This window comes from Pseudomonas fluorescens, assembly GCF_902497895.1.
GTDB lineage: Bacteria > Pseudomonadota > Gammaproteobacteria > Pseudomonadales > Pseudomonadaceae > Aquipseudomonas > Aquipseudomonas fluorescens_BP.
On the sequence record NZ_CABVHQ010000003.1, the window covers coordinates 115,344 to 170,154 of the forward strand.

The 54,811-nt window shown below is 58.3% G+C and carries 56 protein-coding genes and 2 pseudogenes (2 of these 58 only partly in view); 27 read left to right on the plus strand and 31 right to left on the minus strand.

Features of this window, described 5'->3' with window-relative positions; all coding sequences use genetic code 11:
- The 4 genes from F8N21_RS02390 to F8N21_RS02405 form a co-directional block, all read right to left on the minus strand.
- Nucleotides 1–350, minus strand: partial view of a dermonecrotic toxin domain-containing protein gene (locus F8N21_RS02390; RefSeq protein WP_150640592.1) — the 5' end (the start) only. Its footprint begins 2,053 nt before the window's first position; the window shows 350 of its 2,403 coding nt (coding positions 1–350); the start codon lies at nt 348–350; its stop codon lies beyond the left edge, outside the window.
- Nucleotides 351–519: 169 nt separating this feature from the next.
- Entirely contained in the window at nt 520–3,063 is a 2,544-nt protein-coding gene (locus F8N21_RS02395; protein WP_150640593.1) for a LuxR C-terminal-related transcriptional regulator, read from the minus strand.
- A 138-nt stretch (nt 3,064–3,201) separates the two neighbouring features.
- Nucleotides 3,202–4,569 carry a DUF1329 domain-containing protein gene (locus F8N21_RS02400; protein WP_150640594.1) on the minus strand — a complete coding sequence of 456 codons (1,368 nt, stop codon included), beginning with the start codon at nt 4,567–4,569 and terminating at the stop codon, nt 3,202–3,204.
- Between the two features lie 22 nt (nt 4,570–4,591).
- Nucleotides 4,592–6,385 carry a DUF1302 domain-containing protein gene (locus tag F8N21_RS02405; protein WP_150640595.1) on the minus strand — a complete coding sequence of 598 codons (1,794 nt, stop codon included), beginning with the start codon at nt 6,383–6,385 and terminating at the stop codon, nt 4,592–4,594.
- Between the two features lie 913 nt (nt 6,386–7,298).
- Between F8N21_RS02405 and F8N21_RS02410 the strand changes: the two genes are divergently transcribed.
- The gene (locus F8N21_RS02410) at nt 7,299–8,069 is read left to right on the plus strand and encodes an N-acetylmuramoyl-L-alanine amidase (RefSeq protein WP_150640596.1); all 771 of its coding nucleotides are present in this window, start codon (nt 7,299–7,301) and stop codon (nt 8,067–8,069) included.
- Nucleotides 8,070–8,141: 72 nt separating this feature from the next.
- Here the strand turns inward: F8N21_RS02410 and F8N21_RS02415 are convergent, their stop codons facing one another.
- From F8N21_RS02415 to F8N21_RS02435, 5 genes and pseudogenes are all read right to left on the minus strand, one after another.
- Nucleotides 8,142–9,053, minus strand: coding sequence for an SDR family oxidoreductase (locus tag F8N21_RS02415; protein ID WP_150640597.1), 912 nt, complete (start codon nt 9,051–9,053; stop codon nt 8,142–8,144).
- 556 nt (nt 9,054–9,609) lie between these two features.
- Nucleotides 9,610–10,515 (minus strand): alpha/beta fold hydrolase, encoded by a 906-nt coding sequence (locus F8N21_RS02420; RefSeq protein WP_150640598.1) that lies wholly within the window; start codon nt 10,513–10,515, stop codon nt 9,610–9,612.
- Nucleotides 10,512–10,661 (minus strand): annotated as a pseudogene (locus tag F8N21_RS02425) (class II aldolase); the annotation flags it as partial. The pseudogene F8N21_RS02425 and the gene F8N21_RS02420, both read right to left, overlap by 4 nt.
- A gap of 170 nt (nt 10,662–10,831) precedes the next feature.
- Nucleotides 10,832–11,518: an LrgB family protein gene (locus F8N21_RS02430; RefSeq protein WP_150640599.1), complete on the minus strand. Its 687-nt coding sequence runs from the start codon at nt 11,516–11,518 to the stop codon at nt 10,832–10,834.
- Nucleotides 11,508–11,894, minus strand: a complete 387-nt coding sequence (locus tag F8N21_RS02435; protein WP_150640600.1) for a CidA/LrgA family protein — start codon at nt 11,892–11,894, stop codon at nt 11,508–11,510. The genes F8N21_RS02430 and F8N21_RS02435 overlap by 11 nt, the downstream gene beginning before the upstream one ends.
- Nucleotides 11,895–11,991: 97 nt before the next feature.
- Between F8N21_RS02435 and F8N21_RS02440 the strand changes: the two genes are divergently transcribed.
- Nucleotides 11,992–12,888: a LysR family transcriptional regulator gene (locus F8N21_RS02440; RefSeq protein WP_150640601.1), complete on the plus strand. Its 897-nt coding sequence runs from the start codon at nt 11,992–11,994 to the stop codon at nt 12,886–12,888.
- Here the strand turns inward: F8N21_RS02440 and F8N21_RS02445 are convergent.
- On the minus strand, nt 12,869–13,327 hold the full coding sequence (locus F8N21_RS02445; protein ID WP_150640602.1) for a flavodoxin: 459 nt from the start codon (nt 13,325–13,327) through the stop codon (nt 12,869–12,871). The two genes, F8N21_RS02440 and F8N21_RS02445, sit on opposite strands and share 20 nt — an antisense overlap.
- 154 nt (nt 13,328–13,481) lie before the next feature.
- On the opposite strand from F8N21_RS02445, the gene F8N21_RS02450 reads away from it, so the two are divergent.
- Nucleotides 13,482–13,955, plus strand: a complete 474-nt coding sequence (locus tag F8N21_RS02450; protein ID WP_150640603.1) for a PAS domain S-box protein — start codon at nt 13,482–13,484, stop codon at nt 13,953–13,955.
- A gap of 52 nt (nt 13,956–14,007) precedes the next feature.
- On the plus strand, nt 14,008–14,613 hold the full coding sequence (locus F8N21_RS02455) for a hypothetical protein (protein WP_150640604.1): 606 nt from the start codon (nt 14,008–14,010) through the stop codon (nt 14,611–14,613).
- A 13-nt stretch (nt 14,614–14,626) separates the two neighbouring features.
- Here F8N21_RS02455 and F8N21_RS02460 read toward each other — a convergent pair whose 3' ends face one another.
- Nucleotides 14,627–15,586, minus strand: a complete 960-nt coding sequence (locus F8N21_RS02460; RefSeq protein WP_150640605.1) for a MerR family transcriptional regulator — start codon at nt 15,584–15,586, stop codon at nt 14,627–14,629.
- A 211-nt stretch (nt 15,587–15,797) separates the two neighbouring features.
- On the opposite strand from F8N21_RS02460, the gene F8N21_RS02465 reads away from it, so the two are divergent.
- The 6 genes from F8N21_RS02465 (at nt 15,798) to F8N21_RS02490 (ending at nt 19,063) form a co-directional block, all read left to right on the plus strand.
- Nucleotides 15,798–16,373 (plus strand): antibiotic biosynthesis monooxygenase, encoded by a 576-nt coding sequence (locus tag F8N21_RS02465; protein ID WP_150640606.1) that lies wholly within the window; start codon nt 15,798–15,800, stop codon nt 16,371–16,373.
- Nucleotides 16,374–16,662: 289 nt separating this feature from the next.
- The gene (folM, locus tag F8N21_RS02470) at nt 16,663–17,373 is read left to right on the plus strand and encodes a dihydromonapterin reductase (RefSeq protein WP_150640607.1); all 711 of its coding nucleotides are present in this window, start codon (nt 16,663–16,665) and stop codon (nt 17,371–17,373) included.
- A 21-nt stretch (nt 17,374–17,394) separates the two neighbouring features.
- Nucleotides 17,395–17,955, plus strand: a complete 561-nt coding sequence (gene folE, locus F8N21_RS02475) for a GTP cyclohydrolase I FolE (protein WP_150640608.1) — start codon at nt 17,395–17,397, stop codon at nt 17,953–17,955.
- A 2-nt stretch (nt 17,956–17,957) separates the two neighbouring features.
- The gene (folX, locus tag F8N21_RS02480; RefSeq protein ID WP_026140129.1) at nt 17,958–18,329 is read left to right on the plus strand and encodes a dihydroneopterin triphosphate 2'-epimerase; all 372 of its coding nucleotides are present in this window, start codon (nt 17,958–17,960) and stop codon (nt 18,327–18,329) included.
- Between the two features lie 106 nt (nt 18,330–18,435).
- Complete coding sequence (locus F8N21_RS02485) at nt 18,436–18,732, plus strand: DUF1244 domain-containing protein (RefSeq protein WP_150640609.1); 297 nt, start codon at nt 18,436–18,438, stop codon at nt 18,730–18,732.
- Nucleotides 18,725–19,063, plus strand: a complete 339-nt coding sequence (locus F8N21_RS02490; protein ID WP_150640610.1) for a HopJ type III effector protein — start codon at nt 18,725–18,727, stop codon at nt 19,061–19,063. The genes F8N21_RS02485 and F8N21_RS02490 overlap by 8 nt, the downstream gene beginning before the upstream one ends.
- A gap of 188 nt (nt 19,064–19,251) precedes the next feature.
- Here F8N21_RS02490 and trxB read toward each other — a convergent pair whose 3' ends face one another.
- Nucleotides 19,252–20,214: a thioredoxin-disulfide reductase gene (gene trxB, locus F8N21_RS02495; RefSeq protein WP_150640611.1), complete on the minus strand. Its 963-nt coding sequence runs from the start codon at nt 20,212–20,214 to the stop codon at nt 19,252–19,254.
- A 306-nt stretch (nt 20,215–20,520) separates the two neighbouring features.
- Between trxB and cysZ the strand changes: the two genes are divergently transcribed.
- Together cysZ and F8N21_RS02510 are read left to right on the plus strand one after the other, a co-directional pair.
- Entirely contained in the window at nt 20,521–21,276 is a 756-nt protein-coding gene (cysZ, locus tag F8N21_RS02505) for a sulfate transporter CysZ (protein WP_150640613.1), read from the plus strand.
- A gap of 40 nt (nt 21,277–21,316) precedes the next feature.
- Nucleotides 21,317–22,516 (plus strand): glycosyltransferase family 4 protein, encoded by a 1,200-nt coding sequence (locus tag F8N21_RS02510; protein ID WP_150640614.1) that lies wholly within the window; start codon nt 21,317–21,319, stop codon nt 22,514–22,516.
- A 228-nt stretch (nt 22,517–22,744) separates the two neighbouring features.
- Here F8N21_RS02510 and F8N21_RS02515 read toward each other — a convergent pair whose 3' ends face one another.
- The 3 genes from F8N21_RS02515 to F8N21_RS02525 form a co-directional block, all read right to left on the minus strand.
- A complete protein-coding gene (locus tag F8N21_RS02515) occupies nt 22,745–23,848 on the minus strand; it encodes an NADH:flavin oxidoreductase (RefSeq protein ID WP_150640615.1) in 1,104 nt (367 codons plus the stop codon).
- 216 nt (nt 23,849–24,064) lie between these two features.
- Nucleotides 24,065–24,547: a glutathione peroxidase gene (locus tag F8N21_RS02520; protein WP_150640616.1), complete on the minus strand. Its 483-nt coding sequence runs from the start codon at nt 24,545–24,547 to the stop codon at nt 24,065–24,067.
- Nucleotides 24,548–24,681: 134 nt separating this feature from the next.
- Nucleotides 24,682–25,167, minus strand: coding sequence for an FKBP-type peptidyl-prolyl cis-trans isomerase (locus F8N21_RS02525; protein ID WP_150640617.1), 486 nt, complete (start codon nt 25,165–25,167; stop codon nt 24,682–24,684).
- Between F8N21_RS02525 and F8N21_RS02530 the strand changes: the two are divergent.
- The 3 genes and pseudogenes from F8N21_RS02530 (at nt 25,136) to F8N21_RS02540 (ending at nt 28,538) form a co-directional block, all read left to right on the plus strand.
- A pseudogene (locus F8N21_RS02530) lies at nt 25,136–25,475 on the plus strand (DUF3565 domain-containing protein). The gene F8N21_RS02525 and the pseudogene F8N21_RS02530 overlap by 32 nt on opposite strands.
- A 54-nt stretch (nt 25,476–25,529) precedes the next feature.
- Complete coding sequence (pta, locus tag F8N21_RS02535; protein ID WP_150640619.1) at nt 25,530–27,629, plus strand: phosphate acetyltransferase; 2,100 nt, start codon at nt 25,530–25,532, stop codon at nt 27,627–27,629.
- A complete protein-coding gene (locus F8N21_RS02540) occupies nt 27,630–28,538 on the plus strand; it encodes an acyltransferase (protein ID WP_150640620.1) in 909 nt (302 codons plus the stop codon).
- 295 nt (nt 28,539–28,833) lie between these two features.
- On the opposite strand, the gene F8N21_RS02545 is transcribed toward F8N21_RS02540, so the two are convergent.
- The 6 genes from F8N21_RS02545 to F8N21_RS02570 form a co-directional block, all read right to left on the minus strand.
- The gene (locus tag F8N21_RS02545; RefSeq protein ID WP_150640621.1) at nt 28,834–29,637 is read right to left on the minus strand and encodes a hypothetical protein; all 804 of its coding nucleotides are present in this window, start codon (nt 29,635–29,637) and stop codon (nt 28,834–28,836) included.
- 3 nt (nt 29,638–29,640) lie between these two features.
- Nucleotides 29,641–29,874: a 2OG-Fe(II) oxygenase gene (locus tag F8N21_RS30715; protein ID WP_263597291.1), complete on the minus strand. Its 234-nt coding sequence runs from the start codon at nt 29,872–29,874 to the stop codon at nt 29,641–29,643.
- A 17-nt stretch (nt 29,875–29,891) separates the two neighbouring features.
- Nucleotides 29,892–30,224 (minus strand): hypothetical protein, encoded by a 333-nt coding sequence (locus F8N21_RS30720; RefSeq protein WP_224788150.1) that lies wholly within the window; start codon nt 30,222–30,224, stop codon nt 29,892–29,894.
- Nucleotides 30,225–31,375: 1,151 nt separating this feature from the next.
- Nucleotides 31,376–33,274 carry a sulfate adenylyltransferase subunit CysN gene (cysN, locus tag F8N21_RS02555; RefSeq protein WP_150640622.1) on the minus strand — a complete coding sequence of 633 codons (1,899 nt, stop codon included), beginning with the start codon at nt 33,272–33,274 and terminating at the stop codon, nt 31,376–31,378.
- Between the two features lie 9 nt (nt 33,275–33,283).
- Nucleotides 33,284–34,201 carry a sulfate adenylyltransferase subunit CysD gene (cysD, locus tag F8N21_RS02560; protein ID WP_150640623.1) on the minus strand — a complete coding sequence of 306 codons (918 nt, stop codon included), beginning with the start codon at nt 34,199–34,201 and terminating at the stop codon, nt 33,284–33,286.
- A 380-nt stretch (nt 34,202–34,581) separates the two neighbouring features.
- Nucleotides 34,582–35,340, minus strand: coding sequence for a Nif3-like dinuclear metal center hexameric protein (locus F8N21_RS02570; protein WP_150640625.1), 759 nt, complete (start codon nt 35,338–35,340; stop codon nt 34,582–34,584).
- Between the two features lie 102 nt (nt 35,341–35,442).
- Between F8N21_RS02570 and algW the strand changes: the two genes are divergently transcribed.
- The 3 genes from algW (at nt 35,443) to F8N21_RS02585 (ending at nt 39,614) form a co-directional block, all read left to right on the plus strand.
- Nucleotides 35,443–36,603, plus strand: a complete 1,161-nt coding sequence (gene algW / locus F8N21_RS02575; RefSeq protein WP_150640626.1) for a Do family serine endopeptidase AlgW — start codon at nt 35,443–35,445, stop codon at nt 36,601–36,603.
- A 173-nt stretch (nt 36,604–36,776) separates the two neighbouring features.
- Entirely contained in the window at nt 36,777–38,882 is a 2,106-nt protein-coding gene (locus F8N21_RS02580) for a TonB-dependent siderophore receptor (RefSeq protein ID WP_150640627.1), read from the plus strand.
- A 12-nt stretch (nt 38,883–38,894) separates the two neighbouring features.
- Complete coding sequence (locus F8N21_RS02585) at nt 38,895–39,614, plus strand: DUF4198 domain-containing protein (protein ID WP_150640628.1); 720 nt, start codon at nt 38,895–38,897, stop codon at nt 39,612–39,614.
- A 121-nt stretch (nt 39,615–39,735) separates the two neighbouring features.
- Here F8N21_RS02585 and hisC read toward each other — a convergent pair whose 3' ends face one another.
- The 10 genes from hisC to F8N21_RS02635 all read right to left on the minus strand — a co-directional run bounded on the left by hisC (nt 39,736) and on the right by F8N21_RS02635 (nt 47,740).
- Complete coding sequence (hisC, locus tag F8N21_RS02590) at nt 39,736–40,788, minus strand: histidinol-phosphate transaminase (RefSeq protein WP_150640629.1); 1,053 nt, start codon at nt 40,786–40,788, stop codon at nt 39,736–39,738.
- On the minus strand, nt 40,785–42,110 hold the full coding sequence (gene hisD / locus F8N21_RS02595; protein WP_150640630.1) for a histidinol dehydrogenase: 1,326 nt from the start codon (nt 42,108–42,110) through the stop codon (nt 40,785–40,787). The genes hisC and hisD overlap by 4 nt, the downstream gene beginning before the upstream one ends.
- A 168-nt stretch (nt 42,111–42,278) precedes the next feature.
- The gene (gene hisG / locus F8N21_RS02600) at nt 42,279–42,914 is read right to left on the minus strand and encodes an ATP phosphoribosyltransferase (protein ID WP_007901570.1); all 636 of its coding nucleotides are present in this window, start codon (nt 42,912–42,914) and stop codon (nt 42,279–42,281) included.
- A 130-nt stretch (nt 42,915–43,044) separates the two neighbouring features.
- A complete protein-coding gene (gene murA / locus F8N21_RS02605; protein ID WP_150640631.1) occupies nt 43,045–44,310 on the minus strand; it encodes a UDP-N-acetylglucosamine 1-carboxyvinyltransferase in 1,266 nt (421 codons plus the stop codon).
- A gap of 22 nt (nt 44,311–44,332) precedes the next feature.
- Nucleotides 44,333–44,584, minus strand: coding sequence for a BolA family protein (locus F8N21_RS02610; protein WP_150640632.1), 252 nt, complete (start codon nt 44,582–44,584; stop codon nt 44,333–44,335).
- A 114-nt stretch (nt 44,585–44,698) separates the two neighbouring features.
- The gene (locus F8N21_RS02615; protein ID WP_150640633.1) at nt 44,699–45,004 is read right to left on the minus strand and encodes a lipid asymmetry maintenance protein MlaB; all 306 of its coding nucleotides are present in this window, start codon (nt 45,002–45,004) and stop codon (nt 44,699–44,701) included.
- On the minus strand, nt 45,001–45,654 hold the full coding sequence (locus F8N21_RS02620) for a phospholipid-binding protein MlaC (RefSeq protein ID WP_150640634.1): 654 nt from the start codon (nt 45,652–45,654) through the stop codon (nt 45,001–45,003). The genes F8N21_RS02615 and F8N21_RS02620 overlap by 4 nt, the downstream gene beginning before the upstream one ends.
- A gap of 12 nt (nt 45,655–45,666) precedes the next feature.
- The gene (mlaD, locus tag F8N21_RS02625) at nt 45,667–46,134 is read right to left on the minus strand and encodes an outer membrane lipid asymmetry maintenance protein MlaD (RefSeq protein ID WP_150640635.1); all 468 of its coding nucleotides are present in this window, start codon (nt 46,132–46,134) and stop codon (nt 45,667–45,669) included.
- Nucleotides 46,134–46,931 (minus strand): lipid asymmetry maintenance ABC transporter permease subunit MlaE, encoded by a 798-nt coding sequence (mlaE, locus tag F8N21_RS02630; protein WP_150640636.1) that lies wholly within the window; start codon nt 46,929–46,931, stop codon nt 46,134–46,136. The genes mlaD and mlaE overlap by 1 nt, the downstream gene beginning before the upstream one ends.
- The gene (locus F8N21_RS02635; RefSeq protein WP_150640637.1) at nt 46,931–47,740 is read right to left on the minus strand and encodes an ATP-binding cassette domain-containing protein; all 810 of its coding nucleotides are present in this window, start codon (nt 47,738–47,740) and stop codon (nt 46,931–46,933) included. Before F8N21_RS02635 ends, mlaE begins: the two co-directional genes overlap by 1 nt.
- Nucleotides 47,741–48,016: 276 nt before the next feature.
- Here F8N21_RS02635 and F8N21_RS02640 point away from each other — a divergent pair, with 276 nt between their 5' ends.
- The 9 genes from F8N21_RS02640 to rapZ all read left to right on the plus strand — a co-directional run.
- The gene (locus F8N21_RS02640; protein ID WP_150640638.1) at nt 48,017–48,991 is read left to right on the plus strand and encodes a KpsF/GutQ family sugar-phosphate isomerase; all 975 of its coding nucleotides are present in this window, start codon (nt 48,017–48,019) and stop codon (nt 48,989–48,991) included.
- Nucleotides 48,991–49,515 (plus strand): KdsC family phosphatase, encoded by a 525-nt coding sequence (locus F8N21_RS02645; RefSeq protein ID WP_150640639.1) that lies wholly within the window; start codon nt 48,991–48,993, stop codon nt 49,513–49,515. Before F8N21_RS02640 ends, F8N21_RS02645 begins: the two co-directional genes overlap by 1 nt.
- 8 nt (nt 49,516–49,523) lie before the next feature.
- Nucleotides 49,524–50,096 carry an LPS export ABC transporter periplasmic protein LptC gene (gene lptC, locus F8N21_RS02650; RefSeq protein WP_150640640.1) on the plus strand — a complete coding sequence of 191 codons (573 nt, stop codon included), beginning with the start codon at nt 49,524–49,526 and terminating at the stop codon, nt 50,094–50,096.
- Nucleotides 50,083–50,628, plus strand: a complete 546-nt coding sequence (gene lptA, locus F8N21_RS02655) for a lipopolysaccharide transport periplasmic protein LptA (RefSeq protein WP_150640641.1) — start codon at nt 50,083–50,085, stop codon at nt 50,626–50,628. Before lptC ends, lptA begins: the two co-directional genes overlap by 14 nt.
- Entirely contained in the window at nt 50,628–51,353 is a 726-nt protein-coding gene (gene lptB / locus F8N21_RS02660) for an LPS export ABC transporter ATP-binding protein (RefSeq protein WP_150640642.1), read from the plus strand. The genes lptA and lptB overlap by 1 nt, the downstream gene beginning before the upstream one ends.
- A 221-nt stretch (nt 51,354–51,574) precedes the next feature.
- Nucleotides 51,575–53,068: an RNA polymerase factor sigma-54 gene (locus tag F8N21_RS02665; protein WP_150640643.1), complete on the plus strand. Its 1,494-nt coding sequence runs from the start codon at nt 51,575–51,577 to the stop codon at nt 53,066–53,068.
- 117 nt (nt 53,069–53,185) lie between these two features.
- Nucleotides 53,186–53,494 (plus strand): ribosome hibernation-promoting factor, HPF/YfiA family, encoded by a 309-nt coding sequence (gene hpf, locus F8N21_RS02670; RefSeq protein ID WP_003178005.1) that lies wholly within the window; start codon nt 53,186–53,188, stop codon nt 53,492–53,494.
- Between the two features lie 12 nt (nt 53,495–53,506).
- Nucleotides 53,507–53,971, plus strand: a complete 465-nt coding sequence (ptsN, locus tag F8N21_RS02675; RefSeq protein ID WP_150640644.1) for a PTS IIA-like nitrogen regulatory protein PtsN — start codon at nt 53,507–53,509, stop codon at nt 53,969–53,971.
- Nucleotides 53,972–53,973: 2 nt separating this feature from the next.
- Nucleotides 53,974–54,811: the 5' portion of an RNase adapter RapZ gene (gene rapZ, locus F8N21_RS02680; RefSeq protein ID WP_150640645.1), read on the plus strand. Its footprint extends 20 nt past the window's final position; only the first 838 of its 858 coding nucleotides appear in the window; it begins with the start codon at nt 53,974–53,976; its stop codon lies off the right edge, out of view.

Below are 54,811 nucleotides of genomic sequence, written 5' to 3' on the forward strand. Positions count from 1 at the left end.
TAGCGCTGTCCCTGATCATGCAGACCATAGAGGAATAACTCGGTGAGGGTTCTTTCGTCTTGCTGAACCAGAGTTTTACTGCCCACTTCAAATACGTGGCTAATGGAGGTCATGATTCGGTCAGGATCAAGATCGCTGCCAAACTCATTATTCAGCAGGTAGCTTGCAATGTATCGCGCATAAACCCTGACCGAGGCAAAGTGCCCTAGTAGCTTGGCAAGTTCAGCCTCACTGGATTCCAGATCGCGTTCAAGCGCGAGATAATGTTGTCGATCGGCAGCGTTCGCGTGTTCAAACCATTCGGGTCGAGCGTCCATGCTCACGGGGTGTTGAGTGGTGATGATGTCCAACTTCACTGTCCTTATGTCGCTGAATATAGATGGCGTGCGCCATTTCGTTGAAGGCGCAAACTTAATCCAGGACATACAAAAGCAAAACCCTCAAACCCATACCGAATATGTACAGATAACTTCCTGTAAAACTTAAATTTTATAGAGCAGCATCGACAGCCAAAAGCTATCAGGCCCACAACCCCAGCAACTTGGCCTTGGCCACGGCTTGAGTTCTGCGTTCAACTCCTAATTTTCCGTGTATACGTCGGGCATGGGTTTTCACCGTATGCAATGAGATAAAGAGTTGCTCGGAAATTTGCCGATTGGAATGACCCAGGGCGATCAGTTTGAGCACTTCAAGTTCGCGCTGGCTGAGGGGATTGTCATTGATCGTCAAGCATGGCTGCTGCTCCCGGGTTCGCTCTCCATGACCCAAGTCGCCAAGCAAATTCGGTTGGCGCAATTGCAGTTCGTGAAGCGCCTGCTGCAGATTGCAACGGTGCACCAGGGCCAGACCGGCTTCCAGAGACTTCCTGGCCAGAACTGCATCCCCGCAGAGCCAGGCGACCTCGGCCAGCGCCAGCTGCAGCTCAACCTCAAGGCCCGACATTCCTCGACGCTGCGCGGCCTCGAGCAAGACCCCAAGCCGAACCGCAGGCTCTTTCGCTTGTTGTAGATACACCTCAGCCAACACCAGCAAATACTCGACTCGCGGAATCAGCTCCAGGGTTGCCGGCGGCGCCTGACACGCGTGTGGCCCGCGGTAATGCCGCAGCACCCGGCTCAAGGCTGCATGGGCCAGTTCCGGGCGACCTTGCTGCAACCAGAAATGACTGCTGACTTGCAGCAGTACCCCACGATAAACCGTTTCGGGGATATGCCGCTGTTGCATCAGCCGATCGGCATCGCGCAATCGCACAAAGGCCTGAGCGTAGTCACGCTGATTGGCCGCCAACTGCGCCTGGCCGAGAAAGCCATACAAGGCGAGCTTGTCCTGACTGTGGACACACTCTTGCAACCCCGACTGGAAGTGCAGCGCGGCTTGCGCATCCTGTCCCTGGCGCAACGCCAGGCGCCCGCGACGCAAGGCAATCCGCCCCAGCAATGGCGTGGCGCGGTTGACTTGCTCGCCGAGCAACTCATAGACAGTGCCCAGCAGACTTTCCGCCCTCTGAGGAGCTCCGCGCTGCTCGAGCAGTTGCGCGTGATCCAGTTCCAGCAAACCCTCCAGTAACAACGAACCTTGCGCGCGCGCCAGGCACAACGCTTCGCGATTGATCGCCTGCGCCACATCCAGCTCGCCATTAAGCAACGCCTGCTGGGTCAATCCGGACAGACACAGCAAACGCGCAGTCCACGCCGACGCGGGAAGCTCGGTCAGGGCGTCGATAAAGTGTGCCCGCGCAGGCTCGTGTCGGCCCAGCAGGTGTAACAACCATCCCTGCTGAGCCTGCCAACGCGCCACTAACTGGCGCTGCAAGGTGGCAGACGGCTGTGGAGCGAACCGCGCCATTTGCTCGATGCAGGCAGCGGCCTGCTCGAAGCGGCCGGCAAACAGCAATGCAGCGGAAATCAGCCCGACCAGTTGCGGGGTGCCAAGCATCAGTTCATCACCTTGCTGCTCATGCAGGCGCAACAGCAGCACCACGTTCTGTTGCTGGAACAAGTGCTCGAAGCTGAAGTGCTGCAGCAAGCTGACTGCCACTTCATATTCCTGGGCCAGCAAGGCCTGCTCGAAAGCGGCCTGCCAGTCTTCCTGAGCGATAAACCACTGACAGGCGCGACGGTGCCAGGAACGCCCGCCCGGCCACTCTTCGTCGCGCATGCGCCGCGCCAATGGTGGAAAGACTTGCAGCCAGTCCGCCGAAGCGTCCCAGGCTTCGATGAAGCACCCCGACTCCTGCAGCGAACGCAGCCACTGGGCGCCCTCGCCTGCGCCAAACAGATGCTCGCACAAGCTCGCGTTAAAGCGCGGCAGGTGGGCCAGCACCCGCCAGGCCTCGGCCAATTCCGGCGACAAACCGCTGAACAGTTCATGTTCCAGATAGTCGAGCAATGTCCCCGAACGGGTGAATTTGCCGCTTGCGGTATCCAACAGGGCAATCCGCACCCCGACGCACCAGCCGCCAGTGAGCTGGAATGTCTGCGCAGCAGTCCGCGCGCCGGGACTGCACGGCGAGGTCTGCTGCAACTGTTCGATTTCCGCCTGATCGAAGCCCAGGTCCGCTGGGCTGCATTCATACAACTCATCGTCCAGCAGCAAGCGTGGCCAGTTGCATTGGGGGCGGCGGCGGCCGCTGATCCACCAGGTCAATGCCGGACTGCTGACGACCAGCAGCCGATCGAGCAGCACGTCCAGTTCCGCCGCAGGCATACGGCAATAGTCGTCGAGAAACAGCCAGGTCGGGGCCTGCAAGCGACTCAGATAATTGAGCAAGGAGGCCTCATCGGCCGATACCAAACCCAGCGCCTGAGCCAGTAGTCCACAGAATTGCGTGCGCGTTTGTCGCTGTCCGGCCAGCGGCAACCAGCCGATTTTGCATTGCGCCGGGACCTGCAACAGGCATTCGCCGAGCAACACGCTTTTGCCACTCCCCGCTGGCGCGCAGAGCAACTTGACCCTTGCCGTCGAAGCCAGCAAGGCGCTGCTCAAACGTGGGCGGTACAGGTGCAGGGAGGGCAAGCGAGGCACAAACCCAGGAAGATCCAGACGTGCGGTCATGGCGGTCATTGCGGCATGCCTTTTCTTGATTTTATCCGGCCACCCTAGTCCTCTTGCCCGAGCGGATTGAACAAGTATTCAGTGTGTTGATGGGTGCCCATAAAAAAAGGCGACCCGTGGGTCACCTTTCGCTCCAGCTATGACGATCTAACGCACACCCTCGCTGCGCAGGGCCGATGGCGTGTAATCCGCCGACTTGGCCGCGAAGCCGAATTCGAAGCTGTGCTTCTCTTCGTTCTTCATTCCGAGGGCGATGTAACGACCGGCAATGATGTCGTAAAGCGCTTCGAGGGTGTAAGCCGGCACCTGGTGGTCGTAGTAGAACTGCTGGTGCCCTTCGGCCACCCGCCAGAGCTGGCCACGACCGTCGTAGTGATCCACCAGTGCTACCTGCCAGCTGTCCTCGTCGATGAACATATGGCGCTTGGCGTAGATGTGCCGCTCGCCCGGCTTGACGGTACCGACCACTTCCCAGACCCGATGCAGCTCGTAACGGGTCAGGTCCTGGTTGATGTGCCCGGCCTTGATCACGTCGTCGTACTTGAGGCTCGGCGAATCGAGTTTGTAGGCGTTGTACGGAATGTACATTTCCTTCTTGCCGATCAGTTTCCAGTCATAACGATCCGGCGCTCCGGAGAACATGTCGAAGTTGTCCGAGGTGCGCAGACCATCGGCGGCAGTACCCGGCCCGTCGTAGGCCACTTGCGGGGCGCGCCGCACCCGGCGCTGACCGGCGTTGTAAATCCAGGCCAGACGCGGCTCCTTGACCTGGTCGAGGGTCTCGTGGACCAGCAACACGTTGCCTGCCAGGCGCGCCGGGGCAGTCACCGACTGCTTGAAATAGAGCAGCACGTTGGCGCCTTTATCCGCGTCTATGTCGGGAATTTGCCCAGGCACCGCGACTTCTTCTTCGAAGCGGATGGAGGTATAGCTGCCGTTGGTCTGCGGTGTCGCCTGGGTGATGATGCGCTTGAGGTTACCACCGCGATAACGGGTGACATGGTTCCACAGCACCTCGACGCCGGCCTTGGGAATCGGGAAGGCGTAGTAACGGTTGCCCGTGAAGTTGGCCAGGCCGTTACCGTCGTTGATCGAGTTCACGTTGAGGGCGCTGCGCTTGGCCGCTTCGTAGACATCAGCCGGTAACGCAACGGTGCGGTGACTTGGATACACCGGAATCTTATAGGTCTGCGGGTAGCGCTTGAACATTGCCAGCTGGCCGTCCGAGAGTTTGTCCTTGTATTGGTCGGCGGTGGCAGCGGTGATGGTGAACAGCGGTTTTTCATTGGCGAACGGATCAGCCAGGAAGCCTTTGCTGTCCACCGCCCCGGCATTTTTCGGAATGCCGCCGGTCCACGCGGGAATCGAACCGTCGGCGTTGCCGGCCTTTTCCGCCCCCACTGGCGTCAGGGTGGTACCCAGTTTGGCCGCCTCCTCGGGCGAGACCGCGGCCATTACGTTGGCAGCCAACAGGCTCAAGGCCAGGGCACCGCATTGCAGAATCATTTTGCGCATGTTGTTGTCCTTCTCAGCCATATCAGAAGTTCACGCCGAAGCTCAAAGCGACGAAGTCACGGTCAGTCAGGGTGTTGTAGTCGCCACCGAAAAAGTCGGTGTAACTGAGGTTCGCGGTGTAGGTGTTGCGGTAGTCGGCGTCGACTCCGAGGCTGACTGCCTTGGCGCCTTCGTTGAACAGTCCGTTGGGGCCGTAGCCATCGACGTCATGGGACCACGACAGGTTGGGTTTGAGGTTGATCCCGGCAATCGCGTTGTTGTAATCGAGGATCGCCCGGGCGCGATAGCCCCAGGAGGTAGCGGTGACAAACCCCTCGGTATCGCCGCGAAAACCATACTGGCCATAGACCGAGTCGCGGCCATAACGCAGCTCGCTCGTGGACTCCAGACCACCGACGTGCACCACCGCCGCCTCGCCGACCAGGGTCAGGCGATCGGCACCCAGCACTTGATCGAAGAACTGCGTCAGGGTGCTTTGGATCTGGGTGACTTCCTTACGCCGGTAACCGGTATTGTCGGCCCCTGGCGTAGTCTGGATCGGCGATGCGGCACCCCCGGCAATCGGGTTGAGCAGGGCCAGGGTCAGGTCGTTGGTGTTGACCTGTACCGGAGCGTTGGGCCGATAGCTGATTTCCCCGGTCCAGGCAGTACCGGTGGGCAAGGTGGTGGCGAAGCTGGCGCCGTACAGGCGAATGTCTTCCGGGTATTCGAGGTAGTACTGACCACGCCCGAGCATCACGCTTTGTGCCAGCCCCGAGCCGCTGCCCGGCGCCAGGCGGTTGGCGACACTGATCATGCCCGGCAGGGCGGCCAGCGTCGAGCGTCCGGCGGTTGTGGTACCGACCGTCGGCGTGCGGCTGTGATAATTCATGAAGTACAGGCCGTACTCGGTGTCGTCCCCCAGCCAGCGCAACGCCGTGCCCCATTGCCCGGAATCACGGGCATCGCGGTCGCCGCCCCGGGGTACCACAACGCCCTCGGAAGTGACCTCGAAGCCCTGCCCGAACGCCGCCGCCACCGGTTGCAACGGCGCGATGGCCGGGCTGCCGACCGTGTAATTGCTGTCGCAACCGTCCTGAACCACATCGTTCCCAAAGAAGGTCCCGCAGTTATCCACGACAGTCTGGTCCCACTCCAACTGGTAGAAGCCTTCTATCGTCAACTGGTCAGTCAGGCCTTGAGAAGCGAACAGCATATTGACCGGAATCAGCCCTTCCTTGATCTCCGCGCCAGGGCGGCGGAATGCGGAAACGTCGATCGGGTTGATGCTGTTGATCGAGTTGCCGATGAAAGTACTTTCACCCCAACTGACCACCTGTTTACCCGCGCGCACCGTGCCAGGCAGATCGGCGATGGAATAGTTGTGATAGACGAAAGCATCGAGAATCTGCGCACCGGAAGACTTGGCGCCCTCTTTGCGGTTGTGGTTGCTGATTTGCTTGAACTCGCGGTCTTCATCCTGAAGTTCGAAGTCATACCAATACTTGCCGCGAACAAATACACCGGTGTCGCCATATTTGAGTTCGAGGTCGTGCAGGCCCTTGAAGATTTTCGAGAAGGTCTCGCCCTTCTTGAAATTCAAACGTCCATCGTCCCCGGTCGACGACTGGCCATTGCCCCCATTGGTAATGCCGACCAGATCCTGGTCGGCATCGCGCAGCCCCCAACTCGCGCCCACCGACAACGAGGAGTCGAACTGCCCCTCGATTTCCCCGATGTTGAATGAAACAGCCTGCGCCTGGGCACAGCAACCCAAGGCAACCGCAGCGGCCAGCGCCTGCGGCCTGAAGATGGCGCGCATTGTTGTTTTTGTCATGCGTCTTCCCCGGTGAGTGACAGAAGGCCTCACCCTACTGCCGGCCCCCACCCGCGATAAGCGCACCAAGGAGGTATTCGCGGTGTACCTCCAAAGAGTGACAGGCCGCGCAGAGCGGGCCTTTGCGAGATGCATCGACGGGCTGGATGGAGGGTTATCAGGGGGATGGATAGCGCGGGGCCCGTAGCAACTGCGTTCGTCTGTGTAGCAACTGCCAAAGGCTGCGCTCGTCTGTGTAGCAGCTGCCGAAGGCTGCGTTCGTCTGTGTAGCAGCTGCCGAAGGCTGCGTTCGTCTGTGTAGCAGCTGCCGAAGGCTGCGTTCGGCTGCGAAGCAGTCGTCAATAATGACTGTCTGTTGAACCCGAAAACCTTCAGTGCCTGGCTTTTCAAGTGCTCCGCACTCAGACGCAGCCTTCGGCAGCTGCTACGGGATCGACTGTTACTCAGGACGTAACAGTGCATGTCGCGAATCGCTATTTTTCCTTCGGGGGCAAGCGCTTATTCTTATCGGGCTTTCACGGCAAACCACCTGAAAGCGCAACGATCGAAGTGTGACCATGCCACTGGGTGATCGACAGAATTTAGTTCGAATTGAAACCTTGTTTCAATTCGTCAGCCCTGAGTTTACTGACGTTGATTTATAGCTCCTGATCTAACGTCTTACTTTAGCCACTGCTTATGCAGTGGCTTTTTTTTGCCTGTTTTTTCCTTCTGCAAATCACCACATCCCTTCTCGACATAAGAAACTCGTCGCCACCAAAACCTACACCCATGAAAGAAAGTGGCTACAAAAGAACGCGCTTCTCATTTTTTGGCAACTACTAGTCTGAAAGAAGCCGCACAGGGCACGCACTATTAATTTACTCAACGTGCACCTGAACAAGTTCTTTCAGCAACTACCACGAGTGTTCCCATGAAGCCCATAAACTACAACAGTTACCGTTCCATTAAAGCTTTTAACAACCGAGTTCGTTTCCTGGTCATGCATTACACCGCCGCAAACTTCTCTGCTTCGAAAAACGCCCTGACCGGCCCCAGTGTCAGCGCCCATTATCTAGTGCCTGACATCACAGATCCGAGTTATTTGCAGGCGGGTTTCAGTGAGCAGGAGATTTTCAATCTGGTGGATGAGACTGATCGCGCCTGGCATGCAGGCGCCAGTACGTGGGGTAATCGAAGCAATCTGAATGACACGTCCATCGGCATTGAAATCGTCAACCTGGCAACCGATAACAATGGCCAGTTCACCTTCCCGCCTTATCAGCCACTTCAGATAGCGGCGGTTGAACAGTTGGCGCTGAATATTCTGCAACGCTACCCGGATATCAGCCCGGTGAACGTCGTGGGCCATTCGGATATTGCTGCCGGCAGGAAGAGTGATCCGGGGCCGATGTTTCCCTGGCATCAGCTGTATTTAAAAGGTATCGGTGCCTGGTTTGATAAAGACAGCCAAAACAGCTTTCTCAGGGACTACTGCCTCAAAGGCCTGCCCTCCCGCGAGGACCTGCTCGCCAAGTTCGAGAAGTACGGTTATGACATTTCGGGCGCCACCACTGAGGCGGGTTTTCAGCGGTTGGTTCGTGCCTTCCAGTTGCACTTTCGTCCGGCAAAATATGACGGTGTGCTGGATGCTGAAACCGCGGCGAACCTAGCGGCGCTGGTTCACAAATATTTCCCGGCATGAGAAATACCAAGGCTGCCCAATGTCCTGCGGGACCCTGGGCAGCTTTCGGCGGTATTGGCGCAAAGCCTGGCTTCAGAGGGAATACTTCTGCAGATTCGCCATCATTTCCTTCAAGGCCTCAATGTTGTCCTGCGGATGCGCCGCGCCTTCGAAGTCGCAGATCTGTTGCCATTGAGCCGCCACGTCTTCAGGCGAGAAACCGGCGCGAGGATCGAATCCGGCACCGAGGCTGCGTTCCCAGCGGACTTTGCCCATCCAGCCGCCGCCCACTTCAAACAGCCCGGACGTTTCCTGGCAGTTTTCACTGCCCAGGTACACCACCAGCGGGCTGACCAGCTCAGGTTTGAGCTGTTCGAAGACTTGCGGCGGGATCAGGCCTTCGGTCATGCGCGTACCGCCGGTGGGGGCGATGGCATTGACCAGGATGTTGTTCTTGCGGCCTTCGATGGCCAGGGTGCGAGTCAGCCCATACAGACCCAGTTTGGCCATGCCGTAGTTGGACTGGCCGAAGTTGCCATAGATGCCTGAGGTCGAAGCGGTGAAGATGACCCTGCCATAGTTTTGTTCGCGCATATGCGGCCAGGCGGCGCGGGTGACTTTGTAGGCGCCTTCGACATGTACCCGGTAAACCAGGTCCCAGTCGCTGTCGTCCATTTTGTGGAAGGTTTTGTCCCGCAGGATCCCGGCGTTGTTGACCACCACGTCAACGCGGCCGAAGGCGTCCAGGGCGTTCTGGACGATCTTGTCGCCGTCGGTCACCGAGTCGTGGTTGGCCTGGGCGGTGCCGCCGGCTTCCCGAATCTCTGCCACCACACGATCCGCCGCTGAAGCGTTGGCGCCTTCGCCCTGCGCCGAGCCGCCGAGATCATTGACCAGCACTTTGGCGCCGTGCCTGGCGAACAGCAGCGCGTGGGCCCGTCCCAGACCGCCGCCTGCACCGGTGACGATGACGACTTTATCTTCGAAGCGCACAGACTCATTCATACAGAACTCCAGCAGGGCCAATGGACAGGGCTTTGAGTGTCAGGCACAGGCTGGCTGGTCACAATAAACACGGCTCGGGCTGAATGGCGCGCGATAAGGCAGGGGGATGATTGGGGGGTTGAGGTTTTGTACCTGATCCTCACCACTACCCACAGGCTTGCGGTGCAGCTTATATCGCCAGGATCGCAGCCTGCGGCAGCTCCTACAGGGTTTGTGTCCACCCGCAATTACGCGGGGGTAGCCACAGGGTTTGGGCTCACCTGCAATTACGCGGGGGTAGCCACAGGGTTTGGGCTCACCTGCAATTACGCGGGGGTAGCCACAGGGTTTGGGCTCACCCGCAATTACGCGGGGGTAGCCACAGGGTTTGGGCTCACCTGCAATTACGCGGGGGTAGCCACAGGGTTTGGGCTCACCTGCAATTACGCGGGGGGAGCCACAGGGTTTGGGCTCACCTGCAATTACGCGGGTGTTTCTGGTCGGCGCAGGAGCTGCCGCAGGCTGTGATCTTTTGCTGCCAGCAAGGTTCAACTGCCTGGTGTCAGGACACGCCCCTTCAAGAGCAAGCTCTTTTCTGCGGCCTGGAGACCAGCAGGTCGCGAAAATCCAGATAGTGTTTGAGCAGTTGTCCAGGGGCTTCGGTCTGTGGGTAATGGCCGATGTCTGCCAGCAATACGGTGTCCGGATTGGGGATCAATTGCCGATAACGCTCGACCATGTGCGCGCCGGAAATCGGATCGACTTCGCCATCGATGACCCGCAGGGGCACGTCGCCGCGCTGCATGGCGCTGACCCAGCGCTCACGCTGCACGCGACGCTCCGGGATATAGCAGATCAGCTTGTGCAGGATCCGCGGCCCGTGGTTATTTTCGATCAGGCTCCAGAAGTCATCCAGCGCACTTTCGCTGGGCCGGGTCTGCGGGCCGAAGATCTGGCTGAAATTCCTGACCAGCCCTTCACGACTGAAGGCCCGGCCGATCATCCAGCCCAAGGGGCTGAGCAATAGTTTTTGCATCAGCACCGGACGATGGGTTTCCGGAAACAGCCCACCGTTGAGGAAGACGCAACTGGCGATATGGATGCTGGCTTCGTAATGCCGGGCGAGCAGTTCCTGGGCCACGCTATCGCCATAATCATGGGCCAGCACATGCACTGGTTGCTCGATAGACAAATGCTTGAGCAGCGCCTGCTGCAAATCCGCCTGCTCCAGCAGGCTGTATTCGTGATCCAGCGGTTTGGCCGAGTCGCCGAAACCGAGCATGTCACAGGCGATCACCCGGGAGCGCTGGGCCAGCGGCTGCCAGAGATAATGCCAATCCCAACTGGCGGTCGGGAAGCCATGAATCAGCAACAGCGGTTCACCCTGCCCTGCCGTCCAGTAGCGAATGGTCTGGCCGCGAAACAGAAAACTCTGCCCGCGTTTACGCCAGGCACACAGAGGAATCTCGGCGAGCGGCGTCAAAGTTTATACCCCGAGTCTTGTTTATCGAGTTTGCGCAGCAGCGCCGGCCAGGCCAGCGCGCCACCCATGCCTTGAGCGCTTTTGGCGACCCCGGCGAGGGTGCCGCCGTAGGTCAGCAGGCCGTGGTTGTGCAGTTCCTTCACATTCTGTGTCGATTGAACGGGGGCTACGCTCACGGCAAGGACCTCGGCAGATTTTGTTTTTTAATGTCCGACCAGTCTAGCCAGCCTCTCGACTTGGGGTAGTTGCATTGGCAGCCAGCTTACTGGCCGAGCGAGTCAGACCTGAGCCTGGCATCAATAAGTGCAACTTAGTATCAAAGCATAGACGCCAATAAAGGCGCCGCAAACAGATTCAATAATCCGGTCAGGACCATCACCAAACCCGCCACTGACCCTTCTTCGCCCCCCACTTCATGGGCCCGACTGACCCCGGCACCGTGGGCGCCGACGCCAAACAGCGCACCACGGGCCAAGGCACTGCGCAGCGGCAGCCACTTCAGTAAAACGCCGCCCAGCAGCGCGCCGAAGACCCCGGTGAACATCACGAATATAGCGGTCAATTCCGGCACGCCACCCAGGTCATGGGCCAACGGCATGGCGAAGGGTGTGGTGATCGAGCGCGGCACCAGCGACATCGTCACCGAGCTGTCCAGTGCCAGCGCTTTGGCCAGGCCAAATGAGCTGCCAATCGACGCCATGCTGCCGGCCAGCATGCCGAGCAATAACGCCAACCAGTGGCGAATCAGCAACTGCCGTTGCTGCCAGATCGGTACCGCGAAAGCGACCGTTACCGGGCCCAATACCAGCATCAGCCAGTGAGTATTGCTCGAGTATTCGGCATAGGCGGTGTGCAGGGGCACGGCAAGCGCCAGGAGCAGTGCGGGTACCAGAATCAGCGGTGACAGCAGGTAACGGCCGCTGCGCCGATAGAGCCAGCGGCTGAACAGATAGGCCGAAAGGGTAAAGGCCAGCCAGAACATGGGCATCAGCTCAAGTTTCATGACGCATCCGCAGGCGACACACCAGTTCCACGGTAAACGCAGTAACCAGCATCACCATCAAGGTGCTGATGCCAATCACCAGCAGGATTCGCCAGCCGTCCTGGCGCAGCAGCGCGCCATAGTCGAGCAGGCTCATCAACGCAGGAATAAAGAACAGGAGCATTTCGGCCATCAGCAGCCCGGCGCCCAATTGCAAGGCCGCCGGTTTGACCCAGCCCAAGGCAAAAGCCAGCAGCAACAGTGCCAGGCCGATGACCCCACCGGGAATCGGCCAGGGCAACCAGCGCGCCAGTTGACAGCCCAGCAGGTAAATAGCCAGCAGTACCGCCAGTTCGCACAGGAGTCGACCCAGGTATTTCAAAGTGGAGTTTTTCATGGTCTTTGATCCTCGCAGGTGTTCATTTTAGAGAAGCACCTGCCATCTCCGAAGCGAATTGTTAGACTAGATGCCATTCCAGACTGGAATCGCGGATATGGAATTCAAACAGCTGCGCAGCTTCATCGAAGTGATTCACCAGGGTGGCTTCACCCAAGCTGCCAAGACTTTGCATATCAGTCAGTCGGCCGTCAGCAAGCAGGTCGCGCAGCTGGAGCACAGCCTCGGCACGCAATTGCTGGAACGCCTGGGCTCGCAGATTCGCCTGACCGCCGCAGGCAAGGTGGTCTTGCAACGCGCCGAGGGCATGCTGCGTCTGCGCAATGAGTTACTCAGCGAGCTGGATGATCTGAGCCAATTGGCCCGAGGGGAGTTGCGCCTGGGATTGCCGCTGCTGGGCAGCGACGCGCTGTTCGCCAGCCTGTTTGCCGAATACCGACGGCGTTATCCGAATATCACTGTGCAGTTGCTTGAAGGCGGCAGCCTGAATATCGAACAGGCGGTATTGAGTGGGGAACTGGAACTGGGTGGCAGTCTGCTGCCCAAGGACCCGCAGTTTGCCTTTCAGCCATTCTGCGACGAGCCGCTGGATGCTTTGCTGCCGGCTGATCATCCTCTGGCCATGAAGACAGAGATTGGCCTCGAAGAGTTGGCAGACACGCCCTTTCTGCTCTACCAACGCAGCTTTGTACTCAACGACCGCTTGCTCCAGGCGTGCCAGCAGATGGGTTTTACCCCGAAGGAAGGCGGACGCAGCGGTCAGGCGGACTTTCTCGCGGCGCTGGTGGCCGCGGGACAAGGCGTGGTATTGCTGCCCAGGGTGGTTGCCCACGGCTTGGTCAGACCAGGTGTCGTGCGCCTGACATTGAAGGCGCCCGAGTCTCTGCGCTGGGACATCGCCTTCATCTGGCGTCAGGGCGCGTATTTGTCAAAAGCCGCGCAGGCCTGGCTGGCGTTGCTGCGCGAGTATCCGGTCAGTCGCGCAGCGCCTTGATCAACTGCGCCAGCCAAGGCTCGGCATCGGTTTCCGGGGTAACGCTTTCACTGGCGTCCAGTCGCAACATTTCCTGGACTTCGCGCAGGCCCAGGTCGGCGAAGAACAGCTCACGCATCTGCTCGCCGCCACCGCAGAAGGTATCGCCATAGCTGGCATCGCCCAAACCTATTACCGCGCCAGGCAGCCCGCGCCAGGCAGCTGGTAATTGATCGCGAATCATCGAATACAGCGGTTGCAGGTTGTCCGGCAACTCACCCATGCCGGTGGTCGAGGTCACCGCCAGAAAGGCCTCGGGGCCAAAGGCCAGGACATCGGCCAGACTCGCCCGCGGGTTGTGCCAGGCTTCGAAACCCGCATCATTTAACATTTTTGCGGCATGTCGGGCGACTTCTTCAGCCGTGCCGTACACCGAGCCGGAAAGGATGGCGACTTTCATCAATCTGATCCTGAAACTGAGTAAAAGAACGGGATATTAACAGCACCCGCAAGAAAACCAGCGAGTCGCGCTCGATTCACGCCAACGGCAAGTGGACAGCAGGCAATGATGTCTTAGAATGCTTCGCCCAATCGACTCAGGACGGATTCTATCGATGATTAACGCTCAATTGATGCAACTGGTGATAAACGCCTCCAACGACGGAATTGTAATCGCCGAAAAGGAAGGCGAAGACAAGATCCTGATTTATGTAAACCCGGCGTTCGAACGCCTGACGGGCTACAGCAACGAAGAAATCCTGTATCAGGACTGCCGCTTTCTTCAGTCCGGAGATCGCGATCAACCGGCACTCGAGGTGATTCGCAGGGCGCTGGGTTCGGGTACAGCTTGCCGGGAAGTTTTGCGTAATTACCGTAAGGACGGCACGCATTTCTGGAATGAACTGTCACTATCGACAGTGTTCAATAAGAGCGATCAACAGACGTATTTCGTTGGGGTGCAAAAAGACGTCACCCTGCAGGTCAAGGCTCAGCAGCGCGTAGAACAGCTGGAAGTGCAATTGGCCGAGGTTAAAGCCGAGCTGGAAGCATTAAAGGCGACGGGCGGTTCAAACAATTCTGCGAGTTAGTTGCCATTAACTACAATCCAATAACTTTGTAACTCTTTTTTTCGAGCCTGCCATGCATCGCAACACGCTCCTGACCCAGGATGAGCTGGATTTCATCCAGACCATGCAGCACAACCCGCAACTCAACGTGCGGGATGCGAACTCGAGCCTGCTGGTCAATGGTGGCTCACAGATTCGCGATCTGCTCACGCGCCTGGCCGCTCATGAGCATGTCACCATCCAAGCGACCTTCGAAAACCAGCAAATAACCTTTCCGCTGCAACTGGTGGAAGATGAGTTTCACGCACTGCATTTACGCCTCGGCGTACCGAGCATTTATGAAGACGGGCCATTGGTCCGGCCATGGCGCTTGTTGCTGGAAGAACCGGTCGCTCTGGAAAATGCCAAGGGCACTCCGGGCATGTTGTGGGTCCACGAAGTGTCGTTCAAAGGGGTGCTGCTGGAGATCCGCAACCGCACCAAACCATCGAAGCACTTCGCCCTGTGGTTCAGCCCTTCAGGTTACGAACGCATCGCCCTGCGCGGCACCTTCGAACGCGAAACCGAGCATGGCTACTACGCCTATCGTTTGAACCAGGGTGACAAGGACGAAACCGAGCGCCTGCGTCAGTTCATTCTTCAGCAGCATCGCCTGACCCATCCCGCGCTGCATGCCTGACGGCTATTGCTTCTCAGGTATCCAGTGTTCCTGCGAGGAATTGCTGCAGGCGCTGCTGCATCAATAGGCCATCGCTGCCAAGACACCCAATCGACGACCCCGCCAGACTCTCCTGCGCCAGATTCGCCACCTCACCCGCCAGCATGACCGGGCAATTCAGACTCATGGCCAGACGATTCAAGCGTTTGGGTAACTCGGGAGCCGGCGCATAGCCGGAGAACAGCACCAGCCCCTGGGGTTTGATCTTTTCGCAGACCCAGGCCAACTCATCGTATGGCTGCCCCACCGTCAGCACCCTGACACCGACCTCCGGGCTGCCCATGCACAAGGCAGCCACCAGCAATTCAAGCTCGCGACACCGTCTGACCTTGGCTGTCAGCAGCACCCGCTGCGGTTGCGAGCCTTGTAGCAGGAGTAGACGTTGCGCCACCCGAGCACGTAAAAAGCCATCCAGGAACAACCACTCGCTGGTCTGACCAAAACTATCCTGGTGTTGTACCAGCTGTTTCCAGAGCGGCATCAGGATGTCCTGAAACACGACGGTCTGTGGGTAACTGGAAAAAATCCGTCCATACAGCCATTCCAGTTGCAGGTCATCGAACGCACTGACAGCCGTCTTAAGTTGCATCTGCCATTGCCCATATTCGTCTTGGCCGTCTTCACTCAAATGGTCATTGGGCAGTGCCTGGGTCGCGCTGGTTTTGACCAGGATCCTGCCGACCTTACTGACCGCGACGCCACGTTCAATCCAGCTGAGGATGCTGTGCACTGTCTCGATATCGGCCATTGAATACAACCGATGCCCACTCTCGGTGCGGGTTGGAACAATCAAACCGTAACGCCTCTCCCAGGCTCGCAGGGTCACCGGGTTGACCCCAGTCAGCCGGGCCACTTCCCGGATCGGGAACAGTTGCTCCTGCTCAAGGTAGCGGGAGGACAATGCAGCAGCGGCACGTTCAGTCATGAGGGTCATCTGAGAACTGAATATCGGTCGTAAATTGGATCCCATTCTACGCTTGATCACTACCATTCATCCAAGGAATTGATAACCGATCAACATCGCTGGTGTATTTGGCGAAATCAGGAATAATCCTTGCTTGTACTTGAACGCAGCCCACCACCCCGGTGCTGCGTGCCGTGCGAGCCCTATCCGGGAGCGCACGCCTGCTATACGGAGATACACAATGTCTGCCTCACCCGTCACCCTGATGGTCGCACGCCGTGTCGCCAATGGTCGTTATCAGGATCTGATCGCCTGGCTTGGCGAAGGCGAACAACTGGCCACCGACTTCCCCGGCTACCTCGGTTCTGGCGTGCTTGCCCCGCCCCCTGGTGATGACGAATTCCAGATCATCTTCCGCTTTGCCAATGAACAGACCCTGCATGCCTGGGAACACTCCGCGTCGCGCAGTGCCTGGCTGGTGCGGGGCAGCGACCTGTTCGCGCATCCTTCGGAACATCGGGTCAGCGGCATCGATGGCTGGTTTGGCGCCGTCGGTCAACGCCCACCCCGCTGGAAGCAGGCAGTGGCGATCTGGCTGGCGTTCTTTCCGGTCTCGTTGCTGTTCAACTTTTTGCTGGGTCCGTTAATGGCCGAGTTGGAGCTGTTGAGCCGAGTGTTCCTCAGTACCCTGGCCCTGACGCCATTGATGGTGTACATCTTTATCCCGCTGTCCACCCGCCTGCTGGCAGGCTGGTTGAACACTGTGCCCGTACGCCGGGGCCCTTGTGGGAGCGAGCTTGCCCGCGAAGAACGATAACCGATCCTGCCTGACACATTGCGGCGCACTTGTGGCGAGGGAGCTTGCTCCCGCTCGGCTGCGCAGCAGTCGTAAAGCCTGCTCATGAGGTGTGTCTGGCAGAACCGGTTTGCAGGTTTTAGGGCCGCTGCGCGCCCCAGCGGGAGCAAGCTCCCTCGCCACAGGTTCTGCATTCGATGCCTCGACGCTCTGACCGGCATTGGGGCAAGTCCGCTCCCCCCAAAGGCTCCATGGCTGTACACCCATGGTCGCTGGTATAGTTTTCCCTTACCTGCGAGCCGAGCCGTCAATGAATCTTTCTCCAGCCCCGATCCTGATCACCGGCGCCGGCCAGCGCGTCGGCCTGCATTGTGCATTGCGGCTGCTGGAGGAAGGTCATCCGGTGATCTTCAGCTACCGCAGCGAGCGGCCTGGGGTGCAAGCCCTGCGCGAACGTGGCGCCATTGCGCTGTTTGCCGACTTCTCCACTGAGGCCGGCATCCTGGCGTTCATCGCCGAACTGAAAACCCACACCGGTTGCCTGCGGGCGATTGTGCATAACGCCTCAGCCTGGCTGGCCGAAACGCCTGACAGCGAAACCGCCGCATTCACCCGGATGTTCAGCGTGCATATGCTTGCACCCTATCTGATCAACCTGCATTGTGCTGACTTGCTGGAACGCTCGAAGCCGGCGGACATCGTGCATATCAGCGACGATGTGACCCGCAAGGGCAGCAGCCGGCACATTGCCTACTGCGCCAGTAAAGCCGGGCTCGACAGCCTGACCCTGTCCTTCGCGGCGAAATACGCCCCGCGGATCAAGGTCAATGGCATTGCCCCGGCCCTGCTATTGTTCAACCCCGAGGACGACGCGGCGTACCGCGCCAAGGCACTGGCCAAGTCCGCGCTGGGCATCGAACCCGGCAGCGAAGTGATTTACCAGAGCCTGCGCTATCTGCTGGACAATCCTTATGTCACAGGAACGACCCTGACAGTCAACGGCGGACGGCATCTCAAGTAAGCCGCCCCGCGAGGATGTTGTATGACGTTATCCCTACCTCAGAATTACCGCGAGATCCTGATCGGCCTGGGTGAAAACCCGGATCGCGAGGGCTTGCTCGACACACCCACCCGCGCAGCCAAGGCCATGCAGTACCTCTGTCATGGCTACGAGCAAAGCGTCGAGGAGATCGTCAACGGCGCGCTGTTCGACTCCGATAACGACGAGATGGTGATCGTCGACAACATCGAACTCTACTCACTATGCGAACATCACATGCTGCCCTTCATCGGCAAGGCGCATGTGGCTTATATTCCAACCGGCAAGGTGCTCGGGCTGTCGAAGATTGCGCGGATCGTCGATATGTTCGCCCGCCGCCTGCAGATCCAGGAAAATCTCACCCGGGAAATCGCCGAGGCGGTTCAGCGCGTGACCCATGCCGCCGGTGTCGCGGTGGTGATCGAGGCCAAACACATGTGCATGATGATGCGCGGCGTCGAGAAACAGAATTCGACCATGAACACCTCGGTGATGCTGGGCGCTTTCCGCGATTCGAGCACCACCCGCCAGGAGTTCCTGCAATTGATTGGACGGAGCAAGTAGCAATGCCACAACTTCAACCAGGAATGGCACGTATCCGGGTCAAGGACCTGTGTTTGCGTACCTATATCGGGATCAACGAGGACGAAATCCTCAACAAGCAGGATGTGCTGATCAACCTGACCATCCTGTATGCCGCGCAGGATGCCGTGCGCGACAACGACATCGACCACGCGCTGAACTACCGGACCATCACCAAGGCGATCATTGCCCACGTCGAGGGCAACCGTTTTGCCCTGCTCGAACGCCTGACCCAGGAATTGCTCGATCTGGTGATGAGCAACGAATCGGTACTGTACGCCGAAGTCGAAGTCGACAAGCCCCATGCCCTGCGTTTTGCCGAGTCGGTGTCGATCACACTCGCGGCGAGCCGCTAAGCTTCAAGCTTCAAGCTTCAAGCTTCAAGCGGTAAGCTACAGGCCACCACAATCCTTATCTTGCAGCTTGAAGCTTGTCGCTTGAAGCTGTCTCGCAGAGACCTCTATGACCGAGCAACAACGCCTCGAACTCGAAGCCGCCGCCTTCCGCCGCCTGGTCGCGCACCTGGACAGCCGCAAGGATGTGCAAAACATCGACCTGATGAACCTCGCCGGCTTCTGCCGCAACTGCCTGTCCAAGTGGTACAAGGCCGAAGCCGACGATCGCCGGATCGAGGTCAGCATGGACGACGCCCGTGAAGTGGTTTACGGCATGCCGTACGCCGAGTGGAAAGCCAAATACCAGCAAGAAGCCAGCGCTGAACAGCAAGCGGCGTTCGCCAAAGGAAAAACCCATGACTGATCTGAACACCCTGCGCGCCAGCCTGAAAAGGGGCGAACACGCCTTCGCCGATACCTTGGCGTTTATCGCCGCGGGCTACGATTATCAGCCTCAGGCCTTCAACAACGGCGGCGTGGAAAACGCTGCCGGGCAGAACGAAGGTTCATGCAAGACCCTGGGTCTGGCGCTGCTGGAAGGTTTGAGCGACGAAGAAGCCTTGCTGGCGTTCGGTGAGCATTATCGCTCGGTGGTTGCCACGCCAGAGGGCAGCGACCACGGCAATATCCGCGCGTTGATCGCCCATGGGTTGGCAGGAGTGAAGTTCGAAGCACAGCCGCTGCAGCGCCGCTGATTGGAAGATCAAAAGATCGCAGCCTGCGGCAGCTCCTACAGGGATTGGTATTTACCCCAAGACTGCGAAAATACACGGTCGGCGTAGGAGCTGCCGCAGGCTGCGATCTTTTCGAAAATTGCAAAGATTGAAGCCAATTGCAGACCAAAAAAAACCGGCTTTCGCCGGTTTTTTTACTTTCATAAGACTCAGTGCGTGGCGTTCTGCAGGTCGTCCAGATAACGTTCGGCATCCAGTGCAGCCATGCAACCGGCACCGGCGGAGGTGATGGCCTGACGGTAAACGTGGTCAGCCACGTCACCGGCGGCAAAGATACCTTCGAGGCTGGTCGCGGTGGCGTTGCCTTCACGGCCGCCCTGCACTACCAGGTAGCCGTCTTTCAAGGTCAGCTGACCTTCGAACAACGAGGTGTTCGGAGTATGGCCGATCGCGATGAACACACCGTCGACTTTCAGCTCGTCGAAGCTGCCATCGTTGTTCTTCAGACGCGCACCGGTCACGCCCATGTTGTCGCCCAGCACTTCGTCGAGGGTCGAATTCAACTTGAGAACGATCTTGCCCTCGGCAACCCGCGCGTGCAGCTTGTCGATCAGGATCTTCTCGGCGCGGAAGGTTTCGCGACGGTGGATCAGCGTGACTTTGCTGGCGATGTTAGCCAGGTACAGCGCTTCCTCAACCGCGGTGTTGCCGCCGCCGACTACCGCCACTTCACGGTTGCGGTAGAAGAAACCATCACAGGTGGCGCAGGCCGAAACCCCTTTGCCCATGAAGGCCTCTTCCGAAGGCAGACCCAGGTAACGGGCGCTGGCGCCAGTGGCGATGATCAGCGCGTCGCAGGTGTAAGTGCCGCTGTCACCGGTCAGGGTGTAAGGCTTGGCCGCGAAGTCGACAGCATTGATGTGGTCGAACACGATTTCGGTTTCAAAGCGCTCGGCATGCTCTTTCATGCGGTCCATCAGCGCCGGGCCGGTCAGGCCATGGACATCGCCCGGCCAGTTGTCGACTTCGGTGGTGGTGGTCAACTGGCCGCCGGCCTGCATGCCGGTGATCAGCAATGGCTTGAGGTTGGCACGCGCGGCATAGACCGCGGCGCTGTAACCGGCAGGGCCGGAACCGAGAATAATTACTCGCGAATGACGTACATCAGACATGACTCACTCCTATTGACCGGCCCGGGGCATCTGGCGCGGAACGCCGGAAACCGGCTGGAATAAAAAAAAGGACTGCGACAGCACTTGGGGAAGCGAGACAGTCCTGAAAAATATGGGTGCAGCGTATCGAGGGGGCGAAGATTAAGGAAATACGCAATAACAATCCAGCTCATAGGCGGTCTCTATCTGCAGGAAGTTGATTCAACGTCACCTTTGTTACAGCTGATGTCGACATCATTGCCGCGCTTTCGCCTGCCGGGCAAAGCCGGTAAGGTCGGCGCGTTTCCCCATTGCAAGGACTCTGTTATGCCCGCCCCCGTTCTGTCCGGCCCGCAATACCTGCGCGAAGGCCTGAAGCTGGTCTTGAGCCCCGGCCTGCGTTTGTTCGTCCTGTTACCGCTGGCGATCAACCTGGTGCTGTTCGTCGGATTGATCTATCTGGCCAGCCATCAGTTCAGCCTGTGGGTCGATACCCTGATGCCTTCGCTGCCCGATTGGCTGAGTTTTCTCAGCTACCTGATCTGGCCGCTGTTCGTGGTATTGGTGGTGCTGATGGTGTTCTTCACCTTCACCATGCTGGCCAACGTCATCGCCGCGCCGTTCAACGGTTTTCTCGCGGAGAAAGTCGAAGTGGTGGTGCGTGGCACCGATGACTTCCCAGCCTTCAGCTGGGGTGAGTTGATCGCCATGGTCCCTCGCACCCTGGCACGGGAAATGCGCAAGCTCGGCTATTTCCTGCCGCGAGCCATTGCGCTGTTCATCCTGTCCTTCATTCCCGTGGTCAACTTGATCGCCGCGCCGCTGTGGCTGCTGTTCGGGGTGTGGATGATGGCGATCCAGTACATCGACTACCCGGCGGATAACCACAAACTCGGCTGGAACGAGATGCTCGCCTGGCTGCGGGAGAAACGCTGGCAGAGCCTGAGCTTCGGCGGGATCGTCTATCTGGTGCTGCTGATTCCGCTGGTCAATATCCTGATGATGCCGGCAGCGGTGGCCGGGGCGACCTTGTTCTGGGTGCGGGAACGTGGGGCTGAAAACCTTGTGGTCCAACAACGCTGACCCCGTCATAAATCCATCACCATGCTGACACAATGACGACATGGCCTCAGCCGACACTGGGGTCATGACGACAGCTCTGCGTATCTCCCTGATTACCGAAACCTTCCCTCCTGAAATCAACGGCGTGGCCAATACCCTTGGGCGCTTTTGCGATGGTTTGCGCGCGCGCGGGCATCAGGTCGAACTGGTCCGGCCACGTCAGGCCGGCGATCAAGGCCGGCCGAGCGACGAGCAACTGCTGCTCTGTCGCGGGTGGCCGCTGCCCGGCTATCCCGGCCTGCAATGGGGGATTTGCTCGATGCACAAATTGTTGCGACGCTGGAAGCGCCAGCGGCCTGATGTGCTGTACCTCGCCACTGAAGGTCCGTTGGGCCTGGCGGCACTACGGGCTGCTCGACGCCTGGGCATCGCGGTGGTCAGTGGCTTCCACACCAACTTCCAGCAGTACACCCACCAGTATGGTCTGGGCCCGCTGACCCGGCTGCTGACGCACTATTTGCGCTGGTTCCACAACCGGTCGCAATTGACCCTGGTGCCCAGCGCCAGCCAGCGGATGGAGCTGGAGCGCCGCAGCTTCGAACGCCTGGCGCTGCTCTCCCATGGCGTCGACAGCCAGCTGTTTCACCCGGCCAAACGTCTGAATGTACTGCGGCAAGCCTGGGGCCTGGAGTGCGACGATATTGCCGTCATTCACGTAGGACGCCTCGCTCCGGAGAAAAACCTCGGGTTGCTCAAGCGCAGTTTTGAAGCCTTGCAGGCGACTTATCCACAGCGGCGGATGAAATTGGTCGTGGTCGGTGATGGTCCGCAACGCGCAGTGCTGGAGCAGGAATTGCCGCAAGGGATCTTTTGCGGAACGCAATGCGGGGAAGCACTGGCCAGCCACTATGCGTCAGGGGATCTGTTTCTATTTCCGAGCCTGACCGAAACCTTCGGCAACGTGGTGCTTGAGGCGTTGGCCTCTGGCCTGGCGGTGGTGGCATACGATCAGGCGGCGGCGGCCCAACACATTCGCCATGGTTACAGCGGCGTACTGGCCATGCCAGGCGACGAGGATGCGTTCTGCGATGTGGCGTGCTGGTTGCTGGAGGATCGCGAAACCTTGCGCCGGGTACGCCTCAATGCCCGCCAGCATGCCAGCCGGCAAGGCTGGGCGGCGGTGATCGAGCAGTTGGAAAGCCAATTGCGTGGGGTTTGTCAGAAAGAGCAGATGGTCCGTGGCCCAATGCCAGTCAGTTAAGACGTTACGCGAACCGTAGCAGCTGGCGAAGCCTGCGTCCGGCTGCGCAGCAGTCGTAAAATCAGGCTCCGCGGTATTCCAGAAAAATCGGGGAAGCAGGATTTGCGACTGCTTCGCAGCCGGACGCAGCCTTCGGCAGCTGCTACGAGGACAGTGCTGAACCTGAAACTCCTTAACTGACTGGCATTGGGGCAAGCTCCCTCGCCACAGGATTTGCCCGGACGCTGCTTATACCAGGCTCATCAACGCCTCACGGCTGAACGGCAGGATGTCCTGTTCGCGGCCTTCGCGCACTTTCAGCGCCCAGTCCGGGTCGACCAGCAGCGCACGGCCGACGGCAACCAGGTCGAACTCATCGTTGTTCAAACGCTCCAGCAGTTTGCCCAGGCTCGCCGGTTGCGCGACCTTGTCGGTATTGACCATGAACTGCAGGAACTCGCCGTCCAGGCCAACGCTGCCCACAGTGATGCTCGGCTTGCCGGTCAGCTTGCGGGTCCAGCCGGCCAGGTTCAACTCGGAACCGTCGAACTCTGGCTCCCAGAAACGTCGCGTCGAGCAGTGGAAGATATCCACACCGGCGTCGGACAGCGGTTGGAGGAACTCGCCCAAGGCTTGCGGGGTGTGTACCAGACGAGCCGTGTAGTCCTGCTGCTTCCATTGGGAGAAGCGGAAAATGATCGGGAAGCCCGGGCCGACCGCGGCGCGTACCGCCTGGATCAGCTCGATGGCGAAACGTGAACGATTGGCCAGGCTGCCGCCATATTCGTCGGTGCGCTGGTTGCTGCCTTCCCAGAAGAACTGGTCCACCAGGTAACCGTGGGCGCCGTGGATCTCTACGCCGTCCATGCCAATGCTCTGAGCATCTTTGGCGGCCTGGGCGAATGCGTCGATGACGTCCTTGATGTCTTGTGGAGTCATGCCATGCACGACGACCTGGCCGTCCTTGAGTTTTTCCGAAGGACCATAGCCCGGCACGCTGGCATCCGGCTCGGTGCCGATGCGCCGAACGCTACCCACATGCCACAGTTGCGGAACAATCTTGCCGCCTTCAGCGTGGACCGCATCGACGACTTTCTTCCAGCCGGCCAACGCGGCTTCACCGTAGAAATGCGGAACGTTGGGGTAACCATTGGAAGCCTTGTGCCCGACGGTGGTGCCCTCGGTGATGATCAGGCCTACGCCAGCGGCCGCGCGACGACGGTAGTACTCGATGACTTTCGAGTTCGGTACGCCGCCAGGGGAGAACGACCGGGTCATTGGCGCCATGACGACGCGACTCGGCAGTTCGAGGTTGCCGAGATGGAACGGTTTGAACAGGGCTTTGACGGGCATGGGGCGCTCCACGAAAACGTTATCGACGGGATAGAGGTTTTATGACGGCGATAATATGGAGAACAGCAAGGCTTGAGAAGTATTATTGATTCTGGTGATCAAGGGGTAGAAGGCGGGGACGCAGGAGAAGCAAAAGATCGCAACGCCCACAGGCGCGTGTGCAGGAGCTGCCGCAGGCTGCGATCTTTTGATCTTTTGCTGTTTGCTGTTTGCGTTTCAGCCCAGCGCTTTTTCAATCGCCTGAACAACTGCCGGATCATCGGGAGTGGTCCGTGGCGAGAACCGCGCCAGCACACGTCCGTCCTTGCCCAGCAGGAACTTCTCGAAATTCCAGGTGATGTCGCCCGGGAACTCCGCACCCTCGCCCGCCAGCAGGCGATACAAGGAGTGACGATCATGGCCGTTGACCTCGAGCTTGCTGCTCAAGGGAAACGTAACGTCGTAATTGAGGCTGCAAAACTCCTGAATCTCTGCCTCGGTGCCTGGTTCCTGCCCGGCAAATTGATTGCACGGTAAGCCCAGCACACTGAAACCTCGATCCTTGTAGCGTTGATAAAGCGCTTCAAGCTCTTTGTATTGCGGAGTCAAGCCACACTTGGAGGCGACGTTGACCACCAGCACGACTTTCCCTTTCAACGGCGCGAGAGGTAGGTCCTGGCCATCCAGAGCTTTTAATTTCAGGTCGTGAAAAGCACTCATGACGAACTCCAAATTTCCCGTGTTCTTCTCGAAACAGCCACTCGACAGTGCAAGCGCGTTGCAGTCAAGAACAGCCGCGGACTAAAAAGGCGCCCGCGGGCGCCTCTCAAGCTATCTGAGCTTAGCGCAGAAAATCAGTGGTGATGGCCACCTTCGCCATGGACGTGACCATGGGCGATTTCTTCCTGGCTGGCGTCGCGGATATCAACGATTTTGACCTGAAAGGTCAAACGCTGGCCGGCCAACGGGTGGTTGCCGTCGACGGTAACGTCGTCGCCGTCCAGATCACGGATGGTGACGATCTGCATTTGGCCGTCCGGAGCGGATGCGTGAAACTGCATGCCCACTTCCAGCTCGTCGACGCCTTCGAACATGCTGCGGCTCAGGGTGCTGACCAGTTCGGCAGCGTATTCGCCGTAGGCATCTTCAGGTTCTACGGCAACAGTCAGTTCGTCACCGACCGTCTTGCCTTCCAGAGCCTTCTCCAGGCCCGGAATGATGTTACCTGCGCCTTGCAGGTAGACCAGCGGCGCGCCGCCGGCGGAGCTGTCGATGACCTCACCAGCGTCGTTGGTCAGGGTATAGTCGATGGAGACAGCCTTATTGGCGGCGATCAGCATGGGGGCGAGACCTTTTGCAAAAGAATGAAGAATGGTCAAGTTTAGCGAAGCAAACGCCCGAAAGCGAACACAACCCGGACGGACGGGTCGCCGCGCAAGGCTCAACCGTCACAGGCTTTCGTCAAGATGAAGAAGGACACTGGGTTGTCGAGCTTTCCTGCGGCCATACCCAACACCTGCGCCACCAGCCACCGTGGCAATCCCGGGCCTGGGTGACGGATCCTGTGCACCGTCAGGAAAAAATAGGTCAGCCCTTTGCCTGCGGTTGGTGTGCTCAAGGCTCGGATAGCGATAACCTTAGCGATTGATATCCGGTAGATGGCCAGCAATAGGCCTCACCGCGCACATTCCGAGAATCTCGCATGCAGACTTTTTTTATCGCGCCCACCGATTTTGGTGTGGGTCTGACCTCCATCAGCCTCGGGCTGGTGCGTACCCTTGAACGGGCCGGGCTGAAAGTCGGCTTTTTCAAACCCATTGCCCAGCCGCACCCCGGCGACCTGGGGCCTGAACGCTCGACTGAACTGGTGGCCCGTACCCATGGCCTGAAACCACCAAAACCACTGGTCCTGGCCCATGTCGAACGGATGCTCGGCGACGGTCAGCTCGATGAACTGCTGGAAGAAATCATTACCCTGTACCAGGAAGCGGCCATCGGCAAAGACGTGCTGATTGTCGAAGGCATGGTCCCGACCCGCAGTGCCAGCTATGCCGCGCGGGTCAACCTGCACCTGGCGAAAAGCCTGGATGCCGAGGTAATCCTGGTGTCCGCGCCGGAAAACGAAGTGCTCACCGAGCTGTCCGGGCGGGTCGAGTTGCAGGCCCAGTTGTTCGGCGGGCCAAAGGACCCGAAAGTCCTCGGCGTGATCCTGAACAAGGTCCGCACCGATGAAAGCATGGAGGCCTTCGCCGCGCGCCTGAAAGAACACTCGCCATTGCTGCGCAGCGGCGACTTCCGTCTGCTCGGCTGCATCCCCTTCCGGCCGGAACTGAACGCCCCGCGCACTCGTGATGTGGCCGACCTGCTTGGCGCCCAGGTGCTCAACCCCGGTGACTACGAAACCCGGCGCATGAGCAAAATCATCATCTGCGCCCGGACCATGCGCAACACAGTCGAGCTGCTCAAGCCCGGCGTACTGGTGGTGACTCCGGGGGATCGCGACGACATCATCCTCGCCGTCAGCCTCGCAGCCATAAACGGCGTGCCGCTGGCCGGCCTGTTGCTGACCAGCGATACCCTGCCCGACCCACAGATAATGGATCTGTGCCGGGGCGCCTTGCAGGCCGGCCTGCCGGTACTGTCGGTGAGCACCGGTTCCTACGACACCGCCAATCAGCTGAACGGGCTTAACAAGGAAATCCCCATCGATGACCGCGAGCGCGCGGAAATCATCACCGATTTCGTCGCCGGCCACCTGGATGCGAAATGGCTGCATCAACGCTGTGGCACGCCACGGGAAATGCGCCTGACCCCGGCGGTATTTCGCTACCAACTGATTCAGCGCGCCCAGGCGGCCAACAAGCGCATTGTTTTGCCGGAAGGCAGCGACCCACTGACGGTGCAAGCCGCAGCGATCTGCCAGGCCCGCGGCATTGCCCGTTGCGTGCTGCTGGCCAAACCCGACGATGTGCAAGCGGTGGCCCGCGCTCAAGGCATCGAGTTGCCGGAAGGCCTGGAGATTCTCGACCCGGACCTGATTCGTCAGCGCTATGTCGAACCGATGGTGGCCCTGCGCAAAACCAAAAGCCTCAACGCGCCGATGGCCGAGCAACAACTGGAAGACACCGTGGTGATCGGCACCATGATGCTGGCGCTGGATGAAGTCGACGGACTGGTATCGGGGGTCATTCACTCCACCGCCAACACCATCCGCCCAGCCCTGCAGTTGATCAAGACCGCACCGGGCTGCACCCTGGTCTCGTCGGTATTTTTCATGCTGTTTCCCGAGCAGGTGCTGGTCTATGGCGACTGCGTGATGAACCCGCATCCAAGCGCCACTGAACTGGCCGAGATCGCCCTGCAAAGCGCCGACTCGGCGGCAGCGTTCGGCATCACCCCACGGGTGGCGATGATCAGCTACTCCAGCGGTGAATCGGCCAGCGGCGAAGAAGTCGAGAAGGTCCGCGAAGCCACCTTGCTGGCCCATGAAGCGCAAAACTCACTGCTGATCGACGGCCCGTTGCAGTACGACGCAGCAGCCAACGAAACCGTCGCCCGGCAACTGGCGCCCAACAGTCAGGTCGCCGGCCGCGCCACGGTTTTCGTGTTCCCCGACCTGAACACCGGCAACACCACCCACAAGGCCGTGCAACGCAGCGCCGATTGCGTCAGCCTCGGGCCGATGCTGCAAGGCCTGCGCAAACCGGTGAACGACCTGCCGCGCGGCGCGCAAGTCGACGACATCGTCTACACCATCGCCCTGACTGCGATTCAAGCCGCCAATCGACCTATGGATGTTTAAATGCTGGATTCTCTACCTGCACCCGTGCGCGGCGTGATCGCCTCGCTGCTGTTGGCGCTGAACACGATCCTCTGCTGTACGCCACTGTTCGTGGTGGCGATCTTCAAACTGCTGTTGCCCTTCCCGGCCGCCCAACGCTTCACCGACTGGCTGATGGGCCATATCCACGAAGCCTGGATCAGCAACAACAAGGCCTGGATGGACTTGCTCGGGCACACACGCTGGAAGCTCAGCGGGCTCGAAGGTCTGGACTATCAGCATTCTTACCTGATCACCAGCAACCACCAGAGCTGGGTCGACATCATGGTGTTGCAGTACGTGCTGAACCGACGTATCCGACCCTTGAAGTTCTTCCTCAAGCAGGAGCTGATCTGGGTCCCGGTGATCGGTCTGGCGTGGTGGGCGCTGGGCTTTCCGTTCATGAAGCGTTATTCCAAGGCCTATCTGGCCAAGCACCCGGAGAAGAAAGGCAAAGACCTGGAAACCACCCGCAAGACTTGCGACAAGTTCCGCAATAACCCGGTGGGGATTTTCAACTTCGTCGAAGGCACGCGTTTTACCGAAGGCAAGCACGCGCAGCAGAGTTCTCCGTTCCGCTATCTGCTTAAAGCCAAGGCCGGTGGCATCGCGTTTGTGCTGGATGCCATGGGTGAACAACTGGAGTCGATCGTCAACGTCACTATCCATTACCCGGCCGGACGCCTGGGTTACTGGGACCTGCTCTGCGGGAATGTGAAAGATGTGGTGGTGCATTTTCAGGAGCTGAAAATCCCGCCGCAGTTCATTGGCAAGAACTACGACCAGGACGGCGAATACCGACTGCAGTTTCAGGGCTGGATCAACCAGCTGTGGGAAGACAAGGATGCCTTGCTGGCGCAGATGCATCGGGAATATCCCGGTAAACACTAACCTCCTGTTAGCGGGCTATTTTGGCGTATTGGACGAGCTGAATCGTGGCGCGTTCTTCGATGCTGAGTTCGGTATTAATATATGGCAACACCTTACCGGAGAGTAAGGTGTTGCACTCAGCTTTCGCGGCCGCCCGGGTATTTTGAGTCAAGCTGACGATCAGGCTGCACGCGGGCGCATTTTCTCGCTCAAAGATAAATCGGATTTTTGTTTTTAGAGGAGCCCAATAGAGTCGTTTAATCTGGGGCTAATTCGGCGGACAAATGCGAGCGGGACGATTTAAAAATGCAAGCCGCTACACATAACCATCGCTTCCTCCAGTACAGCAACCATATTCATCACCACTATCGTCAGAGCCACCACTTCCGCTACCAAATTCAAGTGACCCAATAGTTACCGTTGCGATATTTCCAGGAGGGGGAGCAGGAGAAACGGGTAATAATGGAGGATGAAAACCACCACCCCCACTACTTTCATTGGGAGCAGCTATCGCAGATGACTGCAACTCTCCAGTTGCAGATATCCAATTACAAGAAAGCATCTGATTATTATACGCCGCAGCCAATGTATCTTTATGAACTATTTGCATATCTGGCGCACAGACATAATCAAGGTAACTATCCAATGCTTTTTCTTTAAAGAAGTTCGCGGCGCTTGTTGTGATTCTTTCAAATGTTTCCGTACCAAGAATCGAATACATACCCGCTGATATCGTCACAAGGCCTAAACCAGTAATTATTGCAGGTGCTGCCCCACCCAAGATTGCCATCGTAGCAATCACTCCTGCAACATTCCCTACAAGACTGATAACATCACCCGCCTTGAATTCGGCGCCATCCCTGATATCTACTCCGATCTTTAAAAAAGTAATTGTTCCCGCGACTATGTTGGCCGGCATGCTCACAATCGGAACATAAGGGCCTGCTAGTCTTGTTACGGAGGTCACACTCGCTATCACAGCTCCTGTTTGCGCCGTTTGATTCAACAACACCATTCCAGCACCGTTAACTAAAAACTGATCTGATACTGCAGTTGCGCCCGCGCCAACAGTCACACCGTCATTGACAACACCTACAAATATTTCGACTTTCCCGGCCATATATCACTCCTTGATCACAGTTTTAAACGCAAGTGTCATTCTTACCTGATCACACTTCACAGAAGGCGATCTCGCGGCATGTGGAATTCGTCCATCGAAAATTACTACCCGCCGTGATTTTGGCAGCACAGACTTTACGACGTTTTCTTTTTTATCATCATAGAAAACGAGTTCCCCACCCCAAGACGTGGGCCAGTGCTCATTACAGAAAACGATCACTGTCAGCCCTGGATGCATTTTATTATCCCGGTGAATTATCGTGTCTTGCCCGAACGTCTGCCATTTGCGTAGACGCCTAATAATGTAATATTGAAATCATGTAATCCTGACAACCTCTCCCAAAACCCGATCAGAAAACACCATGATTCACTACTGCTCAACTCTTCTACACACGACTGCCGGTCAGGACGACCTTTACCAGCAATAAAAACATGCCAACAAGGTCTAATAAAGGGGAGTTCTTCATAATTCGGCCAGTTGTATCTCCAAACAGCGCCTTTAAGCTGAAGATTTATGCTTTCCTCTTCTCCTCGAGTTAAGAAATCGTCAATTACAAATATTCCATTATCAATCTGCTCGATTTTCACATGCTTTCCTTTTCGCTGCGAATCTATTCCAGAAACCATTCCGAAAAATCAACAAAAGCAAATACAGAGACAAAACCGACGATGTAACAATTGCAAGATAATTTTTAATATTGTCGAATCTTGCCCACTGCAATATATCTTTACGACTTATCATTAACCCACCGTCATTATCATACACCCCCCAGACAAATCGATTATTCCGACCTGAATCTACAGCGACCCACAGCTTTCGTGACTCACTCAAGTCCAAGTGCCGAACATCACGACTAGAAACCTCTATAACATGGTCATACACATAATCACCCAGTCCAACCCTAAGATACAGACACGACCTAGTCCTTGAAGCTTCCGAAAGGCTTCTATATATAAAAGCATCTTCCAAAACTATTTTTCTGGGAACTAGAGGTATATCTATTATTTTATTAAAAATATAGAAAGAAAAAATAGAAAATAATAAAAAAACAATCATCAAAAAAATAATTTCAAAGATACTAATTACATACCCGGAAGGGATGAAGAATGTTTTTTTACGCATACCCTAGTTCCCTGAGTCTCAACCTAAGGAAGGTTTGAAGTACCACTGACTTTTGATTGCTACGTTTACCGGTGCATTCAGCATCGGCGAAGTACACATATCTAATCGGAACTCAATCGTTCTGTTCGTATGATGTGAGTGCTTCATAAATTCTGAAACCTATTCAGAGTCCCACTAGACATCTGCTAAGAACATTACCCCCATATGCAAATAAATATAACTTACCAGTTTCCGACACTCCTGTAGTCCATGTCCGATAGCGTTAATTACGCTGTCCGTTCTGTATGAGAAGAGTCGATAGGGATGGCACCCCCGTCTGCTGCGTATAAGCCCTCTGGATCACAGCTCCGCGCAGACTGCTGGATCAATGTGCTGGGAGAAAACAAGGATGCCTTGCTGGCGCAGATGCATCGGGAGTATCCCGCCAGTAATTGAGCTGGATGTGAGGGCCTCATCGCGAGCAAGCTCGCTCCCACAGTTGATCTTTAGTGAAAACTGAATTGGGTTCCACAGAGAACCAATGTGGGAGCGAGCTTGCTCGCGATGGCGATTTCAAGGACACAAAAAAACCCGCGGATGATCACTCATCCGCGGGTTTCTTATGACCGACTAACGCTTAGATCGCGCCGCGGTTACGCAGCAGTTCCAGCACTTGCTTGACGCTCTCTTCCAGCGACAGCGACTGGGTGTCGACCACAAGGTCGGCGTCCAGCGGCACGTCGTACGGGAAGGAGTCGCCAGGGATGTTATCCCCGCCCGCCGCGTACAAACCTTGCGGATCACGTTCGGCACAGACCGTCGGCGAAGCCTGCACGTACACGGTCAGCAAGCGATCGCCGCCGATCAGCGCCTTGGCCTGTTCGCGGCCTTCGGCATCTGGTGCGACAAAGGCGGCCAGGGTCAGCAGGCCGGCTTCGTTGAACTGACGCGCGACGTGAGCCGCACGGCGCCAGTTCTCGGTACGCCCGGCACGAGTACTCGGCAGACCTTTGTTCAGGTCATGACGCAGGTTCTGGCCGTCGAGTACAAACACCGCGCGGCCCATATCGAACAGTTTGCGTTCAACCGCGTAAGCCAGTGTGCTTTTGCCCGCGCCGGACAAGCCGCTGAACAGAACCGTGGCCGGTTGCTGGCCGAAGCGCTGGGCGCGTTCTTCAACCGCGACATGCGCCAGCTTGCCATGGTGAGTGACGCTGTCGTGCGCCACAGGCTGGGCGATGATCATGCCCGCTGCGACAGTGCCATTGGTCAAACGATCGATGACGATGAACGAACCGGTGGTGCGGTTGCTGGCGTAACCGTCCAGGGCGATGGCCGTATCGAGGCTGATCTTGACCCGACCGATCTCGTTCAACTGCAACGAACTGGCAGGACCTTCGGCCAGGGTGTTCACATCGACGCGATTGACGATGCTGGTGATCGAACCCGGCACGTAGCTGGTAGCGCGCTTGATGTCGTATTTCTTGCCCGGCAGCATCGGCTCTTCGGCCATCCACACCAACATGGCGTCGAAGGCGTCGGTTACTTGCGGCACGTTATCGGCATGCACCAGCAAGTCGCCACGGGAGATATCAATCTCGTCTTCCATGGTCAGCGTCACCGCCTGGCCAGGACCGGCGTGTTCCAGCTCGCCGTCAAAGGTGACGATGGACTTGACCCGGCTGCTCTTGCCCGACGGCAGAACAACAACTTCATCGCCCTTGTGCACGATGCCGCTGGCCAGGGTACCGGCGAAACCCCGGAAGTTCAGGTTCGGACGGTTGACGTACTGCACCGGGAAACGCAAGTCGGTGTAGTTGCGGTCGTTGGCGATCTCGACAGTTTCGAGAATCTCCATCAGCGACTGGCCGGTGTACCAGGGCGAACTCTCGCTCTTGTTCACCACGTTGTCGCCCTTGAGCGCCGACATCGGAACGAAGGCCATGGTGCTCGGCTTGAACGCGATGCCTTCGGCGAACTTCAGGTAATCGGCCTTGATCGACTCGAAGACTTTTTCATCAAAGCCGTTGAGGTCCATCTTGTTGATGGCGACGACGATGTGCTTGATGCCCAGCAGCGAGGCGATAAAGCTGTGACGACGGGTCTGGGTCTGCACGCCGTAGCGGGCATCCACCAGAATGATCGCCAGGTCGCAGGTCGATGCGCCGGTGGCCATGTTGCGGGTGTACTGCTCATGGCCAGGCGTATCGGCGATGATGAACTTGCGCTTGGCCGTCGAGAAATAACGGTAGGCGACATCGATGGTGATGCCCTGCTCGCGCTCGGCCTGCAGGCCATCGACCAGCAACGCCAGGTCGATATCATCGCCCGTGGTGCCGACTTTTTTCGAGTCGCGGGTAATCGCTTCCAGGTGATCTTCATAGATCATCTTGGAGTCGTGCAGCAGACGCCCGATCAGCGTGCTTTTGCCATCGTCGACGTTGCCACAGGTAAGAAAGCGCAGCATTTCCTTGCGTTCGTGCTGGCCCAGATAGGCGAGGATGTCCTCGCTGATCAAATCAGATGCGTGCGACATGACAACCCCTTAGAAATAACCCTGACGTTTCTTTTCTTCCATCGAACCTGCGCCATCGTGATCGATGACCCGGCCCTGGCGTTCGGAAGTTCGCGTCAGGAGCATTTCCTGAATGATGTCGGTCAGGCTGGTGGCCTCGGACTCGACCGCGCCGGTCAACGGGTAGTCGCCCAGTGTGCGGAAGCGGACTTTCTTCTTGACGATACGCGCCTTGTCTTCATCACTCAGGTGATTGAGCAGACGCTCGTCGTCGATCATGATCCAGGTGCCGTTCATCTCGATGACGTCGCGTTCGGCGGCGAAATACAGAGGAACGATCGGGATACCTTCGAGGTAGATGTACTGCCAGATGTCCAGCTCGGTCCAGTTCGACAGCGGGAAGACCCGGATCGACTCGCCCTTGTTGACGTTGCCGTTGTAGACATTCCACAGCTCGGGACGCTGGTTTTTTGGGTCCCAGCGGTGCTTGGTGTCACGGAAGGAGTACACGCGCTCTTTGGCGCGGGACTTCTCTTCGTCGCGACGGGCACCACCGAAGGCGGCGTCGAAGCCGTATTTGTCCAAAGCCTGCTTGAGGCCTTCGGTCTTCATGATGTCAGTGTGCTTGGCACTACCGTGGGTCAGCGGGTTGATGCCCTGCGCTATGCCCTCGGGATTGACATGCACCAGCAGATCCAGGCCCAGCTCTTCGACCATGCGGTCGCGGAAGCTGTACATTTCCTTGAATTTCCACTGGGTGTCGACGTGCATCACCGGGAACGGCAGTTTGCCCGGGAAGAACGCCTTGCGCGCAAGGTGCAGCATCACGGCGGAGTCTTTACCGACGGAATACAGCATCACCGGGTTATCGAACTCGGCGGCGACCTCGCGGATGATGTGGATGCTTTCGGCCTCCAGCTGTTTCAGATGCGTCAGTTTGTCGACCATAGCTACTCACGAAAACGATCTTATGGACGGCCAGCGGGCCGTGTTCGAGCGAGGCATGCTAGCACAGCGTCCACTTCTATTGAGGAGGCCAGCTAGATCGAAAAAGTATATGAATATACTCGGGTGTTTGGGACTCACACCTTGTAGGACCTGCGTAGGAGCTGCATAGGAGCTGCATAGGAGCTGCATAGGAGCTGCATAGGAGCGTAGGAGCGTAGGAGCGTAGGAGCTGTCGAGTGAAACGAGGCTGCGATCTTTCCAGGTCCACTTGAGTCCCAAGCGAAAGATCAAAAGATCAAAAGATCAAAAGATCAAAAGATCAAAAGATCGCAGCCTGCGGCAGCTCCTACAAAGGGTACTCGCATCGCCCCCCCTGAAAATCAAATCGGATTCGGGCAATCGATGAAGATGTGCTCGAGGGCAAAGCGCCGTGCCAGGTAGTCCCCCAGCGCCTGTATGCCGTAGCGCTCGGTGGCGTGGTGACCGGCGGCGATAAAGCTGATGTTGTTTTCTTGAGCGCTGTGGAAGGTCTGCTCAGAGGCTTCGCCGCTCAGGTACAGGTCGACACCGGCCAGCACCGCTTGATCGATATACCCCTGGCCACCACCGGTGCACCAGCCGACACGCCGGATCATCTCGCTGCCTTCGATCAGCAGTGGCTCACGGCCCATCACTTCCTGTACGCGCCGGGCGAAATCCCGAGGGGTCATCGGTTCGCTTAACGAGCCGACCAAACCGACGATTTTAAGGTTATCCGGATCCAGTGGGCCTTCGACAGTAATATCCAACTGCCGGGCAAGCTGCACGTTGTTGCCGACCTCGGGATGCAAGTCCAGTGGCAGGTGGTACGCCAGCAAACTGATATCGTGTTTGAGCAAGGTTTTCAGCCGGCGCTGTTTCATGCCGGTGATGCACGGATTCTCGCCCTTCCAGAAATAGCCGTGATGCACCAGCACCAGATCAGCCTTGGCCTCCACCGCCGCGTCGAGCAACGCCTGGCTGGCAGTGACGCCGCTGACGATGCGCATGACCTGCGGACTGCCTTCGACCTGCAAGCCGTTGGGGCAGTAATCGGCAATCCGCGAACTGCTGAGGTAGCGGTCCGCTTCTTCTACCAGGGTGTTCAGGGCAACGGCCATAAAAGACTCCTAAATATCCCGTTCAGAGGCACTCGCACGCCTCTATAATGCGCGACATTATGGGCGGTCTCACACCCCCTGCAACCTCTCAGGACTTGCTTAATGCTCAAGGCGCTGCGTTTTTTTGGCTGGCCGCTGTTGGCCGGCGTACTTATCGCGATGCTGATTATTCAGCGTTACCCGCAGTGGGTGGGGCTGCCAAGCCTTGACGTCAATATGCAACAAGCCCCGCAAACTACCCTGGCCCAGCAGGGCCCGGTGTCCTACGCCGATGCGGTGACCATTGCCGCGCCTGCGGTGGTCAACCTGTACACCACCAAGGTCATCAACAAACCCAGCCATCCATTGTTCGAGGATCCACAGTTCCGACGGTTCTTCGGCGATAACCTGCCCAAGCAGAAGCGCATGGAGTCCAGCCTCGGCTCGGGGGTGATCATGAGCCCGGAAGGCTACCTGCTGACCAACAACCACGTCACCAGCGGCGCCGACCAGATCGTGGTGGCGCTCAAGGATGGTCGTGAAACCCTGGCTCGGGTGATCGGCAGCGACCCGGAAACCGACCTGGCGGTGCTGAAAATCGACCTGAAGAACTTGCCTTCGATCACCGTCGGCCGCTCCGACAACATTCGCATCGGCGATGTCGCGCTGGCCATCGGCAACCCGTTCGGCGTCGGCCAGACCGTCACCATGGGCATTATCAGTGCCACCGGGCGTAACCAGTTGGGCCTGAATAACTACGAAGACTTCATTCAGACCGATGCCGCGATCAACCCGGGCAACTCAGGTGGTGCGCTGGTGGACGCCAACGGCAACCTGACCGGGGTCAACACGGCGATCTTCTCCAAGTCCGGCGGCTCCCAGGGCATCGGTTTCGCGATCCCGATCAAACTGGCCATGGAGGTGATGAAGTCGATCATCGAACACGGTCAGGTCATCCGTGGTTGGCTCGGCATCGAAGTGCAGCCCTTGACTCAGGAGCTGGCGGAATCCTTTGGCCTCTCCGGGCGTCCGGGCATCGTCGTAGCCGGGATTTTCCGCGACGGTCCGGCGCAAAAGGCCGGCCTGCAACTGGGTGATGTGATCCTCAGCATCGACGGCGAACCGGCCGGCGACGGGCGCCGCTCGATGAACCAGGTGGCGCGGATCAAGCCGACCGACAAGGTCAGCATCCAGGTCATGCGCAACGGCAAGGAGCTCAAGCTCACCGCGGAGATAGGCCTGCGGCCACCCCCTGCAATTACTCCCGCCAAAGAGGAAGAGTAAGCCCGTAGGAGCTGCCGCAGGCTGCGATCTTTAGCGCCTGTAGGAGCTGCCGCAGGCTGCGATCTTTAGCGCCTTAAGCAGCACCAAGCCTCTTCACTGAAGCGGGCTCATCAACAGAATACACCCCTACTAGTTATGTTATATTGTTCCAATATCGCTATTGGAACGATGTCATGACGTCTCGCAAAATTGTCTCCCTGGCAGGCCTGGCCCTCGGCCTGCTGGGAGATCCGGTCTTCGCCGAAGAGCCGCAAACCCTCGAGCTGGACGCCATCAGCGTCACCTCCGACTACGAATCCCCTACCGGCCCGGTCCAGGGCTATCGCGCCACCCGCTCGTCCAGCGCGACCAAGACCGACACGGCGATCAAGGACATCCCGCAGTCCATCAGCGTGATTCCCGCCAGTGTGCTCAATGATTTGGGCAGCAGCAGTGTCGAACGCGCTCTGGAATTTGCCGGCGGCGTTTCGAAACAAAACAACTTCGGTGGCCTGACCCTGTACGAGTACAGCGTGCGCGGCTTCACCACCTCGGAGTTCTACAAGGACGGATTCAGCGCCAACCGCGGTTACCCGACTACCCCGGATGCCGCCAACATCGAGCGCATCGAAGTGCTCAAAGGCCCGGCAGCCAGCCTGTATGGCCGTGGCGATCCCGGCGGCACGGTGAACATCGTCACCAAGAAGCCACAGCCTGAGGCCTTCACCACGCTGCAAACCAGCGCTGGCAGTTGGGACCGTTACCGCACGGCCATCGACGTCAACACGCCTCTCGATGCGCAGGGTGATGTGCTGTCCCGGGTAAACCTCGCGGTGGAGGACAACCACAGTTTCCGCGATCACGTCGACAGTCAGCGGGTGTTCGTCGCGCCGTCGTTCAGCTGGCAACTGAACCCGGACACCAACCTGTTGGTGGAAAGCGAATTCGTCCGTCACAGTTCGACCTTCGACCGCGGCATCGTCGCGCCGAACAATAAGTGGAGCGGCGTTTCTCCCTCGACCTTCCTCGGCGAACCCGATGACGACAACATCGACAACCACAACAATAGGCTCCAGGCCGCGCTCGAACATCAGCTCAACGACAGCTGGAAGCTACGCCTGGCCAGCCATTACAAGGAAGGCAAACTCTGGGGCTTCGCCTCCGAGGCTCGCCCGCTGAATGCCGACGGCCACACCGTCAACCGTCGCTACCGCGAGCGCGATAGCAACTGGCACGACAGCATTACCCAGCTGGAACTGCGCGGCCTGTTCGACATCGGCAGCTGGCAGCACGAGCTACTGATCGGCAGCGAATACGAGAACTACCGCAAGAACGAGCGGGTCACCAGCATTGCCGGCGGCCCATACGCCATCGACATCTACCACCCGGTTTACGGCCAGCCGAAACCCGCTGGCGCACACTCGGGCACGGATTTCTTCGAGCACGTCGAAAGCCAGGCGCTGAACCTGCAGGACCAAATCGTTTTCACCGAGCGCCTGCGGGGCATGCTCGGTGCGCGTATCGAGCACTTCGAGCAGCAGATCGACGACCACGCGAGGAACGCCAATATCCGGCAAACTCATGACGCCCTGACCCAGCGGGCCGGCCTGCTCTACCAGCTGACGCCACAAGTCGGGCTGTTCGCCAACGTCTCCACTTCATTCAAACCGAACAATGGCCTGGACGCCGCTGGCAAATCTTTCGACCCGGAGCAAGGCGTGGGCTACGAAATCGGGATCAAAAGCGAGCTGTTCGACGAGCGCCTGAGCGCCACCCTCGCCGCCTTCCATATCGAGAAAGAAAACGTGCTGGCCCTCGACCCGGGCACCGACACCAGCCGCGCCATGGGCAAGGCCCGCAGCCAGGGTTTCGACCTGCAGGTCGCCGGGCAACTCAGCGATGCCGTGCGAGTGATCGGGGCTTTTGCCTATATCGATGCCGAGGTTACCCAAGGCGACGAAACCATCCCCACCGGCAGCCGGATTCTCGGCGTGGCCAGGCACAGCGGTAGTTTGCTCGGAGTGTATGAATTTCAGGATGGTCGGTTACGCGGCTCGGACCTTGGCGCGGCGCTCACCTATGTCGGCGATCGTTCGGGTGAAGCCGGCAGCGATTTCGAACTGCCGGCCTATCACACCGTCGACCTGCTGGCCCATTACAAGGCCAGTGAAAACCTCACCCTGGGGCTCAACCTGAACAACCTGTTCGACGAAAAATACTACGAGCGCTCCTACAGCAATTACTGGGTCAACCCCGGCGAACCGCGCAATTTCACCGTCAGCCTGACACTCAATCTGTAAAAGGAAGTCACCATGCAACAACTCAAATCACTGGCGCTGCTCGGATTGTTGTTCGCTACTCAAGTCTCGGCCCACGGCCTGTGGACCGAACAGCGCCGCGGCAATATCGAAGTCATCTACGGCCATGGCGCCGAAGACAATGCCTTCAAGTCGCAGAAAATCAGCGGCGCCTGGGCTTATGACCTCGACGGCAAGATGATTCCGGTCAGCGTGCGGCGCCTGGTCGACCACGCCCGCCTGCAACCGTTGAAACCACCGGCGGTAATGGCCGTGGTGCTGGATAATGGCATGTGGTCGCAGACCGCCGATAAAAAATGGATCAACGAAGGACGCAGCAAAGTGCCGAGGGCTATTGAGTCAACCCAGACCTTCAAATACAGCCTGGCGATTTACCAGCCGGGGGCGAAATTGCCGAAGCTCGATCAGATGAAATTGCTGATTCTGCCGGAGATTGATCCGCTGACCGTCGGACCGGGCAAGTCTTTGCCGGTGCAGGTGTTACTCGATGGCAAGCCCGCGGCTGGGGTGAAGTTGATTGGTGATTATCGCAATGCGCCCAATACCCTGAGCACCGAGACAGATGCCGAAGGTCGGGCCCAGGTGCTGGTGCGTAATGAGGGGTTGAATGTGATTGGGGCGCAGATGGAAATTCCGCTGAAGGACAATGCCGATGTGGCGACGCGGGGAGTGTTCAGTTCGCTGACGTTTCTGGGGGAGGCGCATCACGAGTAAGGCTTGGAGTCGGTGACGCCCCAATCGCGAGCAAGCCCGCTCCCACATTTGATCTGTGTTTGCCACAATTTTGCGGCTATGCACGGTCCAGTGTGGGAGCGGGCTTGCTCGCGATAGCGGTTTAGAGGTCGCCGAGGCCGTCGATCAACGCCTGGTTCTGCTCCGACGTACCGATGCTGATCCGCAGAAACTGGGCAATCCGCTCTTGCTTGAAGTGCCGAACGATCACGCCTTGCTCCCGCAGCTTGGCTGCCAGACCCGCCGCATCATGGTTCGGATGCCGGGCGAAAATGAAGTTCGCCGCCGACGGCAGCACTTCAAAACCCTTGGCCTCCAACTGCCCGACCAACTTCTCACGACTTTCGATGACCCACCGGCAGGTCTTGTCGAAGTACTCTCGATCCTCGAATGCCGCAGCTGCACCTACATTCGCCAGGCGATCCAGCGGATAGGAGTTGAAGCTGTTCTTGATCCGCTCCAGCGCCTCGATCAAGTCCGGATGACCGACCGCCAGACCGACCCGCAGGCCCGCCAGGGAACGCGACTTGGACAAGGTCTGGGTCACCAGCAGATTCGGATAACGATCCACCAGGCTGATCGCCGTCTCACCGCCGAAGTCGATGTAGGCTTCGTCGACCACCACTACCGAATCCGGGCTGGCCTTGAGGATCTGCTCGACTGCGTCCAGCGCCAACAGGCAACCGGTCGGCGCATTCGGGTTGGGGAAGATGATCCCGCCGTTGGGTTTGGCATAGTCGGCCGGGTTGATCTGGAACTGCTCGTCCAGTGCCACCGTCTCGAACGCAATGCCGTACAGGCCGCAGTACACCGGATAGAAGCTGTAGCTGATGTCCGGGAACAGTATCGGCTGAGCGTGTTGCAGCAGACCGTGGAAGACATGTGCCAACACTTCATCGGAACCGTTGCCGAGGAACACCTGATTGCTCTGCACGCCGTAGTATTTGGCAACGGCTTGTTTGAGCAGGTCGCTATTCGGATCCGGGTACAGACGCAGGTTGTCGTTCAACTCGACCTGCATCGCCGCCAAGGCTTTAGGCGACGGCCCGTAAGGGTTTTCGTTGGTGTTGAGCTTGACCAGTTTTGCCAGCTTCGGCTGCTCGCCCGGCACGTAGGGCACCAGTTCCTTGACGAAGGGACTCCAGAATTTACTCATGCTTTTTTCCCTTCTTCAACGATGCGGTATTCGGCGCTGCGGGCGTGGGCGGTCAACGACTCGCCGCGGGCCAGCACTGAAGCCGTCTTGCCCAGTTCGGACGCGCCCTGTTCCGAGCAGAAAATGATCGAGGAGCGCTTCTGGAAGTCGTACACACCCAGCGGCGAGGAGAACCTCGCTGTGCCAGAGGTTGGCAACACGTGGTTGGGACCTGCGCAGTAATCGCCCAAGGCTTCGGACGTGTGGCGGCCCATGAAGATCGCGCCAGCGTGACGGATCTGCGGCAGCCAGGCTTGCGGATCGGCGACCGACAATTCCAGGTGTTCCGGGGCGATGCGGTTGGCCACTTCGATGGCCTGCTCCATGTCGCGGACCTGAATCAGCGCACCACGAGCGTTGATCGAGGTCTCGATGATTTCGGCGCGTTCCATGGTCGGCAGCAGTTTGGCGATGCTCGCCGCCACCTTGTCGAGGAACCCGGCATCCGGGCTGACCAGGATCGCCTGGGCATCTTCGTCGTGCTCGGCCTGGGAGAACAGGTCCATGGCGATCCAGTCCGGATCGGTATGACCGTCGCAAACCACCAGAATCTCGGATGGGCCAGCGATCATGTCGATACCGACCTGGCCGAATACATGACGCTTGGCGGTGGCCACATAGATGTTGCCCGGACCGACGACTTTGTCGACCTTCGGCACGCTTTCGGTGCCGTACGCCAACGCGGCAACCGCCTGGGCGCCACCGATGGTGAACACCCGGTCGACACCGGAGATGCAGGCCGCGGCCAGCACCAGCTCATTGATTTCACCGCGCGGGGTCGGAACGACCATGACCACTTCGGTCACACCCGCGACCTTGGCCGGAATGGCGTTCATCAACACCGAAGACGGATAGGACGCCTTGCCACCCGGTACGTACAGACCGGCGCGATCAATTGGCGTGACCTTCTGGCCCAACACCGTACCGTCGGCTTCGGTGTAGCTCCAGGATTCCTGTTTCTGTTTTTCGTGGTAGCTGCGCACCCGCGATGCGGCCTTTTCCAGGGCTTCGCGCTGGGGCGCGGTAATTCGGGTCAGGGCCAGTTCCAGGCGCTCGCGGGGCAGGATCAGGTCCGCCATCGACGCCACTTGCAGGCCATCGAAACGCTGGGTGAATTCCACCAGCGCGGCATCCCCACGCTCGCGCACGGCCTTGATGATGTCCAGCACCCGTTGATTGACCGAATCGTCAGACACACTTTCCCAGCTCAACAGTTGATCCAGATGATGTGCGAAGTCCGGGTCAGCAGCGTTGAGTCGGCGAATTGCAGTGGGAGCGGTCATGGCGAAGGCCTCGATAATTGGCGAATGCTCAAATGGGCAAAGCTTACAAATGCAAACTGTGTTTGCAAAAGCTCAGGCGCCGCAAGACTACCAAGCCATCCGCGTGGGCACCTGAGAATTCTGGCTATGACACGGATAGATGGGCGCGACCTGGGTCGCGCGGGTGGCTCAGCCGCGGTGTCGCGACTCTACCGCTTTACGCAGGGTATCGATCAGCGCCTGGATACGGGCGTGTTGCATTTTCATGGAGGCCTTGTTGACGATCAGCCGGGAGCTGATATCGGCAATGAAGTCCTGGGGTTCCAGGCCATTGGCGCGCAGGGTGTTGCCGGTATCGACCACGTCGATGATCTTGTCCGCCAGACCGATCAGCGGCGCCAACTCCATCGAACCGTAGAGCTTGATGATGTCGACCTGACGGCCTTGTTCTGCGTAGTAGCGCTTGGCAACGTTGACGAACTTGGTCGCCACCCGCAGGCGGCCCTTGGGCTCGACGTCACCGACACGGCCGGCGGTCATCAGCTTGCACAGGGCAATTCGCAGGTCCAGGGGCTCGTACAGGCCCTGGCCACCGTATTCCATCAACACATCTTTACCGGCCACACCCAGGTCGGCGGCGCCATGCTCGACATAAGTCGGCACATCAGTGGCACGCACGATCAGCAAGCGCACATCGGCCTGGGTCGTGGGGATGATCAGCTTGCGGCTCTTGTCCGGATTCTCGGTCGGCACAATGCCCGCTTCAGCCAGAAGCGGCAGGGTGTCGTCGAGGATGCGGCCCTTGGACAGTGCGATGGTCAACATGGGAAACGTAAGTCCTTATCAGGATACTCATGCCCGGACGCAAACGGCGCCGGACACACATCGAGCCTGAAAAAGCTCAGGCCAGATAAAACCAGCTGTCGGGCACATCCCTGTGCCCTTGACGCAGAAACTAGCCCGGTACGCGACGAATCTTCGCGCCGAGCATCTGCAGTTTCTCTTCGATGCACTCGTAACCACGGTCTATGTGGTAGATGCGATCGATCAGCGTGTCGCCTTCGGCGACCAGTGCCGAAATCACCAGGCTGGCCGAAGCCCGCAGGTCGGTAGCCATGACTGGCGCGCCCTTGAGTTTTTCGGTACCGGTGACGATTGCAGTGTTGCCTTCGACCTGGATCTTGGCGCCCATGCGGTGCAGTTCATATACGTGCATGAAGCGGTTTTCGAAGATGGTCTCGATCACCGCACCCGTACCTTCGGCAATGGCGTTGAGCGAGATGAACTGCGCCTGCATGTCGGTCGGGAACGCCGGGTACGGAGCCGTACGAATGTTGACGGCTTTTGGCCGCTTGCCGTGCATGTTCAGCTCGATCCAGTCTTCACCGCAGGTGATTTCGGCGCCGGCTTCCTTGAGTTTTTCCAGTACGGCTTCAAGGATGGTCGGATCGGTGTCCTTGACCTTCACGCGGCCGCCGGTCACGGCAGCAGCGACCAGGTAGGTACCGGTTTCGATGCGGTCCGGCATCACTTTGTAGGTCGTCGGGTGCAGACGTTCCACGCCATCGATAGTGATGGTGTCGGTTCCGGCGCCGGAGATCTTCGCGCCCATGGCGATCAGGAAGTTCGCCAGGTCGATGACTTCAGGCTCGCGAGCGGCGTTTGCCAGAACGCTGCGGCCCTTGGCCAGAGCGGCTGCCATCATGATGTTTTCGGTACCGGTCACGCTGACGGTGTCGAAGAAGAAATGCGCACCGCGCAGGCCGCCTTCAGGCGCCTTGGCCTTGATGTAGCCGCCTTCGACGTCGATGACCGCGCCCATGGCTTCAAGACCACGGATGTGCAGGTCAACCGGACGCGAACCGATGGCGCAACCGCCAGGCAGAGCGACTTCGGCTTCGCCGAAACGGGCTACCATCGGGCCCAGCACCAGGATCGAGGCACGCATGGTTTTCACCAGTTCGTACGGGGCGATCAAGGTCTTGATGGTGCGCGGATCGATTTCGACGCTGAGTTTTTCGTCGATCACCGGCTCAATGCCCATGCGCCCGAACAGCTCGATCATGGTGGTGATGTCGTGCAGGTGCGGCAGGTTGGCAACCGTCACCGGGCCATCGCACAACAAGGTTGCAGCCAGAATCGGCAGGGCAGAGTTCTTTGCCCCGGAGATGCGGATTTCGCCATCAAGACGAGCACCGCCGGTAATAATCAATTTATCCATAAGAATCTCGTCGCCCTTGGGCTCAGGTGCGCTCGGCCCAGGCCGTGCTGCTGAAAAATTTCATAGTGACCGCGTGGATGCTGCCATCGGCGATCCATGGGTTCAAATGGGCATAAACGCTCTGCTGACGCTTGACCGGGCTCAATGCCACCAGTTCGTCACTAATCACGTTCAGCTGAAAATTGCAGCCTTCGCCCTCAACTTCTACCTGCACTGATAAAAGTGTTTCGGACAGCTTTCCTTCAAGAAAGCTCTTCACTTCGTTGGCCTGCATGCTCAACCTCAATCGGCGCCCTGTGCGCGCGGGTCGGACATCATACAAAAAAGCCCCGCGCCTGCGAACCCCGCTAAGCAGGACTCTGACGGGGGGCCTCTCTATAGATGATAGTTAGGGATGCGCCAACAGCTCGGTCAAACCGCTGACCTGAGCAATTTCACGCATATCGTCGGGTAACGCCCGGATGCTCAACGCCTTGCCGGCCGCTTGCGCATCCCGCATAAAGGCCAGCAACAGCGACAGACCGACGCTGCTGGACTTCTCCACCGCCGAGCAATCGACAACCAGAGAGGCTGCCGTGCTGGCGTTGATCAAGGCCTGGCCTTCCGTGCGCAGACCGGGACCGCTGCGGTAATCCAGTACGCCACTGAGCAACAACTCGCCAGCTGGGCTCATACGGACAGCCGACTCAGTCATTGCACAGTCTTCTCGGTGGATTCTGCAGTTTTTTCCTTGGCTTTGGCGACTTCACCGGCCCAACCATCGATGGTCTTGTCCAGGTCATTGCCATTGCGCTGCATGGCGTCAGTGAACTGATCACGGAACAGCTTGCCAATATTGATGCCGTTGATGATCACATTGCGGACTTTCCATTCACCGTTGATTTTGGTCAGGGTGTAGGAAACCGGGTAGATCGAGCCGTTGTTGCCCTTGACCTGCATATCGACAGTGGTGCGGTCCTTGCCTTCCTCCTTGGCAGGAGAAACGGTAATGCCCTGGTTGTTGTATTCGAGCAGGGCGTTGCCATAAAACTGCATCAGGCTGCGCTTGAAGTTGTCCTGAAAGCGCGCCAACTGTTCAGGGGTAGCTTTACGCGAATACTTCACCGTCATGATGCTGCGGGAAATGCCATCGGCATCGACCACCGGGCCAACGATACCGTTCAGGGCATCGTAGAATGCACTTGGGCTTTGTTTGTACTTCTCTTTATTGGCTGCCAGATCGGCCAGCAACCGGGTAGTGGTGTCCTGTACCAGATCGTGCGCGGAAGGCGCAGCCACGGCGTTAGCCATCAATGGCAAGGCCGCGAGCAATATCAACAGGCCACGTCGCAAGGTAGAGATCATTGAAAAAACTCCTTATTTGGCGTCTTTACTAACGGTATTGAGCAGGAATTTACCGATCAGGTCTTCGAGCACCAACGATGACTGGGTGTCATGGATAGTGGAACCATCCTTGAGCAGGGTCTCCTCCCCGCCCACGCTGAGGCCGATGTATTTCTCGCCCAACAGGCCAGAGGTCAGGATCGATGCAGTGGAATCAGTCGGCAGATTATCTACCCGCTTTTCCAGCTGCAGCGTGACCCGACCGGTGAAACTGTCGCGATCCAGATCGATAGCCGTGACCTTACCGATGGTCACACCGGCCATGGTCACTTTGGATCTGACCGTCAAACCGGCGATATTGTCGAAATATGCATAAAGTTTATAGCTTTCGCTGCTCGAGGTTGGGGACAGACCACTGACCCGCAACGCAAGTAACAGCAAAGCCAGGATGCCAGCCAGCAAGAAAAGGCCGACACCGATTTCCAGGGTGCGGTTTTGCATCAGAAATCTCCAAACATCAAGGCGGTCAAAATAAAGTCCAGGCCGAGAATGGCCAATGAGGCATACACCACGGTCTTGGTGGTGGCACGACTGATCCCCTCGGATGTGGGCTCGCAGTCATAGCCTTGGAATACGGCAATCCAGGTCACTACAAAGGCAAAAACGATGCTCTTGATCACACCATTGAGCACATCGTCGCTGAAGTTCACGCTATTTTGCATGTTCGACCAGTAGGAACCTTCATACACGCCAAGCCAGTCGACAGCCACCCAGGAGCCGCCCCAGATCCCTACCACGCTGAAAATGATCGCCAGCAGTGGCAGGGAAATGAAACCGGCCCAGAGGCGCGGGGCAATGATGTATTTGAGCGGGTCCACACCAATCATTTCCAGACTGGAAAGTTGCTCGGTGGATTTCATGTTGCCGATTTCGGCGGTCAGGGCCGAACCGGCACGCCCGGCGAACAACAAGGCCGTGACCACCGGCCCCAGCTCGCGCAGCAAGGTCAGCGCAACCATCTGCCCGACCGCCTGCTCCGAACCGTAGCCGGACAGGATATTGAAGCCTTGCAGCGCCAGAACCATGCCAATGAAGATCCCGGAGACCACAATGATCACCAGGGACATCACGCCGACCGAATGCAGTTGTTTGACCAGCAGGCCAAACCCGCCGCCGACCGAACCGCGGCCGAGCAATGCATGAAACAGAAACAGCGTCGAACGTCCGAGCACTTCGACTATATCGATGGCCGAGCGACCGAAGAGGCGAATCCTCTCAATCAGTGATTTCTTGCGCATCAGCGCTTCCCCAGAAGATCTGCGCGGTAGTCCGACGCCGGAAAGTGAAACGGTACCGGGCCATCCGGTTCGCCGGTCATGAATTGACGAATGCGTGGGTTATCGGAGTTCATCAACTCTTCGGGAGTCCCCTGCCCCAGTACCTGCTCATCGCCGACCACATACAGGTAGTCGGCAATGCTCGCGGTCTCGGCCAGATCGTGGGAAACCACGATACTGGTGATTCCCAAGGCATCGTTGAGCAGACGGATCAGGCGCACCAGCACGCCCATGGCGATAGGGTCCTGACCGACAAAAGGCTCGTCGTACATAAGGATCTGCGGATCGAGGGCAATGGCTCGCGCCAGGGCAACACGACGCTTCATGCCGCCCGACAATTCGTCCGGCATCAGATCGATGGCGCCACGCAGCCCCACCGCCTGCAGTTTCAGCAAGACGATGTCGCGGATCATTTCATCCGGCAACTGGGTGTGAACGCGCAACGGAAAGGCCACGTTCTCGAAAACATCCAGATCCGTGAACAGTGCACCGCTCTGAAACAACACGCCCATTTGCTTGCGTGCGTCGAACAGATCGCTGCGCGAAAGCTTCGGCAGGTTCTGGCCGTTGACCCAGACTTCGCCGCTACTGGGCCGCAACTGCGCGCCCATAAGGCGTAGCAGTGTGGTTTTGCCGCAGCCGGAAGGTCCCATGATGCCGGTGACCTTGCCCCGCGGAATGCGAATATCGACGTTATTGAAAATGCTGCGCGTACCGCGCTTGAAGGACAGTCCCTTCAGCTCGACCGCGTAGGCGTTATCGGCACTCATCTAAACTCCTTGCGATGCAGCCTCTCACTTGGACGCCTGGCTCCCTGCCAAAAGCACATAGATCCTGGGCAGGCCGAACTGGCGGCGAACTATATCACTGCTGACGCAGAGCGCCCAAGGCCGATGCCAAGCCTGTTCAGCAACCAGACAGGCAAAAAGCGGCCTGATGGAGCGGTTGGGCAGAACCTCTTACATAAAGCCTGACGAACTTGCGTGAGGGAATCGATCATTACCGTTATAATCGCCGCCTTTTCATCAGGGTATTCGACTTCTGTCATGAGCCAATCCAGCGACCTGATTCAATCAGCACAACGCACCATCCGCCTCGAACTTGAAGCCGTACAAGGCTTGCTGGTCCATATCGACGCAGATTTCGTACGCGCTTGCGAGATGATTCTGGCCAGCAAAGGCCGCGTAGTCGTGGTCGGCATGGGCAAATCCGGGCACATCGGCAGCAAAATAGCCGCCACCCTGGCCAGCACCGGCACCACCGCATTTTTCGTCCATCCGGCTGAAGCCAGCCACGGCGACATGGGCATGATTACCCGGGATGACATTATCCTCGCGCTGTCCAACTCTGGCTCCACCAATGAAATCATCACGCTGTTGCCCTTGATCAAACGCCTGGGCATCCAGCTGATCAGCCTGACCGGCAATCCCGAGTCAGTGCTGGCCAAGGCTGCCGAGGTCAATCTCAATGTCAATGTCGAGCACGAAGCCTGCCCGCTGAACCTGGCGCCGACCTCTTCGACCACCGCCGCGCTGGTCATGGGCGACGCACTGGCCGTCGCCCTGCTTGAAGCACGGGGCTTCACCGCCGAAGATTTCGCCTTTTCCCATCCGGGCGGCGCCTTGGGTCGTCGCTTGCTGCTGAAAGTGGAAAACGTCATGCACGCCGGTACGGAGTTGCCGCACGTGCAGCGCGGGACCTTGCTCAAAGACGCGTTGATGGAAATGACTCGCAAAGGTCTGGGCATGACCGTGGTGCTCGAGGCCGACGGACGTCTGGCCGGGATATTCACTGATGGCGACTTGCGGCGCACACTGGATCGCGCCATCGATATCCACAGCGCCATCATTGATGAAGTGATGACTGCTCATGGCAAGACCGCACGGGCCGAGATGCTCGCCGCCGAAGCCCTGAAAATCATGGAAGACAACAAAATCAACGCCCTGGTGGTGGTCGACAGCGAAGACCGGCCGGTTGGCGCCTTGAACATGCACGACTTGCTGCGTGCCGGAGTAATATAATGAGCACCGATCTGTTGCAGCGCGGCAAACACATCAAATTGGCGATTTTCGACGTCGACGGGGTGCTGACCGATGGCCGCCTGTATTTTCTCGAAGACGGCAGCGAATTCAAGACGTTCAACACCCTCGACGGCCAGGGCATCAAAATGCTGATGGCTACGGGCGTGCAGACCGCTATTATCAGCGGCCGCAAAACCCCGGTGGTTGAGCGTCGGGCGAAAAATCTCGGAATCCCTCATCTTTATCAGGGGCGCGAAGACAAACTGGTGGTACTCGACGAGCTTCTGGCGCAACTCAACCTGAGCTATGAACAAGTCGCCTACCTCGGCGACGACCTGCCTGACCTGCCAGTGATTCGTCGCGTGGGCCTGGGCATGGCAGTCGCCAGCGCCGCCAGCTTCGTTCGCGAACATGCACACGGCATTACCCAGGCCCGTGGCGGCGAAGGGGCTGCACGCGAATTCTGCGAGCTGATCCTGCGTGCCCAAGGCAACCTTGAAGCAGCCAACGCCGCTTACCTGTAGAGCCATCTATGCTGAGCAAGAAAGTTCGTAACATTGTGATGTTCACAGCCATTGCCGCGCTGTTTGCGGCCGTCGGCTACTGGAACATCAGCCCGGAACGCTTTATGGAACGGCCGACGGTGGCTGTCGACGAAAGCGTCATCGACAACTATGCAATCAACGCCCACAGCGTTCAGTTTCTGCCCGATGGCAAGCTGCAGTACGAAATGACTGCAGACAAGGTCGAACACCTGAAAGCAACCGATGTGACATTGCTGACAAAACCCGACCTTAACCTGTATCGCGGCACGACTTATCCCTGGCACGTCCAGAGTGAGCGTGGCGAGGTCAATTCTGGCGGCACTGAAGTCGAACTGATTGATTCGGTACGTATCGCACGTACCGACGATAAAAAGCGCACGACGATCATTACCAGCAGTCGCATGACTGTATTCCCCGAGAAGCAATATGCGCAGACCGAGCAAGCCGTTAGAATCGATGGCGCTGGTGGCGTGTCGACTGGTAATGGAATGAAAGCGTACTTGAAAGAAAGCAGGATACACCTGCTCTCTAACGTAAGAGGACAGTATGAGTCTCGTTAAAACCCTCCCTATTTTGCTCAGCCTGAGCGCAGCACTGGGAAGCGCGAGCGCCTGGGCTCTGCCGACTGATAGAGATCAACCAATTCGCATTCAGGCCGACGACGCCCAACTGGATGACAAGCAAGGCATTGCCACTTACAAGGGCGATGTCATCATCACCCAGGGTTCGATGAAGATCACCGGCAACACCGTGACCATCACCCGCGCCCCTTCGGGTGAAGTCGACGTGGTGACCTCCGTCGGCAACCTGGCTTACTTCGAACAGCTGCAGAAGGCCGGTGATCCAGAGCCGGTCAAGGCCTATGCCGTGACCATCCAGTACCACGCATCGAAAGATCGCATCGTGCTGATCGACAAAGCCAAAGTGATCAACGAAGGCAATACCACCGAAGGCGAGAAAATCGTCTATGACACCGTGAAGCAGGTCGCCAATGCCGGCCGCGCCACCGGCGCCTCGGTGACCGCGCCGCGTCCGCGGGTCGACATGGTGATCCAGCCGAAGAAGAAAACCGACGAGCAAAAGGCCCCGTAATGGCAACTCTGAAAGCTCAGCATCTGGCCAAGAGCTACAAGAACCGCCAGGTCGTGCGCGACGTCAGCCTGTCGATCGACAGCGGCCAGATCGTCGGCCTGCTCGGCCCGAACGGCGCCGGCAAGACCACCTGCTTCTACATGATTGTCGGCCTGGTCCAGGCCGATCAGGGTCGGGTACTGATCGATGATCTGGACGTCAGCCACCAGCCGATGCACGGTCGGGCACGGGCTGGCATCGGCTATTTGCCGCAAGAAGCGTCGATCTTCCGCAAACTCTCGGTCGCCGACAACATCATGGCCATCCTCGAAACCCGCAAGGAGCTCGACAAGGCCGATCGTCGCAAGGAGCTGGAAAGCCTGCTGGAGGAATTCCACATCCACCACATCCGCGACAATCTGGGCATGAGCCTGTCCGGTGGTGAACGCCGCCGGGTGGAAATTGCCCGGGCCCTGGCTACATCGCCGAAATTCATCCTGCTCGACGAACCTTTCGCCGGTGTAGACCCGATTTCGGTAGGCGACATCAAACAGATCATTTACCACCTGAAGGCCAAGGGCATCGGCGTGCTGATCACTGACCACAACGTCCGTGAAACCCTGGATATCTGCGAGACTGCCTACATCGTCAACGACGGCCAACTGATCGCTGAAGGCGATTCCGAGACCATCCTGGCCAATGAACTGGTCAAGGAAGTGTATCTGGGCCACGAGTTCCGCCTGTAAGCCTTGAGACCAGTAGCAGGCGCTTTGGGGCAATCACTCGATCTCGAGTGTTCGGCCATTGCCGGAGCGCCCGTGTCAACAAAACCTTCTACATTTTTATTGTTACCGCGCTCTAGGCAAACACTGCGGTTTCAGGCATATAATTTGCTTATGTTTGGCGCTCCGGCGCCCTGTAGTGGATGGCGCATGCGCGCCGGCGAATAAGGTGTTAAGCCCCTGCCATGAAACCATCGCTAGTCTTGAGAATGGGCCAGCAGCTGACGATGACACCGCAGCTGCAACAGGCCATCCGCCTGCTCCAATTGTCGACCCTGGACCTGCAACAGGAAATCCAGGAGGCCCTGGAGTCCAATCCGATGCTCGAACGCCAGGAAGAAGGCGACGACTTCGATAACGCCGACCCTCTGGCCGACAACGTCGAGCAGAAACCCAACGCCGATGTTCAGGAACCCTCCTACCAGGAAACCGCCCCGACGGTGGACAACCTCGAGGAAGGCGACTGGAACGAGCGCATCCCCAATGAACTGCCAGTCGATACCGCCTGGGAAGACGTTTACCAGACCAGCGCGAGCAGCCTGCCGAGCAACGATGACGACGAGTGGGATTTCACCACCCGTACATCGGCCGGTGAGAGCCTGCAGAGCCATTTACTCTGGCAACTGAACCTGGCGCCGATGTCCGACACCGATCGGCTGATAGCCGTCACCCTGATCGATTGCATCAACAATCAGGGCTACCTGGACGAGACTCTAGAGGAAATCCTGGAAGCCTTCGACCCGGAAATGGACGTTGAACTGGACGAAATCGAAGCCGTCCTGCATCGCATCCAGCAATTCGAGCCGGCCGGGATAGGTGCGCGCAATCTGAGCGAGTGTCTGTTGCTGCAACTGCGTCAACTACCGGCCCGGACCCCTTGGCTGACCGAGGCCAAGCGCCTGGTCACCGACTACATCGATCTGCTCGGCAGCCGCGATTACAGCCAGCTGATGCGCCGCATGAAACTCAAGGAAGACGAGCTGCGGCAAATCATCGAGCTGGTGCAAAGCCTCAACCCGCGCCCTGGTTCGCAAATCGAGTCCAGTGAAGCCGAATACGTCGTCCCCGACGTCATCGTGCGCAAGGACAACGAGCGCTGGCTGGTGGAACTGAATCAAGAGTCCGTGCCGCGCCTGCGGGTCAATCCGCAGTACGCCGGGTTTGTCCGCCGCGCCGACACCAGTGCCGACAACACCTTCATGCGCAACCAACTGCAGGAAGCGCGCTGGTTCATCAAGAGCCTGCAAAGCCGTAACGAAACCCTGATGAAAGTCGCCACCCAGATCGTCGAGCATCAACGCGGCTTTCTCGAGTACGGCGATGAGGCGATGAAACCGTTGGTCCTGCATGACATCGCCGAAGCGGTCGGCATGCACGAGTCGACGATTTCCCGGGTGACCACGCAAAAATTCATGCATACCCCCCGGGGTATCTACGAACTGAAATACTTTTTCTCCAGCCACGTCAGCACCTCTGAAGGCGGTGAATGCTCGTCCACAGCGATCCGCGCGATCATCAAAAAACTGGTTGCGGCGGAAAATCAGAAAAAGCCGTTGAGTGACAGCAAGATCGCTGGTTTACTGGAGGCACAAGGCATTCAGGTAGCCCGCCGCACCGTCGCCAAATACCGCGAATCCCTTGGGATCGCGCCTTCGAGCGAACGCAAGCGGTTGATGTAACGGGCCACGCCACAGCGTTCCAGGGTGTGTTTGAAAACTCAGGCAGTTTTCGGACACAGCCTAGTGGCAGGCAAGCCAGCCTGCCGCCTTATGCACTGGCAACGAAGGAGAAGCTGTATGCAAGTCAACATCAGTGGACACCAACTGGAAGTAACCGAACCTCTGCGCACCTATATCGGCGAAAAACTCGACCGATTGGAGAGGCATTTCGACAAGATCACCAACGTGCAAGTCACGATGAATGTCGAGAAGCTGCTGCAGAAAATCGAAGCCACGCTGCATATTCCCGGCGGAGAAGTGGTCGCCAACGCTGAGCATACGGACATGTATGCTGCTATCGACCTGCTCACCGACAAGCTGGATCGCCAACTCAAAAAGCATAAGGAAAAGACCCAGAGCCTCCTTCAGGGCGCAACCGGTCGCTAACATCCCCTACCCATGATCCGACTTGAAAATATCCTGACCCCCGGCCGTTCTTTGGTGAACGTGCCGGGCGGCAGTAAAAAGCGCGCACTCGAACAAATTGCCAACCTTATCCACCGCGAAGTGCCGGATCTGGAAATGCAAGACGTCTTCGAGAGTCTGATTGCCCGTGAAAAACTCGGTTCCACCGGTTTTGGCAACGGCATCGCCATCCCACACTGTCGTCTCAAGGGTTGCACATCGCCCATCAGTGCCTTGATACACCTGGACACCCCCATAGATTTCGACGCCATCGATGGCGCCCCGGTCGACCTGCTGTTTGTCCTGTTGGTCCCGGAAGCGGCTACCGATGCGCACCTGGAACTGCTCCGGCAGATTGCCAGCATGCTTGACCGCAAGGAAGTGCGCGAAAGACTTCGCAGCGCCGCCACCAACGAAGCCCTGTACCAGGTCGTCCTGGACGAGCAGAACGGTCCCTAATCATGCGTTTGATCATCGTCAGCGGCCGATCCGGCTCAGGTAAAAGCACCGCCCTCGACGTACTGGAGGACAGCGGCTACTACTGCATCGATAACTTGCCGGCAGGCCTGCTCCCGGAGTTGGCCGAGCGCGCGTTGATCCATACGGAACTGGCGCAACCGCTGGTCGCCGTCTCGATCGATGCGCGCAATCTGCCCAGCCACCTGACACGCTTCCCGCAATTGCTCGAAGAAGTGCGCGGCCGGCACATCCAATGCGATGTGCTGTACCTGGACGCCGACGAAGAAACCCTGCTCAAGCGCTTTTCGGAAACCCGTCGGCGTCACCCGCTGAGCAACGCCAATCGATCGCTCGCCGAAGCCATTGACGATGAAACCAACCTGCTGGGGCCGATTGCCGACCTCGCAGACCTCAAGATCAACACTACCCATTTGAACCTGTATCAGCTGCGTGACACCATCAAGCTGCGCCTGCTGAATCAGCCGGAGCCAGGCACCGCGTTCCTGGTCGAGTCTTTCGGCTTCAAGCGCGGTATGCCGGTCGATGCCGACCTGGTCTTCGATGTGCGTTGCCTGCCCAATCCGTACTGGAAACCCGAGTTACGCGAGCAGTCCGGGCTGGATCAACCGGTTGCCGACTATCTGGCCGCGCAACCGGATGTCGAAGAAATGTTCCAGGATATTTCCGCGTATCTGCTGAAGTGGCTGCCTCGTTTCGCCGCCAGCAACCGCGCCTACGTCACCATCGCCATTGGCTGCACCGGCGGCCATCATCGCTCCGTCTACCTGACCGAACGTCTGGGCCAGGTCCTGCAAACATCCCTGAAGAACGTCCAGGTTC

What these genes read in the sequence shown, in the direction of transcription:
- F8N21_RS02460 (WP_150640605.1), bottom strand. Translation starts at nt 15,586, where the DNA reads ATGACCCTCATGACTGAACGTGCCGCTGCTGCATTGTCCTCCCGCTAC.
- lptC (WP_150640640.1), top strand. Translation starts at nt 49,524, where the DNA reads ATGCTGAGCAAGAAAGTTCGTAACATTGTGATGTTCACAGCCATTGCC.
- F8N21_RS02400 (WP_150640594.1), bottom strand. Translation starts at nt 4,569, where the DNA reads ATGCGCAAAATGATTCTGCAATGCGGTGCCCTGGCCTTGAGCCTGTTG.
- mlaE (WP_150640636.1), bottom strand. Translation starts at nt 46,931, where the DNA reads ATGCGCAAGAAATCACTGATTGAGAGGATTCGCCTCTTCGGTCGCTCG.
- F8N21_RS02485 (WP_150640609.1), top strand. Translation starts at nt 18,436, where the DNA reads ATGACCGAGCAACAACGCCTCGAACTCGAAGCCGCCGCCTTCCGCCGC.
- hisD (WP_150640630.1), bottom strand. Translation starts at nt 42,110, where the DNA reads ATGACCGCTCCCACTGCAATTCGCCGACTCAACGCTGCTGACCCGGAC.
- F8N21_RS02430 (WP_150640599.1), bottom strand. Translation starts at nt 11,518, where the DNA reads ATGAAACTTGAGCTGATGCCCATGTTCTGGCTGGCCTTTACCCTTTCG.
- F8N21_RS02450 (WP_150640603.1), top strand. Translation starts at nt 13,482, where the DNA reads ATGATTAACGCTCAATTGATGCAACTGGTGATAAACGCCTCCAACGAC.
- folE (WP_150640608.1), top strand. Translation starts at nt 17,395, where the DNA reads ATGACGTTATCCCTACCTCAGAATTACCGCGAGATCCTGATCGGCCTG.
- F8N21_RS02435 (WP_150640600.1), bottom strand. Translation starts at nt 11,894, where the DNA reads ATGAAAAACTCCACTTTGAAATACCTGGGTCGACTCCTGTGCGAACTG.
- cysD (WP_150640623.1), bottom strand. Translation starts at nt 34,201, where the DNA reads ATGGTCGACAAACTGACGCATCTGAAACAGCTGGAGGCCGAAAGCATC.
- F8N21_RS02445 (WP_150640602.1), bottom strand. Translation starts at nt 13,327, where the DNA reads ATGAAAGTCGCCATCCTTTCCGGCTCGGTGTACGGCACGGCTGAAGAA.
- trxB (WP_150640611.1), bottom strand. Translation starts at nt 20,214, where the DNA reads ATGTCTGATGTACGTCATTCGCGAGTAATTATTCTCGGTTCCGGCCCT.
- F8N21_RS02540 (WP_150640620.1), top strand. Translation starts at nt 27,630, where the DNA reads ATGCTGGATTCTCTACCTGCACCCGTGCGCGGCGTGATCGCCTCGCTG.
- mlaD (WP_150640635.1), bottom strand. Translation starts at nt 46,134, where the DNA reads ATGCAAAACCGCACCCTGGAAATCGGTGTCGGCCTTTTCTTGCTGGCT.
- F8N21_RS02410 (WP_150640596.1), top strand. Translation starts at nt 7,299, where the DNA reads ATGAAGCCCATAAACTACAACAGTTACCGTTCCATTAAAGCTTTTAAC.
- F8N21_RS02570 (WP_150640625.1), bottom strand. Translation starts at nt 35,340, where the DNA reads ATGGCCGTTGCCCTGAACACCCTGGTAGAAGAAGCGGACCGCTACCTC.
- F8N21_RS02395 (WP_150640593.1), bottom strand. Translation starts at nt 3,063, where the DNA reads ATGACCGCCATGACCGCACGTCTGGATCTTCCTGGGTTTGTGCCTCGC.
- F8N21_RS02455 (WP_150640604.1), top strand. Translation starts at nt 14,008, where the DNA reads ATGCATCGCAACACGCTCCTGACCCAGGATGAGCTGGATTTCATCCAG.
- F8N21_RS02585 (WP_150640628.1), top strand. Translation starts at nt 38,895, where the DNA reads ATGCAACAACTCAAATCACTGGCGCTGCTCGGATTGTTGTTCGCTACT.
- F8N21_RS02635 (WP_150640637.1), bottom strand. Translation starts at nt 47,740, where the DNA reads ATGAGTGCCGATAACGCCTACGCGGTCGAGCTGAAGGGACTGTCCTTC.
- folM (WP_150640607.1), top strand. Translation starts at nt 16,663, where the DNA reads ATGAATCTTTCTCCAGCCCCGATCCTGATCACCGGCGCCGGCCAGCGC.
- F8N21_RS02645 (WP_150640639.1), top strand. Translation starts at nt 48,991, where the DNA reads ATGAGCACCGATCTGTTGCAGCGCGGCAAACACATCAAATTGGCGATT.
- F8N21_RS02440 (WP_150640601.1), top strand. Translation starts at nt 11,992, where the DNA reads ATGGAATTCAAACAGCTGCGCAGCTTCATCGAAGTGATTCACCAGGGT.
- lptB (WP_150640642.1), top strand. Translation starts at nt 50,628, where the DNA reads ATGGCAACTCTGAAAGCTCAGCATCTGGCCAAGAGCTACAAGAACCGC.
- F8N21_RS02415 (WP_150640597.1), bottom strand. Translation starts at nt 9,053, where the DNA reads ATGAATGAGTCTGTGCGCTTCGAAGATAAAGTCGTCATCGTCACCGGT.
- F8N21_RS02490 (WP_150640610.1), top strand. Translation starts at nt 18,725, where the DNA reads ATGACTGATCTGAACACCCTGCGCGCCAGCCTGAAAAGGGGCGAACAC.
- F8N21_RS02610 (WP_150640632.1), bottom strand. Translation starts at nt 44,584, where the DNA reads ATGCAGGCCAACGAAGTGAAGAGCTTTCTTGAAGGAAAGCTGTCCGAA.
- hpf (WP_003178005.1), top strand. Translation starts at nt 53,186, where the DNA reads ATGCAAGTCAACATCAGTGGACACCAACTGGAAGTAACCGAACCTCTG.
- F8N21_RS02545 (WP_150640621.1), bottom strand. Translation starts at nt 29,637, where the DNA reads ATGGCCGGGAAAGTCGAAATATTTGTAGGTGTTGTCAATGACGGTGTG.
- F8N21_RS02405 (WP_150640595.1), bottom strand. Translation starts at nt 6,385, where the DNA reads ATGACAAAAACAACAATGCGCGCCATCTTCAGGCCGCAGGCGCTGGCC.
- F8N21_RS02525 (WP_150640617.1), bottom strand. Translation starts at nt 25,167, where the DNA reads ATGCTGATCGCCGCCAATAAGGCTGTCTCCATCGACTATACCCTGACC.
- F8N21_RS02640 (WP_150640638.1), top strand. Translation starts at nt 48,017, where the DNA reads ATGAGCCAATCCAGCGACCTGATTCAATCAGCACAACGCACCATCCGC.
- F8N21_RS02580 (WP_150640627.1), top strand. Translation starts at nt 36,777, where the DNA reads ATGACGTCTCGCAAAATTGTCTCCCTGGCAGGCCTGGCCCTCGGCCTG.
- F8N21_RS02465 (WP_150640606.1), top strand. Translation starts at nt 15,798, where the DNA reads ATGTCTGCCTCACCCGTCACCCTGATGGTCGCACGCCGTGTCGCCAAT.
- pta (WP_150640619.1), top strand. Translation starts at nt 25,530, where the DNA reads ATGCAGACTTTTTTTATCGCGCCCACCGATTTTGGTGTGGGTCTGACC.
- ptsN (WP_150640644.1), top strand. Translation starts at nt 53,507, where the DNA reads ATGATCCGACTTGAAAATATCCTGACCCCCGGCCGTTCTTTGGTGAAC.
- murA (WP_150640631.1), bottom strand. Translation starts at nt 44,310, where the DNA reads ATGGATAAATTGATTATTACCGGCGGTGCTCGTCTTGATGGCGAAATC.
- F8N21_RS02665 (WP_150640643.1), top strand. Translation starts at nt 51,575, where the DNA reads ATGAAACCATCGCTAGTCTTGAGAATGGGCCAGCAGCTGACGATGACA.
- F8N21_RS02515 (WP_150640615.1), bottom strand. Translation starts at nt 23,848, where the DNA reads ATGCCCGTCAAAGCCCTGTTCAAACCGTTCCATCTCGGCAACCTCGAA.
- hisC (WP_150640629.1), bottom strand. Translation starts at nt 40,788, where the DNA reads ATGAGTAAATTCTGGAGTCCCTTCGTCAAGGAACTGGTGCCCTACGTG.
- F8N21_RS30715 (WP_263597291.1), bottom strand. Translation starts at nt 29,874, where the DNA reads ATGCATCCAGGGCTGACAGTGATCGTTTTCTGTAATGAGCACTGGCCC.
- F8N21_RS02615 (WP_150640633.1), bottom strand. Translation starts at nt 45,004, where the DNA reads ATGACTGAGTCGGCTGTCCGTATGAGCCCAGCTGGCGAGTTGTTGCTC.
- algW (WP_150640626.1), top strand. Translation starts at nt 35,443, where the DNA reads ATGCTCAAGGCGCTGCGTTTTTTTGGCTGGCCGCTGTTGGCCGGCGTA.
- hisG (WP_007901570.1), bottom strand. Translation starts at nt 42,914, where the DNA reads ATGTTGACCATCGCACTGTCCAAGGGCCGCATCCTCGACGACACCCTG.
- folX (WP_026140129.1), top strand. Translation starts at nt 17,958, where the DNA reads ATGCCACAACTTCAACCAGGAATGGCACGTATCCGGGTCAAGGACCTG.
- cysZ (WP_150640613.1), top strand. Translation starts at nt 20,521, where the DNA reads ATGCCCGCCCCCGTTCTGTCCGGCCCGCAATACCTGCGCGAAGGCCTG.
- F8N21_RS02520 (WP_150640616.1), bottom strand. Translation starts at nt 24,547, where the DNA reads ATGAGTGCTTTTCACGACCTGAAATTAAAAGCTCTGGATGGCCAGGAC.
- F8N21_RS02510 (WP_150640614.1), top strand. Translation starts at nt 21,317, where the DNA reads ATGGCCTCAGCCGACACTGGGGTCATGACGACAGCTCTGCGTATCTCC.
- F8N21_RS02620 (WP_150640634.1), bottom strand. Translation starts at nt 45,654, where the DNA reads ATGATCTCTACCTTGCGACGTGGCCTGTTGATATTGCTCGCGGCCTTG.
- lptA (WP_150640641.1), top strand. Translation starts at nt 50,083, where the DNA reads ATGAGTCTCGTTAAAACCCTCCCTATTTTGCTCAGCCTGAGCGCAGCA.
- cysN (WP_150640622.1), bottom strand. Translation starts at nt 33,274, where the DNA reads ATGTCGCACGCATCTGATTTGATCAGCGAGGACATCCTCGCCTATCTG.